This is a genomic window from Brevibacillus sp. SKDU10, from assembly GCF_001645205.1.
Lineage (GTDB): Bacteria > Bacillota > Bacilli > Brevibacillales > Brevibacillaceae > Brevibacillus_B > Brevibacillus_B halotolerans.
The window spans coordinates 1-45,898 of record NZ_LSSO01000148.1 but is presented as its reverse complement, the minus strand read 5'-3'; the positions used below and the strand labels follow the sequence as shown (position 1 = coordinate 45,898).

The window sequence follows — 45,898 nt, the reverse complement described above, 5'->3', positions numbered from 1 at the left end:
CAACGGGAGCAACGGGAGCCACAGGAGATACCGGAGCAACCGGAGCAACTGGAGCAACTGGAGCAACCGGGGCGACCGGAGCAACAGGCCCAACAGGCCCAACAGGTCCAACAGGTCCAACTGGAGCCCTTGCTACCAATACCTTTGCGTTTGCAGCCAATTTAAGTGGTACGATTATCCCTGTATTGCTGGGTGGTACACTTGTTCCATTCCCTGACGCTCAGGATATCGGACCAGGAATTACGGTCAATGCAACTAGTGATACCTTTACTGTAGCAGCCGCTGGTAACTATTTCATTTCTTACACTATTAACCTTACTGCGTCACTTCTTGTAAGCTCGCGTATCTTAGTAAATGGAGTACCGGTAGCGGGTAGTGTTGTTTCACCATTAATTGGTTTAACCTCATTCGAAGCACAGGTAATTGTTCCTGTACCAGCTGGAGGAACCATTCAGGTACAACTATTTGGTGTAGCAGCGATAGCCACTTTAGCCGCCACTTTACCAACAAGTATCACGATTATTCGTTTAAGCTAAATCAGGATCAATATGTTAAAAAAGCTGCTCTTCTGAAATAGGAGAGCAGCTTTTTCTTTAGAAATACCTTAATGTGAATAATACTTAATGAACAGTTACGAATTTCCTATAAATTTTATATTGCCATTTTGCCCAAAATTAGGAAATAATAAGTATATGCCACATACCATATACCTCTTTTGTTTTTACTCCTATTATCTTACTGCCAACAGCTTCTCAACGTGTAAAGCCAACCAAGAAAGAGTATTCACATAACAATACTTTTATGAAATAGATATCTTCCCTAATTTTTAAAGAAGCCGTTAAATGTTTATAAATAAACTAATTGTTACTTTTATCATGTCATTTTTATTATAATTTATCTATACCTATCTTTATAAATAAATATATAATTATTTACACATATAATTGTATGGAAGTGTTGAATATCCTGAATAATTATAATATAGTGCCAATTATAATGAGTAGATATATAAGTATTGAAGAGGTGTCTTTGCTTGATTTTGCTACGTATTACATAAGGAATGGAAACTATTGAAAAGAGGTGACAGGCTATGTTTCAATTAGAAACAAACAGAATGATCTTGCGAAAAATGAAGTTGTCAGATGTGGAAAAATTAAGCAGGATATTTACTGACCCTATCGCTATGCAGTTCTATCCATCTACGAAAAATGAAGAAGAGACGGTTGCATGGATCAAGTGGAATCAGGGGAATTATGAAAAATACGGAATAGGATTTTGGATTGCTGAGAATAAACAGGATGGGGAATTTATAGGGCAATGCGGCTTGGTACCTCAAGAAATTAATCTTCAACAAGAAATTGAAATTGGTTATTTGATTGTCCGTAAATATTGGGGACAAGGATTAGCTACAGAATGTGCAATTGCTTGTAAAGAATATGGTTTCCATAAGCTTGGCCATGACCGTTTGATTTCACTTATTGATAAAAGGAACGTAGCATCCAGACGTGTTGCGGAGAATGTCGGTATGACATGGAAAAAAGAAATTAGTAAATGGAATAAAACGATACAATTATACAGCATAACCAAATAACAGATATGCCCACAAGGAGGAAATCATTGTTAGCATCAATTCTCTTATTTATCACAGCCGGTCTGGCTGAGATTGGCGGCGGCTATCTGGTTTGGCTATGGTTACGAGAGGCAAAACCAGCCTGGTACGGTCTTGTAGGGAGCATCATTCTTATCGCTTATGGGATTATTCCAACTTTGCAGAGATTTCCTACATTTGGACGAGTATATGCAGCTTATGGCGGAGTATTTATTATCCTAGCGATTATGTGGGGATGGCTGGTAGATAAAAAGACCCCAGATATATATGACTGGCTAGGAGCAGCGATTTGTATAGCTGGTGTGGGTGTTATTTTGTGGGTGCCTAGACCATAGGGGCATGGTTTCTATCTTAATGTAAAGATAGGGACCATGCCTATTTATGTGGCATTTTCAAAAAAAATATGGTAAAGTTTAAATCCTACTTTACATATAGGAATTAATGTATTATAACTTGAATATGCTTTAGTTACCTTCATGAGAATTTATCAGAAAGAACGGAGGGAATCCATTGTCAACAGTTTGGATTTTACTTAATATTGCTATCATGTTACTCATTATTTTTGGACTATATACCATGCAAAAGAAACATATTTCCTTTTCGAAGCGAGTGTTTACCGCACTGGCTGTTGGGATTGTCTTCGGAATTGGCTTACAGCTGATCTTTGGGGCAAAAACAGACATTGTAAAGGATTCGATAGAATGGTTTAACATTGTAGGTAAAGGCTACATTAAGCTTTTACAGATGATTGTAATGCCACTGGTATTTATATCTATTTTAGCTGCTTTTACAAAGGTTAAGCTAACGAATAATATCGGAAAAATTAGTTCCTTAATTATTGGTATCCTAATTGCAACCACAGCGGTCTCTGCCGCTATTGGGATTGGAACAACACTCGCCTTTCAGTTAGAAGCTGTGCAAATTCAACAAGGCGACCAGGAAACAAATCGAGCTGCTCAACTAGAAAAGACGTTTGGCCAAATTCAGGATTTATCTCTTCCTCAGAAAATCGTGGAATTATTACCGGCCAACCCGTTTCTTGATCTAACAGGTCAACGTTCTACCTCTACGATTGCTGTTGTTATTTTTGCTGCCTTGCTTGGCATTGCGTTCTTAGGTGTAAAGGGGAAACAATCGGAACACGCTGCATTCTTTGCCAAAATTGTAGATACATTTTATACGATAATTATGCGGGTAGTGAGCATTATTTTACGCTTAACTCCTTATGGGGTACTAGCTCTCATGACTAAAGTAACGGCTACTAGCGATTACTTAGCGATTCTTAAATTAGGAAAGTTTGTGCTTGCTTCCTATGTTGCGATTCTCATTATGTTTGTTATTCATCTGATTTTACTTGCTGTTACTGGACTTAACCCTATTACTTATTTGAAAAAGACGTTTTCTGTTTTAACTTTTGCATTCACTTCACGTTCAAGTGCAGGAGCATTGCCTTTAAACGTAGAAACGCAGCGTGATAAATTGGGAGTACCGGAAGGCATAGCTAACTTTGCTGGATCTTTTGGTTTATCCATTGGTCAAAATGGTTGCGCAGGTATTTATCCAGCCATGTTAGCTGTGATGATTGCCCCTACAATTGGGATTGATCCATTGACGCCTTCTTTCATCGTATCTCTTATTGCTGTCGTTGCGATTAGTTCCTTTGGAGTTGCAGGCGTAGGTGGTGGAGCCACTTTTGCTGCTCTTCTGGTCCTCTCTACAATGAACATGCCAATTGCATTAGCTGGTTTGTTAATTTCTGTAGAGCCATTAATTGATATGGGACGTACAGCTCTAAACGTGAGCGGCAGTATGGTAGCCGGTGTGATCACTAGCCGTGTAACGAAAGAGTTAGACACCAATATTTACAATGATCAAACCCAAAAACATGTAGAAGCGTAAGAGCATCGGATTGTTTTTTACAGCCTTTTCGCTTTGTTTCTTTTTCAAGTGTCGTCTCGAGACAATTCCTTTGTCTGGGGCGGCACTTTTTTTGTAAGGTTGACAAGCCAGTAACATCTCACTATAATTCTGAACAATAAGTATTGGAATGTTATGAAAAAATATGCATGAAGCCGTGAAGAGGAAGAGTAAAAGAAAGCTCTGGTGTCAGAGAGCCGTCTCAATGTGCTGCGAAGATGGTCGCTATCTTTCCTTGAAAATCACCTCGGAGCTTTGTTGTGGAACAGATCAGTGCAGAGCAGAAGCAGGGGAGAGTCAGAGCTTACAGGAAACTTTCAATCTCTGTGATCATTAGTACATGACAACGAATTGTCCACGTTATCGGACTGAGTCTATTTGAACCTTTTGTAACGTATGTGGTATATGGATCGCTTTACATGCGAGTCATGAATGAAGGTGAATTAGACTTGTCGAGTCCGTTTTTGTGAAGAAACGGAGAATGCTCAGTGGTATCGCGACTCTCGCCTAAGCAATGGAAGTAAATTTCTTTCATGCTGGGCGAGTTTTTTTGTTATCGAAAAAAATAGAGAGGCGGAGAAACTGATGAATGTAACAACCAGCAAACTAACCATAGAAGATATTCTGGTGGCGAGTCATCTATTGCGAGAAGTTATTGTCAAAACACCGCTACAGTACAATGCCGTTTTGTCAGATAAATACCAATGCAATGTATTCTTAAAGCGGGAGGATTTACAGGTTGTTCGCTCATTTAAGCTGCGCGGTGCCTATTATCTCATGCGTACATTATCGGACGAGCAAATGAAACGCGGTGTCGTTTGTGCTTCCGCAGGTAATCATGCACAAGGGGTTGCATATTCCTGTAAAGCTTTAGGAGCTCGCGGTACGATTTTTATGCCCAGCACAACACCTCGTCAAAAGGTGTCTCAGGTGAAGTTATTCGGCGGTGATCAAGTTGAGATTGTATTAGTGGGCGACACCTTTGATGATTCTTTTTCTGAGGCGATCAAATATGGTAAGGAACATGACATGACGTTCATTCATCCATTTGATCATGAAAAAATTATTGCGGGTCAAGGCACGGTAGGCATGGAAATCCTAAATGATATGACAGAAGCGTTGGATTACCTGTTTGTAGGTATCGGAGGAGGAGGTCTGGCGGCAGGTGTTGGAACTTGTGTCAAGGGGATTAGCCCTCTAACAGATGTTATTGGAGTAGAGCCCCAAGGAGCGGCTTCTATGAAGCAGTCCTTTAGAGAAAATCAAGTGATCGCTTTGCAAGAGATTGATACATTTGTGGATGGGGCCGCGGTTAAGCAGGTAGGGCAGCTCTCATACGAGCTATGTAAAGAGGTGCTTGACGACATTGTCACGGTACCAGAGGGAAAGGTATGCAGTACAATTCTTGATTTATATAATCAAAATGCAATTGTAGCTGAGCCTGCCGGGGCACTTACCATTGCGGCATTGGATGAGTACAAGCGTAAAATTAAAGGGAAAAATGTGGTCTGTATCGTTAGTGGAGGAAATAACGATATTGATCGCATGCAAGATATTAAGGAACGGTCTTTAATCTATGAGGGACTCAAGCATTATTTCATCATTAACTTTCCTCAGCGTGCGGGGGCCTTGCGGGAGTTTCTTGATGAAGTGCTAGGGCCTACAGATGATATTACTAGATTCGAATATACCAAGAAAAATAATAAGGATAACGGACCTGCATTAGTGGGCATTGAATTAAAGCAAAAGGATGATTATGAGGCATTAATGGAACGAATGAAACAAAAGAACTTCCCTTTCATGGAAATCAATCATAATCCTACTTTGTTTAACCTGCTCATTTAGTAGAAATGGGCTCAGAATTTTCTTATTAGAAAGAAAAATAGGCCCCCGATATAACATCAGAGGGCCGCTTCTATTAGGGAGCTAGATGATATGGTACGTTTTATTATCCTCTGGAGATCCATTACTCATAGGCTTTCTTTTAATCCGCAGGAAGTAATAGAGTAAACAGAAAAGAGCGAACGCTCCACCGCAATATAAGGCAATCCGCTGATCTTTATCAAAGGCTAGGCTGATAAGTACAACTAGGTTGAGTGTCAAACTAATTAAGGGCAGGATTGGATAAAACGGAGTCCGGAATTTGAGATCGTGTAGCTTCCCGCCATTTTTTAGATAATGCTTACGGAATGCTAATTGAGAGGCAGAAATTGAAATCCAGCCTACCTGTGCTCCTAATCCTGCAAGGGAGATCAACCAGAGATATACGGTATTTTCAGCATACACGCTGGAAAGCAAGGATAGCAGGGAAATGGAAAATGTGAGTAATAGGGCGTTCATGGGGACGCCTTTTTTGTTTACTTTGCCGAGTGCTGGACTGGCCATTTCTGTTTTAGATAAAGACCACAGCATTCGAGTGGCCGCATATAAACCGGAATTAGCTACAGATAGTAATGCTGTTAGGATAACAAAATTCATAATATCGGCGGCATACGGAATACCAATTTTGTCGAACACCATGACGAATGGACTTTCAATCACTCCTGCTTGTTGATGGGGAATCAGGCCGGCTAAAATCGTGATTGCCAGCACAAAAAAGATAAGTGTTCGCCAGACGGTAGCCCGAATTGATTTTGGAATGTTTTGCTCTGGATTGTCACTTTCACCAGCAGCAATGCCAATGAGCTCGGTTCCCTGAAAGGAAAAATTGACCGTTATCATCGTAAGCAACAGACCAGTAATTCCATTAGGTAGCCAGGAGGTTTCGGCAAAATTGCTTAGCATGGGAGCTGCTTCGCCACTGCGGAAGGGAATGATACCAAACATTGCACCACCGCCGAGCACGATAAAGGCTAAAATAGCCGCTACCTTGAAACTGGAGAACCAGAATTCAGTCTCACCAAAAGCTTTAGCTGACAGGGCATTGAGTAAAAAGAGGATTATGCCAAAAATAGCGCACCACATCCAGACGGGTGAATCTGGAAACCAACGTTGCATGAGTAGACCAGAAGATAAAAGCTCCAGAGCTACTGTTACAGCCCAGCCCAACCAGTATAGCCATCCAATGGTAAAACCCATTGCTGGACTAATAAATTTAGTTGTATACGTCTGGAACGAGCCAGATACAGGCATAGCAACCGATAATTCACCGAGGCAGAGCATGGTGAGATACATGATAAACCCACCTACAAGGTAGGAAATGATGGCTCCGATCGGACCTGCTTGGCTAATGGTATAGCCGGAGCCTAGAAAGAGTCCTGTGCCAATAATTCCGCCGAGTGAGATCATAAATAAGTGTCTACTTTTCAGCGTGCGTTGCAATTCATGAGAGGAACGGTGTGTGGACATGTCCTTCTCTCCTTTCTATGATCTCACAGTGAGATGTATGCGTTTACAGAGAAAACATTATGCAACATTCGTACCAGTTTCAATTTTCTGAATTATAAAGATAAATAAAAGGGGGTGCAAAAAAAATTGTCGGTTTTTGTGTGAAAAACTTTGCTGCCAATTTTTTTTGCATGTTGATACTTATTGATTTTCTTGTTGTAAACGGCGTAAGCGATATTGCAAACTTTGTCGACTCATCCCTATATGTTCTGCGGTATGGGATATATTTCCTGCAAACTGATCTAATTTTTTTTGAAGATAGATCGCTTCGAAGGATTGTAGCACTTCTTTTAGTGATAAAGAATCCTGCTGTAAGAGGTGTAGGGTATCTTTAATATAAGATTCGTGCAAAATTGGTTGAGTATTGGCAGTTCCTGTCGAATAGGCTCTAATAGACGGAATAGATGACAAAGGAGCTTCTTTATGATCTATACCCTTTTTTTCCTGACCCTCGAAGGCTGGCGAAGAAGGAAATGATGCTGATCCAGGTAGTTTACGCCGAATATGGTGGAGAGGTAGATGGTCAAGTGCAATGCTGGTTTCATCGGTTAGCATTAAATTCATCGCACCTTCAATGAAGTGTTCTAACTCACGAACATTTCCAGGCCAATCATAATCTCCAAAAAAACGCTGTACGTCTTCGGTTATACCTACTACATCCATTTGAAACAGGCGGTTATATTTTTCGATGAAATGAGTAACTAAAGGAGGAATATCCTCCCGACGTTCACGCAGCGGCGGAATGAGCAGGGTGACCACACCTAGACGATAATATAAATCCTTCCGCAATTTGTTTGCTGAGATTGCTTCGATTGGGTCCTCATTAATGGCGGCGATAATGCGTACGTTAATGGTACGATCCTTGGTATCACCGATGCGTCGGATGGTTTTCTCCTGCAGGGCGCGCAACAATTTGGCTTGAAGGGATAGGTTAAGCGAATTTAGTTCATCTAAAAACAGGGTTCCACCTTCTGCTTGCTCAAATAAACCAGGTCTTTCTATGGCTCCTGTAAAGGCACCCTTTGTTGTACCGAATAATAGTCCCTCGATTAAGCTGTCAGGAAGAGCTGCACAATTTTGCGAAATAAAAGGGGACTTGGCTCGCATGCTTGCATTATGAATGCTTTGCACAAACAGCTCTTTGCCAGTTCCAGTTTCTCCGACAATCAGAACAGAGGAGGAGGTGCGTGCTACTCGATTTGCATGTTCAATCATTTCACGAATGGCAGGACTATTTCCAATAATGCTGGCAAAGGTATAACGAGTGTTACCCATCTCTTTTTTTACGAAATAATTTTCACGTATCATCCGCTCCATTTTGGTTACATCATTAGCGATTTCCACTGCTCCAATATTTTTTCCATGTTGCTGCAAGGGGAGAGTGTTGCTAATGGTAGTAATCTCTTGTCCCTTTCCGTTTAAATAGGTTTGTCTGATCTGGCGCAGGCTCTCTCCCTTATGTAGAGCTTGAAGCAAGGTGCTTTCCTGACCAGGGGAAAATTGAAAAACGTCTAGCAGCTTCTTGCCAAGAACATCCTCTTTTTGCATGCCTTCTAGTTCTGCCATTTTACGATTATATAAAATAGAGGTGCCATCCGCGTCGATCACGTGCACACCTTCATTCATTTCGTCCAAAATATGAGCAACCATTGCAAGAAAGGTTGTTCCGTCCATCAACCGAGAAGTGGACATAGCAGCTCACCTCAATTCGTCATTTTATCAATTTGGTGTAGTCATTCTAACATAGATAGAGGGAGGTGCAAAATATTTTTGCTAGTGAAGGCCTCTTGCTATTGTTTGTGCAAACTTTTTTTGCGTAGTAAGCTCATTTCGTGCCATAAAAGCTTAATTTTTTACAATTTTTTGCTGGCATAGAAAATGCATAAAACTATAAGCAGACAGATATAGGGAGGGTTATTTATGACAACGACAAAACAAATTATTGATCAGACAGAACGGTTCGGAGCACATAATTATCATCCATTGCCGATTGTTATTTCCAAAGCAGAGGGCGTCTGGGTAGAAGACCCTGAAGGCACTCGCTATTTAGATATGTTAAGTGCGTATTCTGCCTTGAATCAAGGACATCGCCACCCAAAAATCATTCAAGCGCTGAAGGATCAAGCGGATAGAGTAACCTTAACCTCGCGAGCCTTTTACAACGATCAGCTTGGTCATTTTTATGAAAAAGTTGCTACCTTGACAGGCAAAGATATGGTAATACCAATGAACTCGGGAGCAGAAGCGGTAGAAACAGCAGTTAAAGCAGTACGTCGTTGGGCGTATGATAGTAAAAAAGTACCGGCTAATCAAGCGGAAATTATTGTGTGTGAAGGGAACTTCCATGGACGAACAGTTACCATCACTTCCTTTTCTTCCGCAGATGAATATAAACGCGGCTTTGGACCATTCACCCCTGGATTCAAGGTTATTCCGTACGGTGACAGCAAGGCATTAGCAGAAGCGATTACTCCTAATACGGCCGCTTTTTTAGTAGAGCCGATTCAAGGAGAAGCTGGGATTGTTATCCCAGAGGAGGGCTTTTTACGTGAAGCGCGCCGTCTCTGTGACGAGCATAATGTTTTGCTGCTAGCAGATGAAATCCAAACTGGCTTTGGACGTACAGGAAAAATGTTTGCCACAGATTGGGAAGGTATAAAAGCAGATATGTACATTATGGGTAAAGCGTTAGGCGGTGGAGTTTTCCCAATCTCTGCTGTAGCCGCTGACAGCGAGGTACTAGGCGTATTCGAACCAGGCTCCCACGGGTCTACCTTTGGTGGAAATCCACTAGGCTGTGCAGTAGCAGTGGCCGCGTTGGAAGTGTTGGAAGAAGAAGGATTAGTGGAACGCTCCCTAGAGCTTGGCGCTTATTTTATGGAAAAAATGAAAGAGATCAAGAACCCGCATATGAAAGAGATTCGCGGTAAAGGGTTGTTTATCGGATTAGAGCTGGATACAGCAGCACGTCCGTATTGTGAAAGCTTAAAAGCATTAGGCTTGCTGTGCAAGGAAACGCATGATACGACGATTCGTTTTGCACCGCCGCTGGTTATCACGAAAGAAGAGCTGGATTGGGCGATTGAACGAATTAAGCAAGTATTGGCGTAAAGCGAAAGAAGAGCTAGTTACTCATAAGGAAAAGAGCCAGAATGTCTGGCTCTTTCTATTTTTTCTAACCTATTGCTGCTTTTTATCCGTGAGATTTACTTCCCAATCGACATTTCTATATTCCTTTTTAGCAAAGTGATATTTGATAGTCAGCTCTTTTGGCATGGTAGTTAGCTCGTGAATAGTTAACGTGTTATCAGAAGATTGATAGATACGATAGGATTTACCGGTTTCATCGATTGCTCTCCACATCGATGTATTCACAACGTTCTTGCCTAAAACACTTTCAATTTCAAGATCTACCCTTTCATTTTCCGTATCTACTTTTACTTTTTTAAAGGTGTATACACTACCGTCACTTCCTGTAGCAGTAACAGGCTTTTGAGCTAATGTTGCTGGTGAAAACTTTGTTTGAAAACTAGCTGGTTCACTTCGATAGATCGCTTTTAGTTTAAAGGTCGTAGGCTCCAGGCTTTGTGGGGTAAAGGTATCCCAGACTGTATATGATCCATCTGGATTGCTTGTTCCGGAGAAGCCATTGGGAATCACGTTTTTATTATTACTAGCTTTACTGTCATCCTGTGCTGCTAGGATATTTCCCTTCTCATCTAATAATTCATAAGCGATATCGATCTGACGCATTTCTAAAGAGGCAAATTCTAGCTTCTCTTCTACTTCTTCTTTTCCTTTAGCACTCGAATTTTCATTTACTCCAATCTGATCAATCATTTTCTTTATGTTTTGCTTTTCTTTATCTGTCCATTCCTTTCGGAGGGTGAGGAGCGTTGCACTCGGTGCTATATCTAGCTTTTGTAGATCTATGGTAACACCTTGCGCAGATGTATATTGTTTATTCGGAAGCAAGGTTTTTGTCACCTGTTTTGCCTTCTTCATATCAATTGGAATACGTAGTTTCCATTCGCCTTTTATGTCCTTGATTTTTGTGAAAGTAATATCCATAAACATTTCGTCTGGCAATGGATTCTTATCCGTAAACAGATTGGCAATCTCATGTTTTACGATGAGAAGGTCACCTAATGGACCGGTAATTCCACCAGATTTGCTAAACGGCTTTCCTTGGCCATCTGTTAGCTGGGCATCCATTTCAGCTTTTGTAATTTCTTCGACAGGTATTTTTTTGCCCTCTTTATCGATAGCGTCCAATAGAACAGCGACCCGTAATGTATCTGCCATTAATTCTTTAGCTTCTATTGTAATCCCTTGCTGGGTCACTTTTGTAGTTAGCTTTTGTACGTATCCTTGTGTGGCGGCATTTTTTAGTCCTATGTCAGCTTTTTTATTATCTGAAAATAAACTATGCACATAATCGGCAAAGGTAGGGGATACAAAGGTACCTAAAGAAACAGCTAAAGTAAGTCCGGCAACAGCAAGTGTAGCTTTTTTCACGATATTCCAGCTCCTTTTTTTCCAATTAATAGGTGGTTTCAATGGTATAATGTGCTCCATTCGTCTTTCTACATCTTGGGTAAATGTTTCGGAGAGAGGTGGAATGTCCATATCCATCAGGGCTTCCTCCCAATTCTCCCATGTGACAAGATCGTTAGGATGTCCGTTATCAGCATCAATATCAACATCAACATCAACGTCTTGGCTTTCAAGATGCCCTTCTGCTTCTTCTTTCTCTAAAAGGCGCCGACATTGCGAACAAGTCGCTACATGCAATTCATAGCGTTCGCTCTCTTCAGGAGAGAGTAGATCTTTCATGTAGGCTTGGTACAGTCTCAATTTCACACAAGTCATAGAATCCACCTCCTTCAACAGAGGCTAATAAGCTCTCACGCAATTTTTTATGTGCTCGATGTAGGCGCATTTGTACAGTGGTCACAGGAATTTCTAGAATATCCCTGATCTCCTTGTAGCTGAAATGCTCGTGATGACGAAGCATGAGAACCGTTCGGTATGACTCATCCAGTGCTAATAAGTGAGATTGTAATATTTGATTTCGTTCTTTCTCCAACAGAATGTATTCTGGTGTTTGGTTGTCGACCAAGGTGGTTTCATTTTGATTTTTCCTTGGAGATTTCTTTCGTTTACGGAGCTCATCTATACAATGATTGGCTGCTATCCGGTACAGCCAGGATGAGAAGGAGTGCTTCGGTTTATATTGGTGAATATGACAATATGCCTTAAGAAAAACATCTTGAGCCATGTCTTGTGCGTCTTGTTGCTGGCCTATCATCGGTATAGGTAAGCGTAGATTTTACCTTTATACTTGTCGACAATGCGTGTATAGGCTTCTTTATGTCCGCGTTGCACAAGAACAACCAACTCTTGGTCGTCCTGCATTGGTGTAAGTCCTCCTATTCAAAAAGGGAGCTGCGCAGCTTTTTTTCCTTTTTGTACTTTCACAATGATGTGGGTTAGCTAACGATATCTAAGGGTGTTTTTATTTAAATCATAAGCTATAACGTAGGAGAGGGATTTTCTTTCACACTTTTTGAAAAAATTTTTAAAAGGGTTGTTGTATGCTATCATAGCGTTGAGACTTTTGTGAGCGGAGGGATAGATATGACGTTACATAAGACAGATGGAGCAACATTGGCAAACGGAGTAGTAAAGCCGTGGCTAGGGCTTGGAGTCTATAAGGCAGAAGACGGCGCTGAAGTGGAGAAAGCCATTCATATGGCGCTGGAGGCTGGCTATCGCAGCATCGATACAGCGGCAATTTATGAAAATGAAGCAGGAGTCGGCAAAGCGATCCGAGATAGTAAAATTCCACGTGACGAGATTTTTGTCACGACAAAGGTGTGGAACACGGAGCAAGGCTATGAGTCAACCTTACAAGCCTTTGATGCTAGTCTTCAAAAATTAGGCTTGGATTATATTGATTTATATTTGGTGCACTGGCCGGTTCCTGGTAAATATAAAGAGACGTGGAGAGCGTTGGAGACTCTTTATAAAAAAGGGCTTGTCCGTTCGATTGGTGTAAGTAATTTTCATATTCATCATTTGGAAGATTTGTTGTCAGTATGTGAAGTGAAACCGATGCTGAACCAGATAGAGATGCATCCATATTTAATACAGAAGGAATTGCGTCAGTACTGCGAGCAGAACGGAATTTATGTAGAGGCTTGGCGTCCTCTGATGCGAGGCAATCTGGAGGTTCCTCTGCTGCAAGAAATGGCAGAGCGCTATCAGAAAACTCCTGCTCAAATCGTGTTACGCTGGGATTTACAGCATAATGTCCTGGTTATACCTAAATCTGTGAAAAAAGAACGGATTATTGAGAATGCGGGTCTATTTGATTTTGAGCTTACGGATGCAGACATGGCGCTGTTAGACGGATTGAATCGAGATCAACGTTTCGGCCCCGATCCCGATCACTTTGATTATGAATAGATAAAAAAAGAAAAAACATTTCACGTGTCCATGAATTAGGAACGTGGAATGTTTTTTGTTTACAGTGTCAGTTGATCAAAACTATAGCTGTGAACGAACTGGGCAGGAAGAATTTTTATGTCATAGACTTCTGTGAATGGCAGCTCGATCTCATCGACCTGGATTAAAGATTTTTTATCAATTACCTTAATGCTGGCGTTCTTTTCCGTGGTCAAATTACGTGGCTGACTGACCCCCAGCAGAATGTAATCATCTGTAAAACAGAGCCCGCGTGGATATCCGGGATGACTTAATGAATGAATCTGATCATCTTCTTGTATTAAAAGACGTTGTAGCCCTGAATCGCATACATAACGACGATTCCCTTCTGCTTTTGGAGTATGGGGATGAGTCAGTTCCAACCAGAGCTTTTCCTTAGTTTCCACATCCATGACAAAGCCATTGTAAAGAGGATCTTTATAATAATCTCCGTGTTTTACTCCCTCACAAAAGGCAGTTACCACCAAGCGGCCATTCCAGAAATCAATACAATTTACATGCCAAGAATCTCCTTCACCAGGAAATGACCATCGTTGCATAACTTCCCCAGTATCTGTACAAAGCGAAACAACTTCATTTGTGCCAGTAGAAACAGCATATAACACATCATCCTGTACCAGCAGGTCATGGATATCAGCCAGATCATGATTCATCAACTTTTTTTGAGTACCATCAGGGTGATAGAACATGAGTAAAGCTAAATCAGCAAGGTGAAAAGAACGTATGACAGATGAGTTGTGTATGGCAAGTCCCGTTGATGAGAAGTTATCAAATACGTGCATTACTCTGTTTTCATAACAAGCCAAACCACCACCGTTAGGGGCGCTTATTAAAAGGGCTTCAGATAAAGATAACATGTCAAATCCCCCTTTTCTAAACCGGAATTTTGCCTGTATTGGACTGCCAGCTATCTTGTTCATTTCCCTTACTACTATATTCAAATATAAAGCGACCGACACACTATTGGGACAGAAGCAAGAAGCCCGTCAAACCGAGCGGAGTATGCCTAACAATCGTACAAGCAACTGTGCATAATGTAATAAAAAAGAGGGAGGGAGTGAGGAAATGAGTAACCAACCGACTGATCATACGCAACAGATTGTGTGGCAAACCTCAACAGTAACACAACAGGAACGCTTTGGACTAAACGGCCATAAAAGCTGTGTGTTATGGCTAACTGGATTATCCGGATCAGGGAAGTCAACGATTGCATTTGCTGTTGAGCGGGCGCTGTTGGCTCAAAAAATTCGCTCCTATGTGCTGGATGGCGATAATATCCGGCATGGTTTGAATAAAAATTTGGGATTTAGCAAAGAAGACCGACAAGAAAATATTCGCAGGGTAGCAGAGGTAGCCAAGCTGTTTGTGGATGCGGGGCTTATTACTATCGTTTCGTTTATTTCCCCCTATGAAGAAGACCGGCAAATGGCTCGAATGCTGTTTGCTGATCAGGTTTTTTATGAAATCTATATGAAGTGTCCGTTAGAGGTCTGTGAACAAAGAGATCCGAAGGGCTTGTACAAAAAAGCAAGGACTGGAGAAATAAGCCAGTTTACAGGAATTAGTGCGCCTTATGAGCCGCCGGTTAACCCTGATTTCATTTTAGAAACCGCCCATTGTTCAATTGAAGAAGCTGTAGAAGCTATTCTTGTATTGGTTAATAAACAAGGGAAAATATAAACAGTTTATGGCCTTAATAATATGCAAAACCATGGTGAACAGAAATAAAGGATTGTGTGAAAGAAACTAGATTTGGCTGAATCCAAGAGAAAGAGACCAATAAGAAGGCTTGTATGGGTCATAGATGGAATATAACAAGTCTTTCGGATTAGACAAGGTAGGAATGGTGTTCCTACCTTGTTTTATTTTTATTACTGATAGGGTTTAGCTTGTACCTGTGAGGATGTCAAGAGTATATAAATGGTCGTATTTTATAGCTAGCAGGATTTTCTGAGTAAAAATTTGTAATTTGTAAAACAACCTTATGCTTTCTATCAAAACAGCGTATAATGGAGAAGTCTGTTTACCGCAACCAGACAACCAGAAGAATTCCATGCCTTGGTGCATGGGAGAGGTTCGCGAACTCCCTCTATAAAAAACTACCTGGGGACAAGTTTCATATGAAAGTTCAAGAACGCTCTTTCTTCGTAGACCCTTGAAGACACGATTCTTCAAGAACACGAAAGGGATGAAGCGAGATGAAAAAAGACAAAGCGGTGGTTGTATTTAGTGGTGGCCAAGATAGCACAACGTGTTTGTTTTGGGCATTAAAACAGTTTGGTGAGGTGGAAGTAGTCACTTTTGATTACGGCCAGCGTCACAAGCAAGAAATTGAATGTGCGCAGCGAATTGCCAAGGAACAAGGTGTAGGGCAGACGATTATGGATATGAGTCTGTTAAACCAATTGGCTCCTAATGCGTTGACACGCGATGATGTAGCGATTGAACAGGTAGAAGGTGAAATCCCCAATACATTTGTGGATGGACGCAATCTGCTCTTTTTGTCGTTTGCAGCGGTCTACGCTAAGCAAATTGGTGCTCGGCATATCATTACTGGTGTTTGCGAAACCGATTTTAGCGGTTATCCAGATTGTCGGGATTCCTTTATCAAATCACTCAATGTCACTTTGCAGTTAGCGATGGATTATCCATTTGTGATCCATACACCGCTTATGTGGCTAAACAAAGCGCAGACGTGGAAGCTATCCGATGAACTGGGTGCGTTTGAGTATATCCGTGAAAAAACCTTGACCTGCTACAACGGAGTGATTGGCGATGGATGTGGGGAATGCCCTGCTTGCCAGTTGCGTGCCGCGGGCCTGGAAGCATACGAAGAGGAGCGTGCGAACAATGGGAAACTTCTATGATTTTCGCATTGTCGAACGCTTGCAGCGATATGAACAGGATATCCAGAAGAACGAGTTGCGTTATCATCAAAAGCGAGTGCTGGTAAGTAAAGAATTCACTTTTGATGCCGCTCATCATCTGCATGCTTACGAAGGGAAATGTAAGAATTTACATGGACACACCTATAAGGTTGTGTTTGGCATTAGTGGTTGTCCCAATGAAATTGGGATTACCGTAGACTTCGGAGACATTAAAACGATCTGGAAGGAACAGATCGAGGTTTATTTAGATCATCGTTATTTAAATGAAACGTTACCGCCAATGAATACAACAGCAGAAAATATGGTAGCGTGGATTTTCGAAAAAATGGAAGAGTCGCTTACCAATAGCTCTATTTATCAGGAACAGGGTGTACGTGTGGAATTTGTACGGCTATTCGAGACACCAACTAGCTACGCCGAAATGCGCCGGGAGTGGATGTATCATGAGTAGCATTCCTGTGCTGGAAATTTTTGGCCCGACAATCCAAGGAGAAGGAATGGTTATTGGGCAAAAAACCATGTTTGTACGTACGGCTGGCTGCGATTATCGGTGCAGTTGGTGTGATTCTGCCTTTACATGGGATGGCTCGGCTAAAGAGCAAATCAGCATGCTGACAGCAGAAGAAATTTGGAATCAGCTACAGAAGCTTGGCAAAGACTGCTTCTCGCATGTCACGATCTCAGGGGGCAATCCGCTATTGCTGGCCCCGCTTGGAGAACTAGTCCAGTTGCTGCATTCCCACAACATTCGCATTGGTGTGGAAACCCAGGGGAGCAGATGGCAGGAATGGTTAGCTGAAGTGGATGATATCACCTTATCTCCGAAACCACCTAGCTCCGGGATGACGACAAATATAGACCGACTGGATGAAATCGTTGCCAAGCTTACTGACAACCCTCTTCAATCAACTGATCAACAGGTTAGCATGAAGGTAGTTGTATTTAACGACGAGGATTTCCAGTATGCAAAAGAATTACATCAGCGTTATCCGCAGGTGCCGTTTTATTTGCAAGTAGGGAATCCTGAATTAGCTGATATTGAAGGTGAACGAGAAGGCTTGCGTGATCATTTACTACAATCATTGGAATGGTTAGTGGACAAGGTAGCCATGACCAAAGAGTTTAACAATGCCAAAGTTCTGCCCCAGCTACACACCCTGCTGTGGGGCAATAAACGAGGCGTGTAAGATCGTCCGCCGAAATGTGCCTTGCAGATGTGAGAAAAAGAGCTAAAGGAGTTTCATAAAGATGACCCATAATAATCAATCTACCAACCCGCAATTAAAAGATTTAACGCTGCTTGGCAATCAACAGACAGCGTATTATTATGAATATAATCCAAATGTTTTAGAAGCATTTGATAATAAGCACCCATATCGCGATTATTGGGTAAAATTTAATTGCCCCGAATTTACCAGCCTCTGTCCAATGACAGGTCAGCCAGATTTTGCAACCATTTATATTAGTTATATACCTGATAAGAAAATGGTTGAAAGCAAATCCTTAAAACTGTATCTATTTAGTTTCCGCAATCATGGTGATTTCCATGAGGATTGCATGAATATTATTATGAACGATTTAATTAAACTAATGGACCCAAAATATATTGAGGTATGGGGGAAATTCACTCCACGCGGAGGTATTTCGATTGATCCATATTGCAATTATGGGAAGCCAGGCACTAAATTTGAAGAGATGGCGGAGCATCGCATGATGAATCATGACATGCATCCGGAGAAAGTGGATAATCGATAGAATGAACATTGTATAGCAAAAGAGGCGGTCTTCATCCCGATTTTGATCGGAGATGGGCCGCCTCTTTTAACAATTCACTATCCTAGGGTAGTCTGCTCTCTCTCTAGCTTTCTACGATACACTATTCTTGAGATTCCAATGCTTAATTCGTATAACCCAATCAGCGGTACAATGACCAATATGTCCGATATGATGTCTGGTGGAGTTACCGAGATAGAAATGATGGATAGTAGAAAATAAGCGGGCTTGCGTAATTTTGCTAACCGATGCGGATTCACAATGCCCAAATGACTGAAAAATAAAACCACCAGTGGAAGCTCGAATAATACCGAGAAGGGTAGGCAAAAAGCGAGCATAAAGCTGAAATAGTCGCTAGCCGTAATGAAGAGCTGAAAGTTATTGTTGGACAATCCTAGCACGAATTGATACACCATCGGGAACAAAATAAAATAGGCAAACATTGCCCCGCTGATAAACAACAGAAACAGAGCGGGAATATACATCAATGTTACCTGACGTTCTCTAGTGGTTAAAGCTGGAGAAACAAAGCCCCATATCTGAAAAGCTGCAATCGGAATCGTAATCGCGACTGCGGCCCATGCAGATAGCCTCATATAAATGGTTAGTACATCGGTAGGGCCTAAGATGGTCAGCTTTTCTCCAGAACGATTCGTGAGGAATTGATAAATAAAATCTACATACAAAAAACAGACAACAAAGCTGATCAAAAATGTGGCAATGACAATAATAATCCGTTTTCGCATATCACTTAGATGGTCGAAGATATGACTTGGAGTGTTGGAAGGGTCCAATGAAATTCTACCTCTTTCAACTAGATTCGAACAAACCAATTAGGAAACCTCTTTTTTAGCTGGCTCCATAGCTTTTGTTGCTTCTGTCGTTTTCGCTGGTTCTAAGGACTGAACCGGTTCCTCGTCCTTGGTTAAATCCTTGGCTGCTGTTTTAAATTCACTTAGGGTACGTCCAAAGGCACGACCAATCTCAGGCAGCTTGCTAGGGCCAAAGATAACCAATGCAATAATTAAAATCAGGATAAGACCTGGAATCCCAATAGATGATAGCATGTGGATTTATCTCCCTTCCTTAAATATAGAGTGTCTATCTACCTTCAAAAAGGCAGGTGTAGTGGCTAAAATCCATTAATAGCAATTACCCCTGGCAAGGCGAGAGAGGATGCTCCGCGAGGCCAGTGACTGGTTGGCTTATCGTAAGACTCTAAATTTTCGCCAGGATGCTGAACGGATAAAAATAAAGTTTTTTCATCGGGTGTAAACCAAGGTCCTGTCATCTCCGCACCAACTGGGGCTGAAGCAAACTGACTAGCTACGCCTTTATGCTCACCAGAAGTAGGAATAAAATAGACTCCATTATTTCCAAAGGAACGGTAGATTCCCGTATTCATAGAACCAGAGGAGATGTCAGTCACGACCCACAGATTGCCTGCACTATCAAAGGCCAGATTATCTGGAGCCGCAAAGCCGCTTTGCGGACCACCTGTCGCAAAGATTTCAAAATCAAACTCTACGCCAGCGTGATCGTTATTCTTTTCAAACAGCCGCATGATATGACCATAAAAGTTACTATGATTTTTATTGTTAGTTAGGGAAATAAAGATAGAACCATCAATCGGATGAACCTCCACATCCTCGGGACGGTCCATTGGTGTCCCACCGGCTACTTTTGCAGCGATGCGACAGTTAATCAACACATCTGCTTGGGAAGTAAATTGCGGTTTGTTTTCTTTGTCCACAGCTTTTTGCAAGGCTTCTGTCTTGTGGTAATCGAGAGCTATCCATTTCCCCTTTGCGAAATTGGCCACATACAGCGTGCCTTCCTCTAGCAGCTTGCTGTTGGCTTTACCTTTAGCCTTATCGTACTTATTTTTAGATACATATTTATACACGTACTGATCAGTAGCGTCATCGCCCATGTATACCACTAATTGACCGCCAGGAGCTAGTGTCATAGCGGTATTTTCGTGCGAAAAGCGTCCAAGTGCCGTATGCTTTTTAGGAGTAGAGCTTGGATCGAATGGGTCCACCTCCACTACCCAGCCATAGTGTCGCTCATCAGCAAGCTTGCAGTCAATGACCACATCCTGATAATTCTCTTCACAGGACAAAATAGAATTCCACAGGGTGACACCGCCAGAGCAGTTGGCAAATGTACCGACTACTTCTTTCGCCAGGCTAGCGGCAGGGCCTGTCATGAGGTGTTTGGTTAATCCGCTAACACGGCGACCATATTTGGAGTCAGGAACCAATGTCCACTTACCTTGCTCCTTTTTAATTTCAATGACAGACCCACCTAATGCGTACAGGTATTTACTGATTTGTTCTTGCGTACGTTTATTATTTTTGGGATCAGCGTTCAGGTTATCATAGCCATTTACATAGTATTCTAGCTCGCCGCAATATTCATGATTCGTCCAGAGTAAACCATGATCGGATTTTCCGTTCATTGGCAAAAAACAGTTGAAATCAGCATTAAAACCAAAAGTATCGCCGGAAGCGTTAATTTTATCACCATAAAGGGCAATGACATTGTAAGAGAAGCCTTGGGGAAGAATGACGTCATCCTTTGTACTTGGTTTAATCGGGGTGAATTTCGGATGAAAGGCTTTAGGAGGAGATTGGAGGCCAAATAGATGATCTGCTGTTTTCCCAGAAATGGACTCTCCTTTGGCAAGAGCCGGAATTCCCGTAGCCAATGAAGCGAGAGCAGCAGTGCCGGTTCCAAGAAATGTTAAAAACTGACGACGGTTTACTTCCATTGGTTGAATCGCTCCTTTTCCTTGTTAAAAGCTCGTTTTCGCTTTTCATTGTAAAGAGCTTGTCAGGAGATGAGGTTAAGCTGGGATGAAGATTCTATGAAAGAGAAATGAGTTTTTTTACAAAAGGAATTATAGTGGTAGGAAGAGAGGAAAAGGCTGAGCTTATTAATGGACGGGATTTAAGCAAAGATTAAATCGGTTAGATAACGAGAATTATTAAAAAGGTATAGGCAGTGTAAAGAGTTATGATAGAAGCTTTTAAAAAAATTAACCTTCAATTTCTGAGCTTGAATATTCCTTTTCTAAAAGATACAGCTATGTTGGAAAATGTTGCTATTCTACCCAAATTTAGAGGGGAGGGAGTCATTCGTCAGCTCATTATTCATATGCGAAAGGAACTAGTAGAACGTGGAATACAAAGCTTATTTGTTTTCCCATCACAGAACAGGTGGCACGTGTATACGAGCGCTGTGGGTTTAAAACCCTTGGTACGAAAGTAAAAAGCGGGCATGCCTTTCGAGGAGGGAAAAGCATTGCCGAGGTATGCGGAGAAGGATGATGAACGAGCGCTGAGTAAGATTGTGTCGTTTTGGGCATACTAAAAGTAACAGTTTTTGAAAGAGTCTGAATTTCTTGTGATAACATTCACAGATGCGAGGATTCATGCTAAAGTAGATTACTAGAGATTGTGATGAAATCGGTCTATGCTGATTTTCTCATTAATCGAGAGAGACAACGAAAGACAAACAACAAGATAGGATAAAGGTGATCATATGGCAATCGTACTATCCGTAAACTGTGGTAGCTCCTCTTTGAAATACCAATTGTTTGACATGCCTTCTGAGCGTGTATTGGCAAAAGGTCTAATGGAGCGTATTGGCATGGAGGATTCCATGTCTTCATTCCAAGTAGGCGATGGAGAGAAGCTAAAAGAAACGCTTGATCTGAAAGACCATGAAGTAGCTGTAAAAAAACTAATTGCTTTGTTAACTGATCCAGAAAAAGGCGCTATTAAAGATATTACAGAATTGGATGGCATTGGTCATCGTGTAGTTCACGGCGGCGAGACTTTTAAAGATTCTGTATTGGTAACAGATGAAGTAATTAAAAAACTAGAAGAGCTTTCTGAGCTAGCTCCTCTACACAACCCAGCAAACATCATGGGAATTACTGCATTCCAAAAGATTCTGCCGAACGTTCCTGCGGTTGCAGTTTTTGATACAGCATTCCACCAAACTATGCCTGCTAAATCTTACTTGTACAGTATCCCAACTGAGTACTATGAAAAGTACGGTATCCGTAAATACGGTTTCCACGGTACTTCTCACAAGTATGTGATGCAGCGTGCTGCTGAATTGTTGGATCGTCCAGTAGAAAAACTACGTTTGATTAGCTGCCATTTGGGTAACGGTGCTTCCTTGGCTGCTATCTACCGTGGTAAATCCATTGATACATCCATGGGCTTTACACCACTTGCTGGTTTGCCAATGGGTACGCGCTCTGGAGATATCGACGTAGCATTGCTTCCTTATCTACAACAAAAAACAGGACTTTCTGTTGACCAATTAGTAGATGTCCTAAATAAAAAGTCTGGTCTTCTAGCTGTTTCTGGATTGTCTAGCGATCTTCGCGATATCGAGTCTGCAGCAGAGAACAATGACGAGCGTGCCGAGCTGTCTCTACAAATCTTTGTAGAAAAAATCCGTAACTACATCGGTTCTTATGCTATGCAAATGAACGGTGTAGATGCAATCATTTTCACAGCCGGTATTGGTGAAAACAGTGATATCATCCGTGGCCGCGTATTGGATAAATTAGAGTGGATGGGTGTATACTTCGACCGTTCTAAAAATAACGTACGCGGTAAAGAAACTGATCTTACTTTCGATCATTCTCCAGTTAAAGCTTTCATTATCCCTACAAACGAAGAGGTAATGATTGCTCGCGACACAATGAAATTTGCTAAACTATAAGATATAAAATGAAAAAACTCTCCTAGCGCTTTGGTGAAGGCGCAGGAGAGTTTTTTTATATGATTATTCCATTATCTTTTTAAGCATGGCTTGAAAGTATCTCCTACAAGCGAATATAGGCTTCTATTTGTAAAAGTAACATAAGGAGCTTGGATCGTACAGGCAAGCATAAGAGGAACCTTCTTACAATATGATCGGAAAGTATACTTCTCTAAAATTTATTCTGTTATGTTGAGAGCATCAGGTTTACAATATAAGAAGAATAGCAATCATACTAGCAGGTATAAAGCAGGAATAGTACAAGGGGGATTTTAAGCACATGACTATGCATAAAGCTCTGACTATCGCGGGTTCAGATTCAAGCGGTGGAGCAGGAATTCAGGCAGACTTAAAAACATTTCAGGAACGCAATGTTTATGGAATGACTTCTATTACAGCATTAGTAGCTATGGATGAAAACTGGGCCCATCTCGTTTATCCGCAACCTCTTGAAGCGATTGAGGCACAATTGGAAACAACTATGCATTATGTGGGAGTAGATGCCCTGAAGACAGGGATGCTGGCAACAAAAGAAGTAATTGAGCTGGCTGCCCGCAAAATTGCTGAATATAATGTAACGAAGGTTGTTGTTGACCCGGTAATGATTTGCAAAGGGGAAGACACTGTTCTCTTAAATGAGCAAGCTATTAAAGCGATGCGAGAAGAGTTAATCCCAAGAGCAATGGTTGTAACACCTAACTTGCCCGAAGCTGCATTTCTTAGTGGTTTAAAGATTAATACGGTTGAAGATATGAAAGCGGCGGCGAAGAAAATCCATGAGATGGGAGCCAAATATGTCTTGATCAAAGGCGGCGGTCGTCTTGAGGATAGCCAAGCGGTAGATCTTTTGTTTGACGGGGAGTCATTCGAAATCTTAGAAACAGAAAAATTCGATACCACATTTACTCATGGGGCAGGCTGCACATATTCTGCTGCAATTACTGCTGAATTGGCAAAAGGAGCGGAAGTGAAGGATGCTGTTAAAACAGCGAAGGCTTTCATTACAGAAGCGATTCGCCAAGCATTCCCGTTAAACCAACATGTAGGACCAACATGCCATTCTGCTTACCGTGCTGTAGAAGGTAAATAAATCAATTCTGATAAAATAAGCTCTGTCTGAAGGAATGAGACAGGCTTATTTTTTTGCGAGTTTCCTTACTTTTCAGTAAATATTGTCCAATTTATTAAATCTTTGCAAAAGGAAGCACATTTGATATACCCCACTAGCCCTTTCGAGTCATGCTGTGTTATAGCGACATATTTATCATAATAATGGCGTGATTGGATGACTGCGCTTACCATACCCCAAAAAGGAGGGGACTTATGCGGCGACATACAGCTTTCAGGATAGGTAGTTATATTTGCTTGGTTCTGATGCTGGCCTGTTTGGTAGCTAGTGGTTTCATCATACGACCGGCGCAAGCCGAGGAGATGAAAAATGAGTTACAACAACTGATTGATCAGGCTAAGACGGATACGATACTCAAAGTGCCAGCAGGAGAATACAGTGGTCCTATCCTGATCACTAAGCCGATTCATGTAGAGGCAGAGGGTACCGTAACTGTACGTAGCCAAGGGGATGCTCCTGTAGTCACTTTGAAAAGTAACCAAGCAAGTCTTCGTGGTCTTACTTTATTAGATGAACGTCAAGGTGCAGAGACTGCTACGTTAGTAGTGGAAGGCAGCCGAAATGTAGTAAAAGAGCTCACGATTGAAACAAAGGGAACAGGTCTTCAGCTACGCAACGGTGAGCATAACCAGATCATTGGCAACAAAATCAAAGGATTGTTGGCAGGAAAAGCTATTCCTACTGGTTTAAATGAAACACGTAGTCCAGGAAAAAAGGGAAATGGAATTGACTTGAAAGAGGCCAACAACAATACCATTATCGGGAATTTGGTTGAAAATATGTTTGACGGTATCTATGTAGAGACCAGTCACAACAACCGTGTGGAGAAAAACATGGTTTACGATTCCCGTTATGGCTATCATCTCATGTTTAGTAATGATGTTACCTTAAGACACAATCAGGGCGATCGGAATGTAACTGGCGGTATGGTCATGGGCTCGGACAATGCAATCGTTACAGATAACCGATTCACCAAGCAAAATGAGAGCGTTAACTCCCAAGGCATCCTGCTGTTTGATGTGCAAAAGGCAAGAGTGGAACGTAATTACGTGGAAGGAAACCGCGTGGGGCTTTATGTAGAAGCGGCAGAAAAGAATGAAATTTCCTATAATCAAATATTGCAAAATTACATCGGTTTGCAATTGAAAGAATCGAAAGACAATTTATTTACAGGCAATCATTTTATTGGAAACGTAACTCAGGCAGAGGCTCAAGGCAGTACAGATAACCTTTTGCAGATGAATTATTGGGACAGTGCTCAAAGCGTAGATTTGCAAGGGGATGGTAAGAGCGATTTGTCCTACCGTATTAATCCATTTTTCTTTGCTTTAACAGATCAGGTAGAGGCATTCCAGATTTTCTTTCAATCACCGGGACTATTATTTTTAGAGAGCATGTTTGATGATCATTCTGGCGCATTTCTGCATGATCCACAGCCTTTGATGGCGCCAATCGAGCAACAAAACCAAGCACCTGCAACTCATTCGCCGATGATCCTTGTGATTAGTGCGATTATGTTTTTCGGAAGCATTTATTTTATCTATTTAATGGGGGTTCGTACAAAATGAAAAAAACACATATGATTTGGGCAAGCATTGCATTGGTTTCAGCTTTAATGACAGGCTGTGGAGGACAGTCAGCACAGCCGGTGGCGATTAATGAAAGCGTTGATAAATGCGATATCTGCAACATGCAAATCGCTGATGATCATAATGCAACTGAAATCATTTTAAAAGATGGAAAAGCGCTTAAATTTGATGATATCGGCGATCTGTTTGCTTGGATTAAAAAGAATGGAACTGAAAAAATTGACGTGAAATTCGTGCGTGATTACCACACGAAAGAGTGGATGAATCTAAACGATGCTACTTTTGCTTACGATAAAGAATTTAAAACACCAATGGCTTACGGAGTGTACTCTTTTAAAGATAAGCAATCTGCGGAAGCGTTCGTAAAAGAACAAGGTAAAGGCAAAATCCTGACAGCGGAGCAGCTTAACAGCCATAATTGGGAAATGAATATGGATCAAATGGAGCATCACGGTGATAGGAAGCATCATGGTGATATGGAGCATAAAGAGGGAGACAAGGCTGGCGAACATTCACAGCAGCATGATGCAAGCAAAGCAGGCGATCATTCAACACAACAGCATGATGCAGGTAAAGCTGAGGGGCATTCAACACAACAGCATGATGCAGGTAAAGCTGAGGGGCATTCAACACAACAGCACGATGCAGGTAAAAGCGCAGGCGAACACAATGGTTCTGCTCCATCCGCTGAAACACCGGCTAGTGGAGCTGGGCACTAGGACGTTTTGTTAAAGCACACTTGCCCGAGGGACTACAGATAGAGGAAGTGTTGATATGCAAGCTATCCATATCGCCAAGCGGGAAATACAGATTGGATTTCGCAATCCGTGGGCCTATTCATTCTTAGCCCTCTTCTCGCTATTTAGCCTAGCTTTGTTGTTGATTCAAGCCCAAGCCTACATGGAGGGGTATACCCATACGACAGGAGCTATGCTTAATTTAATCTTATATTTATTACCACTGATGACGTTGTTGCTTGGTTCCTTTTCTATTACTTCGGAAAAGGAGGAAGGAAGCTGGCAGTTACTTTCTACGTATCCGCTCTCTACATCCGCGTTTCTTGGTGGGAAATATCTGGGGCTAGCTGCTGTTTTAATTGCGATTATCAGTTTTGGATATGGCCTATCTGGATTGGTAGGAGCTTTGTTTGGCAAAGGCTTTACGCTTTCGCTGTTACTGTTTTTCTTCCTTTTTTCTATCTTATTAATCTTGCTGTTTTTAGGGATTGCCGTATGGATCGGAACCTTCTGTCAGAATCGTTGGCAGGCTTTAACGGTTGGTGTTAGCATTTGGTTCTTGTTTATTTTAGCTTGGCCTACCCTATTGATCTCCGTTCTGGGCTGGTTGCCTTATCAAGCAATTAAGCCTGCGGTGCAAATTTTAACCATATTGAATCCAGCCGAATTAGTTCGTATTTTTATGGTCATGAAAATGGGGGGCGGCTCTATTTTTGGTCCAGAGTACTACCAATGGGTAGACTGGTTAAAGACCAGTATGGGTACGACTTTGTTCGCTGTTTTTTGCTTGCTTTGGGTGGTATTGATGATGGCTGGCTCTATCTTGGCCTGGGAAAGAAGGCGATACCGTGGGTAGCAGATCTGAAGCAGTAAATAAAGTGCTAGATACGCATGATGTAAAATCTAGTGCATCGAAAAAGGAACGTTTGCTTATGAAGGGTGTGAGTAAACGGATCAAACAGCAAACATTAGTTGAACCATTTGAGCTTTCGATGGATGCTGGTGAGATCGTGGCATTATGTGGCGGTAATGGAGCAGGGAAGAGTACTATTTTACGTATGATCGTAGGCATTACACAGCCGTCTGAAGGTAACATTACTGTAAATGGCATGAGCTGGAAGGAAAATCGTACTGAGTATTCTAACCAGATCGGCTATATGCCCGATCAGTTCAACTTCGGTAATGGACTGACAGCTCGGGAGACTTTACAATTTTATGCTTCCTTACGTAAAATTAAGGTGACAAGAACCGAAGAAGTGCTCGAATTAGTCGGCCTTACGGATGTACAAGACAAACGTGTCAGCACGTTCTCAAAAGGAATGCAGCAGCGCTTGTTATTTGCACAGGCTATATTGGCAAAGCCAGCCTTGGTGGTCCTAGACGAGCCTACCAACGGACTTGATCCTTACTGGATGGAAGAGTTTGTCCAGTTAGTTCAACAAATTAAGCGGGAAGGAAGTAGTGTTATTTTTTCTACGCATCAGCTTAATATTGCGGAACTGGCGTGTGATCGAGCTATCTTTTTACAAAAAGGACGCATTATACAGCAAGGAAGTGTAGAGCACTTTCAACAAAAATACGGAACTCTCGGTTTACAAGGAGCGTTCGCAGAAATCTTTCCATTTGGACAACGTGCGGGGCAGGAGATAAAGCTAAGCTAGTCACACTTTGCCAGCGAAGGAGTACTGAAGGGATGAAAGGATTGAAAGTGATGGGAAATCCCCAAAACAGGAAAGGAAGCCTGCTTTCCCTCTTCATTCTCATCCTATGCGTATTAGCGCTAGTTGGGTGTCAACCAAGAGGGCCTAAGCCAGAGATAACAGCAGAATTTAGCAGTGAACCAGCACCTCCTAAGGTAGGAGAGCAAACGATTTTAACTGCCAAATTGGGCGGGCTGGAGAATTATGATGAGGTGTATGTCGATATTGAATTAAAATTGGAGGGGCAACGTACACGTGAGCTAGTGAAAGCTAAGCAGGGAGAGAAGGCGGTATATGCGGCCAAGCAAAAGTTCTCTAAACCTGGCACGTACGATGTTACTGTCCATGTTTATACACCCCAACTGCACGAAACAGTCATGAAGAAAATTACAGTGGAATAAGACTGACAGTGTTGGAAGGAAATCAAGAATAGAGATAAAGGGAGAAGGGAAGGCGATGGTAGCCCTCCCTTTTTTAATGCTGAAAGATTACAGGATTACAACTAATATGTTTTAACAGTTGGGGCCTGATACGTTTCAAACTGATCCAGTAAAGCCTTCGCATCTGAATCCACGATGCTCATGGAGCGATATTTTGCCTGTAAGAACTGCTCTGTTACCATGTGGTCAAATAGAGCGAGTAGCGGATCATAGTAGTGATTAATATTGAGAAGACCCAGAGGCTTTTGATGGATTCCAATTTGGGCCCAAGTAAATATCTCGAAAAATTCCTCTAACGTCCCAGGACCCCCAGGTAACGCAATAAATCCATCTGCTAGTTCTGCCATTTTAGCTTTTCTCTCATGCATGGAATCCACAATGAAAAGCTTTGTTACATGCTGATGAGAGATTTCCCGATCTATGAGCAACTGGGGCATGACGCCGATTACCTCGCCGCCCTCCTCTAACACTGTGTCAGCGACTGTGCCCATAATTCCAACGCTTGCCCCACCGTAAACCAATGTAATGCCTCGTTTAGCCAATTCTTTACCTAATTGGACAGCCCCTTCCCGATAAGCCGATGATGCTCCATTACTTGAACCACAGAAAACAGCTAGACGTTTCAATGCAAGTACCTCCATTCAGTTCGTACCAATTGTATAGGGTTGTATTGTCATGTAACATTATATAGAATTTTTAGATAAACGTAAGCAATAGTTTGAGTAAGGAGGCTGCTGCTAGATTGAACATCGTAGAATTTCAAAAATGGGTCAAGGATTATTATGAACAAAGAGGATGGTCGGAGTTAGATATTTTTATTCGCATCGGTTTTCTTGCAGAAGAAATGGGCGAGGTAGCAAGGGCGATCAGAGCTCTGGAAATTGGTAGAGATCGGCCGGATGAAAAGATAGGAACCATGATAGAAAAAAAACAAGAATTAACAGAAGAACTCGGGGATGTGCTTGGGAACCTCGTCGTCATTGCGAACAAGTATGATATTGCCCTTGAAGAGATTTTTCAATCTCATCGTGAGAAATTGCAAAAACGTTATGCACAGCATGAGAAATCCTAAGCTTATTTTCCTCTACATATTTGAGGCTTGCTAGCTCCTATGAGCTGGTTAAGCCTATTTTTTTAATCCGCCCTCATGCTATCTTATCCTACCTTTTATCTTTTATCTAAAAAGATACCTCTGTTGTTAAGAAAGTAAAATCTGCTGCATGTAGTGATTTATTTCACATTAAATCTAATAGATGTCTACTATAATACAACTAGATTGATAATGATTATCGTTTCGGATTGAAATACAGCTCTATAGGAACACAGCTTTAAGGACGAGGTGATAGGTAATGGTGCTAGCAGATGTCAAAGCGGGGATTTCCGCCAGAATCGTAGATATTACTCAAGTGAGCACTCTAGTGAGGCGGCGCTTAGTCGATTTGGACATTATGGAAGGAACAGTTGTCCGCATAAAAAAAATACTGCCATTTGGCGGTCCATATACATTGGAAGCAGGAGGTCAAATTATCGGGATTAGACGAAATGAAGCCAAACAGATAAAGGTCGTGTGTGAATGATTACGATTGCTCTTGCAGGTAACCCAAATACGGGGAAGACCACATTATTCAACATCCTGACCGGCTCATATGAATACGTAGGAAACTGGCCCGGTGTAACTGTTGAGAAAAAGATAGGCTTGCTCCGTAACAAACAAGGTCGGCTGATTGATTTACCAGGAATCTATTCATTGAATCCTCTGTCCAAGGACGAGGGTGTGGCCACTCAATATTTAGTAGATCACCATCCGGACGTGCTGTTAAATATTGTAGATGCCTCGCAATTAGAACGGAATCTGTATTTAACCGTACAGCTATTGGAATACGGAGCGCCAATGGTAATTGGACTAAATATGACAGATGTTGCAAAAGCTAGAGGCTTTGCCATTGATGAGACAAAGCTAGCTGAGAAGCTCCAATGCTCTGTTTTGCCGATTGTTGCCCGTACAGGGGCTGGATGCCAGCAGCTAGCTGATAGCTTTAGTCAAGTAGTACAAAAGCCAAATCGTCCGTTCCATGTAAATTATGGAGAAGTACTTGAGGAAACAATCACTACGCTTGTGGAATTATTGCCGGCAAACTTGGAACAGCTACCTCCGAAGCGTTGGTTAGCTCTGCAATTTTTAGAAGGCAACCAATTAGTGTATGACTTGTTGGAGAAATATGTATCAAGAGCCCGATTAGAAGAGATCTACAAGCAAGCAGAAGCGAACATCAAAAAAATGGAGAGTTTCCAAAATTGTACACTCCAGCAATATATACGCAAAGTGCGCAGTACCCTTATTCATGACATGATCTCTAGTTGCAGGGAGCAGGTTAGACAGGTTGAGAAAACCTGGACGGATCGCATTGACTCCTTTTTAACACATAAATTTTTAGGCTTGCCTATCTTTTTATTGTTTATGTATCTCACCTTTAAATTAACATTTGAATGGATTGGGGCGCCGATATCTGATGCCTTCGATGATTTCCTGGGTGGGCCATTTACGGATTGGATGCGAGCTACCTTGGAGGGAGTCGGAGTTTCTGAATTCTTGCAAGCGGCTCTACTAGATGGTGTTGTTGCCGGAGTCGGAGGCGTGCTTGTTTTTATTCCGCAGATTTTTGTATTATTTTTCCTTATCTCACTTATCGAAGACTCTGGCTATATGGCACGGGTTGCCATGGTCATGGATAAAATTATGGAGATGATTGGGTTAAACGGAAAAGCTTTTATTCCCATGATCATCGGTTTTGGCTGTAATGTACCGGGAGTCATGGCGGCACGTTCAATTGAACAGCCCAAGGAACGACTTTTAACCATTTTGTTAACACCTCTTATGTCGTGTTCGGCTCGCTTGCCGATCTATAGCTTATTTGTAGGAACGTTCTTTGCAGCTAATCAAGCCATTATTGTCTTGTCTATCTATGTATTAGGTATTGTTTTATCGCTCTTATTAGCAAAATTATTTTCTTCTACTGTATTAAAGCAGGAAGGCTCTATGTTTATTATTGAGCTGCCTCCTTATCGGATACCACAAGGACGTACCTTATTTCGTAGCACGTGGGAAAAAGGAAAGGGATTCATTCGAAAAGCGGGAACCTTCATTTTTGGAGGTTCGATTGCCATTTGGTTCTTGAGCTATGCTGGTCCAGCAGGGCTTGATGTAGAGCTTAACGATAGCTTCCTTGCGATGATTGGCGGGGGATTGGCGCCGCTGCTGATACCGCTTGGCTTTGGAACGTGGCAAGCGGGGGCTGCCCTTATTACAGGCTTCTTAGCAAAAGAAGTAGTAGTGTCTACGATGAATATTATTTATGCAGCACCAGATGATCATACACTACAGGCTGTCATTCAGACACATTACTCCTCTTTAAGCGCTTATAGCTTTATGGTCTTTGTTCTCTTGTATGTTCCATGCTTGGCAACAGTAGCTGTAATTAAAAAGGAAACAGGTTCTACTAGATGGACATGGTTCTCTGTGCTTTATGGACTTGGTATTGCCTATGTAGTATCGTTCATTGTCTATCAGGTAGGGACATTGCTAGGATTTTAGATAATGAAAGAAGCCACAGAAGGGATGGACAGTGATGCTTAACATGATACTCAATATTGTTATTGGAACGTTCATTTTTGGTTATGCAGCGTGGACCTTGTGGCGATATGTTCAGAAGAGTAAAAAGGGGAAATGTGCTGGATGCAGCCAGGAGAAAAAATGCTCATCAGCGTGCTGTGTGCCTGATTCAACCCAACAGAAGCATATTCCAAGATAAGCTCATAAAAAATTTGATGATTTGATAGAAAAAAGCTGGAAGCTCATGAAAAGGAGCCCAGCTTTTTGTTGTTTTTATTATTCTACTTCTCAGAAAAATATTTCACTAGTTACTATATTTTGCCGATATTTGTAAAGAGGATACAAAAAAGGGGGGGAAAGGGCGTTGGTTCAAGTACATATGGATCTTAGTTTAGAGGGAAGAGTGCTGGCGGAGGATATCTATAACGCATATGGTGTGCTTCTTTTATCAAAAGGCACCGTATTAACCTCCAAAGAAATCGCTAAATTAAAAGGAAATGGCTTTCAGGCGGTTAACGTAAAAGAGATCCCTCATAATCAAGAGGATGATCGTTACCTACGTAAGCAATTTCAGCAGATTTCGGCTAATAAGCACTTGGTTGAAACCTATATGAATGCCACGCAAACCTTAAAGAGCTTATATACCTCTGTTACACACCAGTACATGCCGCCCATCCATGAATTTGAACAACTATATGAAACATTACGTGATCAAGTGATAAGCCAAAGGGATTTGTTTCGCTCATTGTATCTACTAGAAGGGTCAGAAAATTACACGTATCGACATTCTATTAATGTTGGCATTTTATCGGCTATCATTGCTAATCTGGTCGGCATGCCCCAAGATGAAGTAGAGATGATGGGGGTTGCTGGTTTATTACATGATATTGGTAAAATGCTGGTTCCTTCAGAAATCGTAATGAAGCCAGATCGGCTGACGGAGGACGAATTTGAAATCATGAAGCTTCACACGGTGTACGGGCATGATTTGTTCCAGAAATCCGGGGAATTTCCTGAAGTTTTTGCTCAAATTGCTCTGTTGCACCATGAAAGAATGGATGGCAGTGGATATCCTGAGCAACGTATAGGCGATGAAATCCCCTTATCCTGTCAGATCGTAGCCATTGCTGATATGTTTGACGCAATTTGCTCTGATCGAATTTATAAAGAACGTACATCACCGTTTGAAGCAACCCAATTACTATGGAACGATGCATGCACAGGAAAATTAAATCCCCAAATTGTCTCTACCTTTATGCAGTCGATCATCTCGATGTATATCGGAAGTCGTGCCCTGCTTAGTAATGGTGACGAGGTAGAAATTGTCCTCATAAATGCAGACGAGCCCATGCGACCACTAGTGCGAAAAGGAACAGAATATTTCGATTTGAGAAACAAGCGAGATCTACATTTACAAAAAATGATTTTGTAAGTGGGAATCTTCCATCATCGAAAAATCCTAAACCGAACGAAGACCCGTCTGCTTTTTCAGGAGTCGGGTTTTTTGCTGGAGGTAACAGTGGCTGATCCAGCATTCATCCAGCATTATTTACAATAAAAAGAGCGCAATAAGTGTGATATCCAGCGTGCAGACGAATCGAGAAAGCTTGTCGTGCCGCGTAGACCCTTCTCAATACGCTAGCCCAAAATAATAGCAATATGACGATTGCTTTCATATATTTTACCAAGGGAAACACTGTTGTCGTTACCTAAAAAAACTGGTTTATTCCAAAAAGGAGTGTTCTCAATGTTAGAGGAGCGTTATGAAAGATTTGCCATTATTGTTTTAATGATCGTTTGCTGCTTTGTTGGACTGTAACTAGCAAAAAACGGCTGAATGATGATGTCAAAATCAGTCGTTTGTTACTAGTTTTTGATTAGATTTTTCAGCAAAATAATACGTTTTACCCAAGTTTTACATCAATCGACTTATTTTTTCATACTAGATGAAACTATTTGTTAAAAAGAGAGTCTCATTTATATAGAAGTTTATTTATATATTTCGCAATTATTTCGTAGGAAGGAATTTATAAATTATGCGCAAAGGTATACTTTTTCTCACGTGTCTGATTATGCTGATGTTCGTCTCAGATCGAAATTCCTATGCGAATCCACCGAGTATCAGGCTAGGTGATGATGTCCTAATCACGAAATATCATCATCTTATTGATGGGAAAAGGATTGGGTTGGTTACCAACCAAACAGGAATGAATAGTCAGGGACAAAGCATCATAGATGTTCTGGCCAAATATCATAATGCCACCTTAGCGGCTCTATATGGTCCAGAGCATGGAATTGACGGGCAGGCTCGGGCTGGTGCCTATGTGGAATCTTATATACATAAAGATTGGAATATTGCCGTCTACAGTTTATATGGTAAAACTAGAAAACCAACCGCCAATATGCTAAAAAATGTTGATGTTTTGGTATTTGATTTGCAAGACATCGGAGCGAGAAGCTACACGTATATATCCACTTTACATGATGTGATGGAAGCGGCTCGTGAACATAAAAAGCCGCTAATCGTTCTGGATCGTCCTAATCCGTTAGGTGGAAAAATTGTGGATGGTCCAGTCCTAACGCCTCCTTATCTAAGTTTTGTTGGTGTGGACGAGCTACCATTGGCACATGGAATGACGATAGGGGAGCTAGCACAGTTTTTTAATAGAAAAATTGGTGTTCATCTTACCATTATCCCCATGGATTACTATGCAAGAGGGATGATTTTTCAGGATACAGGTCTTACATGGGTGAAAAGCTCTCCGCAGGTTCCTAACCTAGCTTCTGTCTTTGGTTATCTAGCAACAGGGCTTGGAGAGGGAATCGGCTTACAGCATAGTGATAACTTTAAATGGGTAGGCGCAGAGGGGATCCAAGCTAACCAGCTAGCTAAGATGTTAAATGATGCAGATTTGCCGGGGGTTGTGTTTGTTCCTGAGACGAAAGGGTTTGCTGGTGGTGTTCGTTTGCAAATTATCGATTACCATGCTTTTAATCCGGTACGCACAGGGATGTATGTCTTGGCATACTCGAACCAACTAACCCCATCTGTTATGAAAAATCAAGATAAACGGTTCAATTCAGATCAATTTGACAAAATAATGGGAAGCAGTGAACTTCGAAAAGCTTTAGCGCGTAAGGCATCTCCAGAAGAACTCGAAGCATTGTATGCCCCAATGGTTAATTCCTTTAAAATGGAACGCTTGCCTTATTTAATTTACGAGGATATTGGCAAGGAGTATATGGGAGCAATTGTGGATTCAGGCAAAAAGGCAACAGTGGAACCAAAACCGGATACAACGAGTCCAGAACCAACACCAGAACCAAAGCCAAAACCAGAGTCAAAACCAGAACCGAGCACAACGAAACCGGTGACAAAGCCAACCCCAAAACCTGATGTAACGACACCAGTACCAGGTACAGAAACAAAACCAAATCCAACAACATCAGGACAAAAACCGGACACGACAACAACGAAACCGGTATCCTCTCAAAAGGTAGCACATCTTACCTTTGATGATGGACCATCTAATGTTACGGTCCAAATTCTGGATGTTTTGAAGCAACACAATATTAAGGCAACATTCTTTGTTTTAGGGCGCAATGTTAAAGGGAATGAAGCGATTTTGCGCAGAATGCTAGCAGAAGGACATACGATTGGTAACCATACGCATTCCCATGATTACAATAAAATTTATAAAAATCCGCAAGCATTCTTTACTGATCTAAAACAATCCGAAGCAGAAATCCAAAAAATCACAGGTGAAAAACCAAGCATGATTCGTTTCCCTGGCGGCAGTAATAATGGTGTTAGTAAGAAAGCGCAAGATACCACAATCTATGGAGCCAACAAATGGGTCATGAATGATATTGTGAAAGAAGCGAAAAATCAAGGATATACCTACTTTGATTGGAATGTTAGCTCCGGTGATGCTAGATCGAATAGCTATACCCCTCAAGAAGTCATCAGAAATGTGAAGAATGGCAGTGCAAACAAACATGAGGTGGTTATCCTTATGCATGATACCAAGGCAAAAGAAAGCACATTGAAAGCTTTGCCACAGGTCATTGCAGATTTGAAGAAGCAAGGATTTACATTCGAAGCTCTACAACCAACAAGTAAGACCGTTCAATTTTTAAAATAAACCATCCGAAAAAACCCTAGGATTGATGTGGTGGAAACATCCCTAGGGTTTTTCTATCTTTAAAAAGGAAAAAAACGGCTGAAACGTGAACATGAATTTATTTTATAACGGAAAAATGTGGTTATCTAACAAGTTATACTCATACTTGCCGGCTTGTTTACCGAAATAAGAAATAGGGATATTATTTTCGGGGAATAGGGAGTGTCTTGATGGATAAGTCTTCTGTAATAGGAATTATTCTTGGGTTTGTGGCTGTCTTTGTTGGGATGGTCTTAAAGGGAGCCAGTATTAGTTCTCTAGTTAACCCTGCTGCTTTTCTAATCATTATTGCTGGAACGGTTGCTACTATTTTTGTAGGCTTCCCTATGGTAGAAGTAAAAAGGATTCCCAAAATCATGAAAGTCCTTTTTACCAATCAACAGGAGCCTGATAAGCGTGAACTGATAAGCCAATTCATGACGTGGGCAGGTATTGCCAGACGTGAAGGGTTGCTAGCTTTGGAAAATACAGCTGATGAGATTCAGGACCCGTTTTTACGCAATGGCATGAAGATGATTATTGATGGTGGAGAGCCTGAATTTGTTCGCGATGTACTTGATGAAGAAATCAGTGCTATGGAAGAGCGTCATCATAGCGGTGCGCTTATCTTTACCCAAGCAGGTACATATGCTCCAACGCTAGGGGTTCTAGGGGCGGTTATTGGTTTGATCGCGGCTTTGGGGAATCTTGCTGACGTAGAGGCATTAGGACACTCTATCGCGGCTGCCTTCGTAGCAACCTTGCTAGGTATTTTCACAGGTTACGTTATATGGCATCCCTTTGCTAACAAATTAAAACGTAAATCACAACGAGAAGTTGAAGTAAAACGTATTATGATTGAAGGATTACTATCCATTCAGGCGGGGGTTTCTCCGACTGCTATCGAGCAAAAACTACTGGTTTACATCCCGGTTGTTGAACGCCAAGCAGTGAAAGAGGGATCTAGCGAGGAGGGAGTCGGCGTTAATGGCTAAACGCAAAAAGAAGCATGAAGAGCATATTGATGAGACATGGCTCATTCCTTATTCGGATTTGCTAACCTTGCTATTAGCCCTCTTTATCGTATTGTTTGCGGCTAGTTCCGTAGATGCTAAGAAGTTTAGCCAATTAGCTGCATCGTTTAATGTAGCTCTGAATGGTGGAGTCAGTGTACTAGATTTTCCTTCACCGGTTGAGCCAATCAACTCAGAAGAGCAATCCCTTATGAAGCCTGGGGGAAATGAGCAGATTGTAGACAAGACCAAGTATGAACAACAAATGAAATATCTGCAGGAAACAGAGAAGCTTGACCAACTAAAAAAACAGTTGGATAGTTATTTGAAAGAGAATAATCTAACAGGCAAATTGCACACGAAGGTCACCGATGAAGGATTGCTAATTACAATTATGGACAACGCCCTTTTTGCATCAGGCAGTGCAAAGGTGAAACCGGAAGCAAGGAATTTGGCGTTCGAGATTTCTAAGCTGCTGGAACCAGATGGAAGACGAGTAACAGTGTCTGGTCACACGGATAATGTACCAATCAGAAACAGTCGATTCGAATCTAACTGGCATCTCAGTTCTGCGCGTGCTATGAATTTTATGACCATCCTATTGGAAAACAAAAAGCTAGATCCAAGTAAGTTTAGCGCACGTGCATTTGGTGAATTCCAGCCAGTAGCTTCCAATAAGACGAATGACGGTCGCGCAACGAACCGTCGTGTAGAAGTGGCGATTCTGCGTAATTTTGAAAAAAACAGTCAAATAACAAAATAAGCTCATATCGGAATGAAATATGAGTTTGTTAAAAAAAGGCCGTTTTATGACGGCCTTTTTTGTTTGATCATGTGATGCAAAGCTAGGTGGGTAAAAAAACTTGTATCCCTAAACCTTTTTGAATAACCTTTTATGGAATTTTATGAATACGGATAGCAATCTTCTGCTATTCTATAAAACATGAAGAGTTTATCATTCAATGATGTAGTGAATATGGTTCCACTGATAGGGGAGGCGTTATGAACAGTATTTGGTGGTTGCTACTCATTTTATTCATAATTGGCATGATTTATCATCTCTGTCAGATACGCCATGATAAGAAGAGTACATTTGCAAAAGAAGCCCTGTTTCTATTCTACTTAATAAGCTCGTTGCAGCTATTGATCTCTCTTCTATTTGCTGCACTGCACTAGCTAGAGAGCCCGGAGTAAATGAGATAGGCAGAGGCCAGCCAGATAAGAATAGCTGCCAGTTTATTAATAACAAGCATGATTCGACCCGTGTTATCTACTTTGCCTAGCATTCTACCTGCCCACGCTAGAGATAAGAACCACATCCACGAAATAAGTATACATGCCACCGTAAAGGCCACTTTCTCATGACCAGTATAGGCTGTTGAACTGGTTCCAATTACACCAATCGTATCCATAATGGCATGCGGATTTAAAAGTGAGACAGATGCTGCGAACATGACCTGCTTTCGCCACGTAAAAGAAGCATGGATAGTCACGTTCGCCGCGTTGGTCGTTGATCTCCAAGTCATATACCCCAAGTATAGCAAGAAGCAAGCTCCCACTACTACTAAAGCCGTTTTTAACCATACAATTTTCCACAATAGCATTGATACTCCCAAAACTGCGAGTAAGGTCAGAATCGTATCGCAAATACTAGCTGTAATAATCGAAGGTAGGGCTCGGGTAAACTTCTTATGGGCGGCTCCTTGATTAAAAATAAAGATGTTTTGTACGCCTAACGGTAAGATTAGTCCAAATGCTAGCACCATGCCATGTAACCAAGCGAGTACCGTAATGATCACCTCTTTTTCTTTATTTGTATCTTACCTGGAGGAATTTCTACTGTCTGCATCCAATTGGTTGGTTAATCACCCAACCAAGTTTAGATATCTACTTGAACGCAGGGAGGAAGCATGTGAAGAAAAAAAGGAAACCAAGTATGTTAATAGGCTTGGGAGAATGGAGGCCGAAACGGGATGACCCGATCCCTCTTTATCGCCAAATTGCGTCGTATATACGTGAAAAAATTAGTGCTGGTGAATGGCCAGTGGGTTATAAAATTCCGCCGGAGCGTACGCTAGCTCTTACCTTTAAAGTGAATCGCAGTACAGTGGTTGCAGCGGTTCAGGAATTGACTGCGGAGGGCTTAATTCAGGGGAAAAGTGGAAGCGGCACGATAGTCGTGCAACAGCCAGATCCATTTACTACCCTTCACTGGCCTAGCTATGTGAATGCTGGCATGTTTCATCCTAACCTTCCTACCATTCAAGAGATTAATCGGCTAGAATTCGTACCGAACATGATACGCTTAGGAACGGGAGAGCCATCTAGCGATCTATATCCTCATGCCAACATGAAACAGGTGCTAGCTCAGGTGGCCGAAAAAATCCCTTCCCTTGGCTATGAAGAACCCAAAGGGCTGTACGAGCTCCGCAGGGAGGTCAGCAGGCATTTAGAAAAAAAGGGTATAAATGTATCACCCTCATGTATTTTGATCGTCTCAGGGGCTTTACAGGGGCTACAATTAATTTCTTTAGGCTTGATGAACCCTGGAGCAACCATGTTGATGGAAAAGCCCTCATATTTATATTCATTAAATCTACTACCATCTACGGGTATCCGAATGAAAGGGATTGAACTGGATGCACAAGGAATATTCCAGCCGGCTCTACTAGCAGGTATCCAGCAGCAGACGGCACAGATGCTGTATACGATTCCTACTTTTCAAAATCCAACTGGTAAGGTATTAAGTGAGAGTGGCAGAGAGAAGTTGCTCAAGCTGTGCCAAAAAGAGCGCATCGCTTTAATAGAAGACGATGTGTATTCGGATTTGTGGTTGGATGAAGAGCCGCCTTTGCCGATTAAAGCGCTAGACCAAAAAGGGACCGTACTGTATTTAGGCAGTATGTCTAAAACGATCAGCCCCGGTTTGCGCATCGGATGGCTGGTGGCACCAGAAACAGTGATAGACCGTTTGGCTGACTTAAAGATGCAGACGGATTATGGAGCCAGCTCCCTCTCACAATGGACTGTGTATGAGTGGCTGGCAAGCGGATTGTATGAGCAGCATTTACTTTTTGTGAGAGAGCAGCTTCGAGCTAGAAGAGATTTTATGCTAGCTTTACTCGAACGATATTTTAACGATCTAGCTACCTGGTCTATTCCAGCAGGGGGGTTTTATATCTGGCTTCGCTTTTTACATGAGAAGATATCCATGCGCTCCTTGTTTAAAAGAGCCCAGCAGCAATCCATCCTATTAAACCCAGGTAATCTATATGATCCTCTGGATGATACCCATTTACGGCTCTCTTACTCGTATGCTAGCTATGAACAATTGGAATTCGGGATGAAGCAGTTGGCTCAAATCGTCAGGAACTTGGTGGAATGCCCACGAGGATGTTGCGACAATTACAAAAAACAGCTATAGTGATTACTGATACACTGGGCTTTCGTCTGTAGAAAGGAACATGTAGAATGTCAAATGATCTACGCATCTGTGATGAGTGCAAAGGATACAACGCCGAAGAATTCGCGGAACGGTTAAAAGAGATGGTTCCGGATGCGAAGGTAGAAATCGGCTGTCAAAATATGTGCGGTCATTGCTTAAAGCGAGCTTTTATTTATGCAAATGGACGTTGGTTTATTGGGAATAATGAAGAAGAACTAGTAAAAAAAATGCAACCGCACATTAAAAGGAAACAATAGACCGATTGCTGTTCTCGGTCATTCTCCAAACAAAAAGACAAAATCTCTGCTTACAAGCAAGCGGTGATTTTGTCTTTTTTTCTACAAGCTATGCTGTTTTCATTATCTGTCTCAATTCTAATAACATTTGATCAGAATAGAAGTAAAAAGCGGCTAACAGTCCGGCTAGCACTAGATAAGCAAGTAACACCTTCCAACGAGTAGCAGCGCTTGCTTCATAGTAACCAGTATGGCGTTCCAGTTCTTTATTCATGTCAGCTAGCTTTAATTCCGTACTGGAAATGGTGTGTTGTAAAATTCCCTGCTCAGCTTGGGACGTATCCTGCTCTGTTTTGGGAATGTGATCCTCAGCATGTGGAGTGTATTCAGAAACGGCCTGAGCCTCTGTAGCTGATGCAGTAGTATCGGAATATTGATTCCACGCATTCCGATATTGCTCTTGCTCGTGAGCGACCAATAACTCCCAGCGCTTCATGATAAACTGGCGATCAAGCTGGAGCTTCTTGTAAGCCAATTTTTTCTCTTCCTGAAACAAAGGAAAAGTAAAGGGCTTTTTTGGCTGAGCTTGTTGCGCTTGCAGGTATAAACGTTGTAGATCATATCTTTCCTGCGATGTAGGAGGCTCAACGATCCAACGCGAAAGTTCCTGATGAAGCTGCTCCCATTTATCACGTTCATATTGAAGCTGTTTATGTCTGTAATCGCTGGTAAGATGCGACCACCATGAAAACATACCAAAGATGAAAATCAGCACGATCATAGGACTTGGTGAAAAGAAGATAAAAGCTCCTAAAATAAGTAAACCTAAAAACCAAATATTAGGGGACAAAACTCCTACGATACGGCCTCCATCAAGTGGAGAAACCGGAAGTAAATTAAATAGGTTAAGAATCGCTCCCAAATGAATGACTAATGCCCAGAATGGGTCTTCTGTATAGATATATAGTGGGATGGCGGGCAAAAACGAGAGTAATCCGGCGAGTGGCCCCCCATAGGCTAGAAAAGCTTCTGTTTTCGCATCGCGCGGCATTTCTTTTAAATTAATGAAGGCTCCAACAAAAGGAATAAACATGGGTAAGCCCGTATTAATCCCTTTGATCCGCGCGGCAATTACGTGTCCTAATTCATGAATAAAAATCAAGTAGATAAGGGCGACTGCAAATTTCCATCCAAATGCAAGAGCATAAAAATAAAGAGCAAATCCCATGCTGATAATGGTTCCTGTAAATTTAAATCCTTTCAAAAAGAGAAAAATAAATTTAAACTTTGTCAGTAAAAACAGCCCAATCGCTACTAAAATCGAGCGGTTTGCATTTTTGGATTTGGCGGACATGATTTGAATTCCTCCTGAAAATACGTGGTTTCTTTACTAATACGATTCAACATACAGAATGGTTTCCTAAGGCTGCAAACCCGGATTCGTAAACATAAAGCCGTATTCTCCTAACTGCTCATCGTATGATAAGGTACCTCCATCAAAATACCAAAAATCACTGGGGCGAATCACGAAGCGCAGACCCGCTACTTCATAGAGGGCATCATCGGATTGAAGCTGATCCTTTTCTACAGCATAAAACAACCCCCCAGTACCTGGTCCAGAGGTTCTAACATACAGACGAATGGTTTCACCAGGGATAAACCCAGCATATTTCTGATATGCCTTTGAAAATTCAGGCGTTATTGTTAATTGAAGTTTCATTGAGATCGTTTCCTTTCTGTCATTCCAGTTGCTTTTGTTATTGTAGCATAAAAAACCAGCACCTTTCCCTGTTAGGAGTAGATGCTGGCTTTTATCTAATCGGTGTGATAGCTTACGTCTTTATCCAAATGGGTAAACATGTCCTTTTTCTTCCGAAGCTGTTGTTTTTCCAGTAGCTCACGGTTTTCACGGGTATTCCAGCCAATGTCATTGGTGGGATGTACCCATTCTGGACCTGCCATGATAGCAGGGTCCACATCGCGAGACCAATTGTTTATCGGAGAATCGGCGGAATTATAGGCGCTATCCCCAATCGTAATCCCGTATTGGTTAACAAAGGGAGCCTGCATGCTAATGTGTGCCTGCTTAAAGTCAGGCGCATTGATTTGATGCGGCAGTGTTTGATCAACAGCAAGTGGATTCCTATCTCCTGGAGGCTTGCTTTTCATAAAAAACCTCCTTTATGACAACGTATTGTGCATTGCAACTCAGGATTAGCGGTTTTCTTTCATCCGTTCTTGGGGCTCAGCATTAATTGAACCATCAGAGCGCACAGCCTCGGATCGTGATTTTGGACCTTGTGTATCTGCGGTTTTTCCAAAGTCCTTTGATTTGTTTCGCACCATGTGAATCCCTCCAATGATTTTCTCGCTTGTAGTATGACCTAAAGTGGTACAATAAATGAGAGATAAAGTTGGAAAGGTTGGTAGTCACTATGGCAAAAAAACGTGGGAATCGCACACAAAATCAAACGAAACCAGCACAGGATGCTTTGGCTTCGGATAAATCAGGAAATAGCTTAAAGGATTTGCTAGGCGAAAATGCTTTAAGTAAGTTAAAGCAAATGGAAAAAGAATTGAAGGAAGGAAAAGAAAAGCAGGCACGCGCAGAAGCGGAACAACGCCGCAAAGAATTAGAGGAACGAGAGAAAAATAAAAGCTTCGGTGAGCTTTTAGCGGATTACGAAAAAAAAGGAGGCAGTAAGTACTCTTGAAACCAGAAGACCGACGACCAGACACCTCTAAAAATGGGATGATGAAAAAAAATATCCTAAAGGTGCGGGAAGAATCGATACGTGAACGAGGACGCTCTATAGTAGATAGACTAAATGCTCGAAAAATGCGGGCAGAAGATAATCATAAATAGCATTTGTTTTAATAAAGAAAAAAGGCCCGCAAATTCAGTGGGCCTTTTCATTTTTCATTTATATTCGCATTAGCCAAAAATAATATGGCTTGGTTTTTGTGGTGGTGCTTCTTGTGTCGTCTCTGGAAGTACGTTTGGATAGAATTTTTTCATGGCTTCATTTCCAGATGCCGGGGCTACTTCTTGTGTTGGCAACATAGCTGGAAAGAACTTTTGAATAGTATTTGCTGCTGGCTGATCGGCTTGAGGTGCTACAGGTAACATAGCAGGGAAAAACTTGCTGAAGCTTGAATCCGTTACGTTGCTTTGTTGTTGAGCAGTCGGCAGAATTGCTGGAAAATACTTTTCGATCGATTTGTCCACTACAGGATCAGCTACGGTCTGAGCTGTGTTAGCAGGTAGTTTGAACAAATAATTTGCTTCTGCAGCAAATGCAGAGCTTACCATCAGTAATGATCCTACGGCAGCTACTCCTAGAGTCAACATAGCTTTTTTCATGGTAGTCCCTCTTTTCATGTCTCTCTTTTTGGTTTGACTGGTCAGTATAAATATCTATACATTTTTCATTTTAGTTAATTTATCCAATTTGTAAAGGGGTTTTATAAAAATTAAAATAATCTGTCAATTTATATAAAAAAACAGGCTGAAACCTGAAGGGATCCAGCCTGTTAAGTAGTTTATTTCGTACTTTCTCTTCCGATTATTCGTAACGCAATGCTTCAATTGGATCAAGCTTGGCTGCTTTGTTTGCCGGATAGATTCCAAAGAAGATCCCGATTGCACTAGAGAAGCCAAATGCGATCAGTATACTTTCCCAGGATGTAACAGGAGGCATGCCTGCAAATGAGATAATAATCGAAGCAAGCCCAAGACCAAGAGCGACTCCTACACCGCCACCAATTAAGCAGACAATAATCGATTCGATCAAAAATTGAGTCAAGATATCCCGTTTTTTGGCACCTAGCGCTTTTCGAATCCCGATTTCGCGTGTGCGCTCCGTTACGGAGACAAGCATGATGTTCATTACTCCGATACCGCCCACTAAAAGAGAAATTCCGGCGATAACCGAGAAAACCATCGTAAGCATGTCAAGCATCTTCGTGATCTCTTTTAGATCATCGGCGCTGTTTTTTACCATGTAATGATCTTTGTGCTTATGTACACGATTTAGATATTGCTTGGTAAAGTCCATCCCAGCTTGAATCGTAGCATTTGATTTGGCTTGAATATGGAACATGTTTACCGTTGCTTTTTCATTATGGTTAAGATAGGTTCGTGCCGGCATGTACACCAGATCCTGCATGCCGCCGCCCATAAAGCCCTGCATATCATTTTTTAGAACCCCAATGACCACAAAGGAGGCATCTGACATGTAAATCCGATTTCCTACGGCATTTCCCTGAGGAAACAATTTATCTGCTAAGCCCTTGTCTAATACCACAACATCTCGCTGTTCTTTATCGTCATCTCTGGTGTAGAAACGACCCTTCTCCATCTTATAGCTCGAATTTACCTCTAAAAAGTTACCCGTTGTCCCATATATTTGAGCACTGATATCCTTTTTCTTATCCTTGATGGTTCCGCCACCGTAGATTTGAGCCATAACATTTTTAATGTAAGGATTAATTCTTTCCAGAGTAACAGCATCATCGATGGTCAAATCATCATCCTTGACAGCTTCTTCGGTCTCCCAGCTTACCATCGCGGTAAACTTAGCATCAGTTACATTGCCAAACTGACTTGTCATCATGGATTTTCCGCCCTTACCCATTGTCATAATGGCAATGACGGAAGCGATGCCGATAATAATTCCTAGCATGGTTAAAATGGAACGCAGTTTATTGGACCAAATACCGTCTATAGCAATGCGAAAGCTTTCGATGAGGTTCATGTAGCGAACACCTCGTTTTCATCTGCGACAGCAAAGAGTCGTTCTTTTACTTTTTCATCCTTAATAATGACACCATCTTTAAAGACAACAATACGTTCTGCGTGCTGGGCGGTATCCAATTCATGCGTAACAAGAATAATGGTAACTCCCTGTGCGTGCAATTCTTGGAAAATGGCCATAACCTCTGTGGTAGAGCGGCTATCTAGG

At 41.7% G+C, this 45,898-nt stretch carries 49 protein-coding genes and 1 pseudogene; 33 read left to right on the top strand and 17 right to left on the bottom strand.

The window, feature by feature from the left end:
• From AYJ08_RS23960 to ilvA, 5 genes are all read left to right on the top strand, one after another.
• Positions 1 to 536: BclA C-terminal domain-containing protein (locus AYJ08_RS23960; protein ID WP_483295066.1), on the top strand; the 536-nt coding region annotated here is incomplete at its 5' end.
• A 554-nt stretch (positions 537 to 1,090) separates the two neighbouring features.
• Entirely contained in the window at positions 1,091 to 1,591 is a 501-nt protein-coding gene (locus AYJ08_RS10915; RefSeq protein ID WP_064017742.1) for a GNAT family N-acetyltransferase, read from the top strand.
• Between the two features lie 26 nt (positions 1,592 to 1,617).
• Positions 1,618 to 1,944 (top strand): YnfA family protein, encoded by a 327-nt coding sequence (locus AYJ08_RS10910; protein ID WP_064017741.1) that lies wholly within the window; start codon positions 1,618 to 1,620, stop codon positions 1,942 to 1,944.
• A gap of 175 nt (positions 1,945 to 2,119) precedes the next feature.
• Positions 2,120 to 3,508: an L-cystine transporter gene (locus tag AYJ08_RS10905; protein ID WP_064017740.1), complete on the top strand. Its 1,389-nt coding sequence runs from the start codon at positions 2,120 to 2,122 to the stop codon at positions 3,506 to 3,508.
• A gap of 603 nt (positions 3,509 to 4,111) precedes the next feature.
• Positions 4,112 to 5,371, top strand: a complete 1,260-nt coding sequence (gene ilvA, locus AYJ08_RS10900; protein WP_064017739.1) for a threonine ammonia-lyase IlvA — start codon at positions 4,112 to 4,114, stop codon at positions 5,369 to 5,371.
• Between the two features lie 81 nt (positions 5,372 to 5,452).
• Here ilvA and AYJ08_RS10895 read toward each other — a convergent pair whose 3' ends face one another.
• On the bottom strand, positions 5,453 to 6,874 hold the full coding sequence (locus AYJ08_RS10895; RefSeq protein WP_064017738.1) for an amino acid permease: 1,422 nt from the start codon (positions 6,872 to 6,874) through the stop codon (positions 5,453 to 5,455).
• A 180-nt stretch (positions 6,875 to 7,054) separates the two neighbouring features.
• Positions 7,055 to 8,605, bottom strand: a complete 1,551-nt coding sequence (locus tag AYJ08_RS10890; RefSeq protein WP_064017737.1) for a sigma-54 interaction domain-containing protein — start codon at positions 8,603 to 8,605, stop codon at positions 7,055 to 7,057.
• A 228-nt stretch (positions 8,606 to 8,833) separates the two neighbouring features.
• Here AYJ08_RS10890 and AYJ08_RS10885 point away from each other — a divergent pair, with 228 nt between their 5' ends.
• Positions 8,834 to 10,024: an ornithine--oxo-acid transaminase gene (locus AYJ08_RS10885; protein ID WP_064017736.1), complete on the top strand. Its 1,191-nt coding sequence runs from the start codon at positions 8,834 to 8,836 to the stop codon at positions 10,022 to 10,024.
• Between the two features lie 69 nt (positions 10,025 to 10,093).
• On the opposite strand, the gene AYJ08_RS10880 is transcribed toward AYJ08_RS10885, so the two are convergent.
• Together AYJ08_RS10880 and AYJ08_RS10875 are read right to left on the bottom strand one after the other, a co-directional pair.
• Positions 10,094 to 11,785: a DUF4179 domain-containing protein gene (locus tag AYJ08_RS10880; RefSeq protein ID WP_064017735.1), complete on the bottom strand. Its 1,692-nt coding sequence runs from the start codon at positions 11,783 to 11,785 to the stop codon at positions 10,094 to 10,096.
• The gene (locus AYJ08_RS10875) at positions 11,727 to 12,194 is read right to left on the bottom strand and encodes an RNA polymerase sigma factor (protein ID WP_231929084.1); all 468 of its coding nucleotides are present in this window, start codon (positions 12,192 to 12,194) and stop codon (positions 11,727 to 11,729) included. Before AYJ08_RS10875 ends, AYJ08_RS10880 begins: the two co-directional genes overlap by 59 nt.
• 359 nt (positions 12,195 to 12,553) lie before the next feature.
• Here AYJ08_RS10875 and AYJ08_RS10870 point away from each other — a divergent pair, with 359 nt between their 5' ends.
• Positions 12,554 to 13,384, top strand: coding sequence for an aldo/keto reductase (locus AYJ08_RS10870; RefSeq protein ID WP_064017734.1), 831 nt, complete (start codon positions 12,554 to 12,556; stop codon positions 13,382 to 13,384).
• A 59-nt stretch (positions 13,385 to 13,443) separates the two neighbouring features.
• Here the strand turns inward: AYJ08_RS10870 and AYJ08_RS10865 are convergent, their stop codons facing one another.
• A complete protein-coding gene (locus AYJ08_RS10865) occupies positions 13,444 to 14,280 on the bottom strand; it encodes a DUF4915 domain-containing protein (protein WP_064017733.1) in 837 nt (278 codons plus the stop codon).
• Between the two features lie 208 nt (positions 14,281 to 14,488).
• On the opposite strand from AYJ08_RS10865, the gene cysC reads away from it, so the two are divergent.
• The 5 genes from cysC (at position 14,489) to queF (ending at position 18,066) form a co-directional block, all read left to right on the top strand.
• Complete coding sequence (gene cysC, locus AYJ08_RS10860) at positions 14,489 to 15,103, top strand: adenylyl-sulfate kinase (RefSeq protein WP_064017732.1); 615 nt, start codon at positions 14,489 to 14,491, stop codon at positions 15,101 to 15,103.
• A 518-nt stretch (positions 15,104 to 15,621) separates the two neighbouring features.
• Complete coding sequence (gene queC, locus AYJ08_RS10855; RefSeq protein WP_003335536.1) at positions 15,622 to 16,290, top strand: 7-cyano-7-deazaguanine synthase QueC; 669 nt, start codon at positions 15,622 to 15,624, stop codon at positions 16,288 to 16,290.
• On the top strand, positions 16,274 to 16,762 hold the full coding sequence (gene queD / locus AYJ08_RS10850) for a 6-carboxytetrahydropterin synthase QueD (RefSeq protein ID WP_064017731.1): 489 nt from the start codon (positions 16,274 to 16,276) through the stop codon (positions 16,760 to 16,762). Before queC ends, queD begins: the two co-directional genes overlap by 17 nt.
• A complete protein-coding gene (queE, locus tag AYJ08_RS10845) occupies positions 16,755 to 17,498 on the top strand; it encodes a 7-carboxy-7-deazaguanine synthase QueE (protein WP_064017730.1) in 744 nt (247 codons plus the stop codon). The genes queD and queE overlap by 8 nt, the downstream gene beginning before the upstream one ends.
• A gap of 61 nt (positions 17,499 to 17,559) precedes the next feature.
• Entirely contained in the window at positions 17,560 to 18,066 is a 507-nt protein-coding gene (gene queF / locus AYJ08_RS10840; protein ID WP_064017729.1) for a preQ(1) synthase, read from the top strand.
• Positions 18,067 to 18,143: 77 nt separating this feature from the next.
• Here queF and tatC read toward each other — a convergent pair whose 3' ends face one another.
• From tatC to AYJ08_RS10825, 3 genes are all read right to left on the bottom strand, one after another.
• Positions 18,144 to 18,878, bottom strand: coding sequence for a twin-arginine translocase subunit TatC (gene tatC, locus AYJ08_RS10835; RefSeq protein WP_082890926.1), 735 nt, complete (start codon positions 18,876 to 18,878; stop codon positions 18,144 to 18,146).
• A gap of 39 nt (positions 18,879 to 18,917) precedes the next feature.
• Positions 18,918 to 19,151 carry a twin-arginine translocase TatA/TatE family subunit gene (tatA, locus tag AYJ08_RS10830; protein ID WP_064017728.1) on the bottom strand — a complete coding sequence of 78 codons (234 nt, stop codon included), beginning with the start codon at positions 19,149 to 19,151 and terminating at the stop codon, positions 18,918 to 18,920.
• Between the two features lie 65 nt (positions 19,152 to 19,216).
• A complete protein-coding gene (locus AYJ08_RS10825; protein WP_064017727.1) occupies positions 19,217 to 20,860 on the bottom strand; it encodes a PhoX family protein in 1,644 nt (547 codons plus the stop codon).
• Positions 20,861 to 21,105: 245 nt separating this feature from the next.
• Here AYJ08_RS10825 and AYJ08_RS24905 point away from each other — a divergent pair, with 245 nt between their 5' ends.
• The 8 genes from AYJ08_RS24905 (at position 21,106) to AYJ08_RS10785 (ending at position 28,428) form a co-directional block, all read left to right on the top strand.
• On the top strand, positions 21,106 to 21,360 hold the full coding sequence (locus AYJ08_RS24905; RefSeq protein WP_064017726.1) for a GNAT family N-acetyltransferase: 255 nt from the start codon (positions 21,106 to 21,108) through the stop codon (positions 21,358 to 21,360).
• A gap of 273 nt (positions 21,361 to 21,633) precedes the next feature.
• Positions 21,634 to 22,833 (top strand): acetate kinase, encoded by a 1,200-nt coding sequence (locus AYJ08_RS10815; protein WP_064017725.1) that lies wholly within the window; start codon positions 21,634 to 21,636, stop codon positions 22,831 to 22,833.
• Between the two features lie 319 nt (positions 22,834 to 23,152).
• Positions 23,153 to 23,962: a pyridoxine/pyridoxal/pyridoxamine kinase gene (gene pdxK, locus AYJ08_RS10810; RefSeq protein ID WP_064017724.1), complete on the top strand. Its 810-nt coding sequence runs from the start codon at positions 23,153 to 23,155 to the stop codon at positions 23,960 to 23,962.
• A 233-nt stretch (positions 23,963 to 24,195) separates the two neighbouring features.
• A complete protein-coding gene (locus AYJ08_RS10805) occupies positions 24,196 to 25,569 on the top strand; it encodes a right-handed parallel beta-helix repeat-containing protein (RefSeq protein ID WP_064017723.1) in 1,374 nt (457 codons plus the stop codon).
• Positions 25,566 to 26,309: a nitrous oxide reductase accessory protein NosL gene (locus AYJ08_RS10800; protein WP_064017722.1), complete on the top strand. Its 744-nt coding sequence runs from the start codon at positions 25,566 to 25,568 to the stop codon at positions 26,307 to 26,309. The genes AYJ08_RS10805 and AYJ08_RS10800 overlap by 4 nt, the downstream gene beginning before the upstream one ends.
• A 55-nt stretch (positions 26,310 to 26,364) precedes the next feature.
• Positions 26,365 to 27,183, top strand: a complete 819-nt coding sequence (locus tag AYJ08_RS10795; RefSeq protein ID WP_064017721.1) for an ABC transporter permease — start codon at positions 26,365 to 26,367, stop codon at positions 27,181 to 27,183.
• Positions 27,176 to 27,988, top strand: a complete 813-nt coding sequence (locus AYJ08_RS10790) for an ABC transporter ATP-binding protein (RefSeq protein ID WP_197490626.1) — start codon at positions 27,176 to 27,178, stop codon at positions 27,986 to 27,988. The genes AYJ08_RS10795 and AYJ08_RS10790 overlap by 8 nt, the downstream gene beginning before the upstream one ends.
• Positions 27,989 to 28,020: 32 nt before the next feature.
• Complete coding sequence (locus AYJ08_RS10785) at positions 28,021 to 28,428, top strand: FixH family protein (protein ID WP_231929083.1); 408 nt, start codon at positions 28,021 to 28,023, stop codon at positions 28,426 to 28,428.
• Between the two features lie 101 nt (positions 28,429 to 28,529).
• On the opposite strand, the gene AYJ08_RS10780 is transcribed toward AYJ08_RS10785, so the two are convergent.
• Positions 28,530 to 29,093 (bottom strand): LOG family protein, encoded by a 564-nt coding sequence (locus AYJ08_RS10780; protein WP_064017720.1) that lies wholly within the window; start codon positions 29,091 to 29,093, stop codon positions 28,530 to 28,532.
• A gap of 116 nt (positions 29,094 to 29,209) precedes the next feature.
• Here AYJ08_RS10780 and AYJ08_RS10775 point away from each other — a divergent pair, with 116 nt between their 5' ends.
• From AYJ08_RS10775 to AYJ08_RS23520, 9 genes are all read left to right on the top strand, one after another.
• Positions 29,210 to 29,539 (top strand): MazG nucleotide pyrophosphohydrolase domain-containing protein, encoded by a 330-nt coding sequence (locus tag AYJ08_RS10775; protein WP_064017719.1) that lies wholly within the window; start codon positions 29,210 to 29,212, stop codon positions 29,537 to 29,539.
• 277 nt (positions 29,540 to 29,816) lie between these two features.
• Positions 29,817 to 30,044 carry a FeoA family protein gene (locus tag AYJ08_RS10770; RefSeq protein WP_064017718.1) on the top strand — a complete coding sequence of 76 codons (228 nt, stop codon included), beginning with the start codon at positions 29,817 to 29,819 and terminating at the stop codon, positions 30,042 to 30,044.
• Positions 30,041 to 32,059, top strand: a complete 2,019-nt coding sequence (gene feoB, locus AYJ08_RS10765) for a ferrous iron transport protein B (protein WP_064017717.1) — start codon at positions 30,041 to 30,043, stop codon at positions 32,057 to 32,059. The genes AYJ08_RS10770 and feoB overlap by 4 nt, the downstream gene beginning before the upstream one ends.
• 43 nt (positions 32,060 to 32,102) lie before the next feature.
• Positions 32,103 to 32,276 (top strand): FeoB-associated Cys-rich membrane protein, encoded by a 174-nt coding sequence (locus tag AYJ08_RS22965; RefSeq protein WP_081873153.1) that lies wholly within the window; start codon positions 32,103 to 32,105, stop codon positions 32,274 to 32,276.
• A 165-nt stretch (positions 32,277 to 32,441) separates the two neighbouring features.
• On the top strand, positions 32,442 to 33,509 hold the full coding sequence (locus AYJ08_RS10760; protein WP_082890924.1) for an HD-GYP domain-containing protein: 1,068 nt from the start codon (positions 32,442 to 32,444) through the stop codon (positions 33,507 to 33,509).
• Positions 33,510 to 34,113: 604 nt separating this feature from the next.
• Complete coding sequence (locus AYJ08_RS10755; protein ID WP_064017716.1) at positions 34,114 to 36,222, top strand: exo-beta-N-acetylmuramidase NamZ domain-containing protein; 2,109 nt, start codon at positions 34,114 to 34,116, stop codon at positions 36,220 to 36,222.
• 209 nt (positions 36,223 to 36,431) lie between these two features.
• Positions 36,432 to 37,235, top strand: coding sequence for a flagellar motor stator protein MotA (gene motA / locus AYJ08_RS10750; RefSeq protein WP_031411928.1), 804 nt, complete (start codon positions 36,432 to 36,434; stop codon positions 37,233 to 37,235).
• A complete protein-coding gene (gene motB, locus AYJ08_RS10745; protein WP_031411927.1) occupies positions 37,228 to 38,016 on the top strand; it encodes a flagellar motor protein MotB in 789 nt (262 codons plus the stop codon). The genes motA and motB overlap by 8 nt, the downstream gene beginning before the upstream one ends.
• A gap of 239 nt (positions 38,017 to 38,255) precedes the next feature.
• Positions 38,256 to 38,429 (top strand): hypothetical protein, encoded by a 174-nt coding sequence (locus tag AYJ08_RS23520; RefSeq protein WP_157452849.1) that lies wholly within the window; start codon positions 38,256 to 38,258, stop codon positions 38,427 to 38,429.
• Here the strand turns inward: AYJ08_RS23520 and AYJ08_RS10740 are convergent.
• Complete coding sequence (locus AYJ08_RS10740) at positions 38,426 to 39,019, bottom strand: LysE/ArgO family amino acid transporter (protein WP_064017715.1); 594 nt, start codon at positions 39,017 to 39,019, stop codon at positions 38,426 to 38,428. The genes AYJ08_RS23520 and AYJ08_RS10740 overlap by 4 nt on opposite strands.
• Positions 39,020 to 39,165: 146 nt before the next feature.
• Between AYJ08_RS10740 and AYJ08_RS10735 the strand changes: the two genes are divergently transcribed.
• Both AYJ08_RS10735 and AYJ08_RS10730 read left to right on the top strand, forming a co-directional pair.
• Positions 39,166 to 40,677: an aminotransferase-like domain-containing protein gene (locus AYJ08_RS10735; RefSeq protein ID WP_197490625.1), complete on the top strand. Its 1,512-nt coding sequence runs from the start codon at positions 39,166 to 39,168 to the stop codon at positions 40,675 to 40,677.
• A 47-nt stretch (positions 40,678 to 40,724) separates the two neighbouring features.
• The gene (locus AYJ08_RS10730; RefSeq protein ID WP_003344989.1) at positions 40,725 to 40,955 is read left to right on the top strand and encodes a DUF1450 domain-containing protein; all 231 of its coding nucleotides are present in this window, start codon (positions 40,725 to 40,727) and stop codon (positions 40,953 to 40,955) included.
• An 88-nt stretch (positions 40,956 to 41,043) separates the two neighbouring features.
• Here the strand turns inward: AYJ08_RS10730 and AYJ08_RS10725 are convergent, their stop codons facing one another.
• From AYJ08_RS10725 to sspK, 4 genes are all read right to left on the bottom strand, one after another.
• On the bottom strand, positions 41,044 to 42,288 hold the full coding sequence (locus AYJ08_RS10725; protein ID WP_064017714.1) for a site-2 protease family protein: 1,245 nt from the start codon (positions 42,286 to 42,288) through the stop codon (positions 41,044 to 41,046).
• A gap of 66 nt (positions 42,289 to 42,354) precedes the next feature.
• Complete coding sequence (locus tag AYJ08_RS10720; protein WP_003335504.1) at positions 42,355 to 42,654, bottom strand: iron-sulfur cluster biosynthesis family protein; 300 nt, start codon at positions 42,652 to 42,654, stop codon at positions 42,355 to 42,357.
• 95 nt (positions 42,655 to 42,749) lie between these two features.
• Positions 42,750 to 43,103, bottom strand: coding sequence for a DUF3905 domain-containing protein (locus tag AYJ08_RS10715; protein ID WP_064017713.1), 354 nt, complete (start codon positions 43,101 to 43,103; stop codon positions 42,750 to 42,752).
• Between the two features lie 45 nt (positions 43,104 to 43,148).
• Complete coding sequence (sspK, locus tag AYJ08_RS10710; protein WP_064017712.1) at positions 43,149 to 43,280, bottom strand: small acid-soluble spore protein K; 132 nt, start codon at positions 43,278 to 43,280, stop codon at positions 43,149 to 43,151.
• 89 nt (positions 43,281 to 43,369) lie between these two features.
• Here sspK and AYJ08_RS10705 point away from each other — a divergent pair, with 89 nt between their 5' ends.
• Both AYJ08_RS10705 and AYJ08_RS23515 read left to right on the top strand, forming a co-directional pair.
• Entirely contained in the window at positions 43,370 to 43,648 is a 279-nt protein-coding gene (locus tag AYJ08_RS10705) for a DUF3886 domain-containing protein (RefSeq protein WP_064017711.1), read from the top strand.
• Positions 43,645 to 43,800 carry a hypothetical protein gene (locus AYJ08_RS23515; protein WP_156037929.1) on the top strand — a complete coding sequence of 52 codons (156 nt, stop codon included), beginning with the start codon at positions 43,645 to 43,647 and terminating at the stop codon, positions 43,798 to 43,800. The genes AYJ08_RS10705 and AYJ08_RS23515 overlap by 4 nt, the downstream gene beginning before the upstream one ends.
• Positions 43,801 to 43,869: 69 nt before the next feature.
• Here the strand turns inward: AYJ08_RS23515 and AYJ08_RS10700 are convergent, their stop codons facing one another.
• The 3 genes and pseudogenes from AYJ08_RS10700 to AYJ08_RS10690 form a co-directional block, all read right to left on the bottom strand.
• Positions 43,870 to 44,298 carry a hypothetical protein gene (locus AYJ08_RS10700; protein ID WP_064017710.1) on the bottom strand — a complete coding sequence of 143 codons (429 nt, stop codon included), beginning with the start codon at positions 44,296 to 44,298 and terminating at the stop codon, positions 43,870 to 43,872.
• Between the two features lie 202 nt (positions 44,299 to 44,500).
• Positions 44,501 to 45,691, bottom strand: a complete 1,191-nt coding sequence (locus AYJ08_RS10695) for an ABC transporter permease (RefSeq protein ID WP_064017709.1) — start codon at positions 45,689 to 45,691, stop codon at positions 44,501 to 44,503.
• A pseudogene (locus tag AYJ08_RS10690) lies at positions 45,688 to 45,898 on the bottom strand (ABC transporter ATP-binding protein); the annotation flags it as partial. The pseudogene AYJ08_RS10690 and the gene AYJ08_RS10695, both read right to left, overlap by 4 nt.

Excerpts from the sequence above, each read along its gene's own strand:
- AYJ08_RS10915 (WP_064017742.1), top strand. The coding sequence starts at position 1,091 with ATGTTTCAATTAGAAACAAACAGAATGATCTTGCGAAAAATGAAGTTG.
- ilvA (WP_064017739.1), top strand. The coding sequence starts at position 4,112 with ATGAATGTAACAACCAGCAAACTAACCATAGAAGATATTCTGGTGGCG.
- AYJ08_RS10895 (WP_064017738.1), bottom strand. The coding sequence starts at position 6,874 with ATGTCCACACACCGTTCCTCTCATGAATTGCAACGCACGCTGAAAAGT.
- AYJ08_RS10890 (WP_064017737.1), bottom strand. The coding sequence starts at position 8,605 with ATGTCCACTTCTCGGTTGATGGACGGAACAACCTTTCTTGCAATGGTT.
- AYJ08_RS10885 (WP_064017736.1), top strand. The coding sequence starts at position 8,834 with ATGACAACGACAAAACAAATTATTGATCAGACAGAACGGTTCGGAGCA.
- AYJ08_RS10880 (WP_064017735.1), bottom strand. The coding sequence starts at position 11,785 with ATGACTTGTGTGAAATTGAGACTGTACCAAGCCTACATGAAAGATCTA.
- AYJ08_RS10875 (WP_231929084.1), bottom strand. The coding sequence starts at position 12,194 with ATGGCTCAAGATGTTTTTCTTAAGGCATATTGTCATATTCACCAATAT.
- AYJ08_RS10870 (WP_064017734.1), top strand. The coding sequence starts at position 12,554 with ATGACGTTACATAAGACAGATGGAGCAACATTGGCAAACGGAGTAGTA.
- AYJ08_RS10865 (WP_064017733.1), bottom strand. The coding sequence starts at position 14,280 with ATGTTATCTTTATCTGAAGCCCTTTTAATAAGCGCCCCTAACGGTGGT.
- cysC (WP_064017732.1), top strand. The coding sequence starts at position 14,489 with ATGAGTAACCAACCGACTGATCATACGCAACAGATTGTGTGGCAAACC.
- queC (WP_003335536.1), top strand. The coding sequence starts at position 15,622 with ATGAAAAAAGACAAAGCGGTGGTTGTATTTAGTGGTGGCCAAGATAGC.
- queD (WP_064017731.1), top strand. The coding sequence starts at position 16,274 with ATGGGAAACTTCTATGATTTTCGCATTGTCGAACGCTTGCAGCGATAT.
- queE (WP_064017730.1), top strand. The coding sequence starts at position 16,755 with ATGAGTAGCATTCCTGTGCTGGAAATTTTTGGCCCGACAATCCAAGGA.
- queF (WP_064017729.1), top strand. The coding sequence starts at position 17,560 with ATGACCCATAATAATCAATCTACCAACCCGCAATTAAAAGATTTAACG.
- tatA (WP_064017728.1), bottom strand. The coding sequence starts at position 19,151 with ATGCTATCATCTATTGGGATTCCAGGTCTTATCCTGATTTTAATTATT.
- AYJ08_RS10825 (WP_064017727.1), bottom strand. The coding sequence starts at position 20,860 with ATGGAAGTAAACCGTCGTCAGTTTTTAACATTTCTTGGAACCGGCACT.
- AYJ08_RS24905 (WP_064017726.1), top strand. The coding sequence starts at position 21,106 with ATGATAGAAGCTTTTAAAAAAATTAACCTTCAATTTCTGAGCTTGAAT.
- AYJ08_RS10815 (WP_064017725.1), top strand. The coding sequence starts at position 21,634 with ATGGCAATCGTACTATCCGTAAACTGTGGTAGCTCCTCTTTGAAATAC.
- pdxK (WP_064017724.1), top strand. The coding sequence starts at position 23,153 with ATGACTATGCATAAAGCTCTGACTATCGCGGGTTCAGATTCAAGCGGT.
- AYJ08_RS10805 (WP_064017723.1), top strand. The coding sequence starts at position 24,196 with ATGCGGCGACATACAGCTTTCAGGATAGGTAGTTATATTTGCTTGGTT.
- AYJ08_RS10800 (WP_064017722.1), top strand. The coding sequence starts at position 25,566 with ATGAAAAAAACACATATGATTTGGGCAAGCATTGCATTGGTTTCAGCT.
- AYJ08_RS10795 (WP_064017721.1), top strand. The coding sequence starts at position 26,365 with ATGCAAGCTATCCATATCGCCAAGCGGGAAATACAGATTGGATTTCGC.
- AYJ08_RS10785 (WP_231929083.1), top strand. The coding sequence starts at position 28,021 with ATGAAAGGATTGAAAGTGATGGGAAATCCCCAAAACAGGAAAGGAAGC.
- AYJ08_RS10770 (WP_064017718.1), top strand. The coding sequence starts at position 29,817 with ATGGTGCTAGCAGATGTCAAAGCGGGGATTTCCGCCAGAATCGTAGAT.
- feoB (WP_064017717.1), top strand. The coding sequence starts at position 30,041 with ATGATTACGATTGCTCTTGCAGGTAACCCAAATACGGGGAAGACCACA.
- AYJ08_RS22965 (WP_081873153.1), top strand. The coding sequence starts at position 32,103 with ATGATACTCAATATTGTTATTGGAACGTTCATTTTTGGTTATGCAGCG.
- AYJ08_RS10755 (WP_064017716.1), top strand. The coding sequence starts at position 34,114 with ATGCGCAAAGGTATACTTTTTCTCACGTGTCTGATTATGCTGATGTTC.
- motA (WP_031411928.1), top strand. The coding sequence starts at position 36,432 with ATGGATAAGTCTTCTGTAATAGGAATTATTCTTGGGTTTGTGGCTGTC.
- motB (WP_031411927.1), top strand. The coding sequence starts at position 37,228 with ATGGCTAAACGCAAAAAGAAGCATGAAGAGCATATTGATGAGACATGG.
- AYJ08_RS23520 (WP_157452849.1), top strand. The coding sequence starts at position 38,256 with ATGAACAGTATTTGGTGGTTGCTACTCATTTTATTCATAATTGGCATG.
- AYJ08_RS10740 (WP_064017715.1), bottom strand. The coding sequence starts at position 39,019 with ATGGTGCTAGCATTTGGACTAATCTTACCGTTAGGCGTACAAAACATC.
- AYJ08_RS10730 (WP_003344989.1), top strand. The coding sequence starts at position 40,725 with ATGTCAAATGATCTACGCATCTGTGATGAGTGCAAAGGATACAACGCC.
- AYJ08_RS10725 (WP_064017714.1), bottom strand. The coding sequence starts at position 42,288 with ATGTCCGCCAAATCCAAAAATGCAAACCGCTCGATTTTAGTAGCGATT.
- AYJ08_RS10720 (WP_003335504.1), bottom strand. The coding sequence starts at position 42,654 with ATGAAACTTCAATTAACAATAACGCCTGAATTTTCAAAGGCATATCAG.
- AYJ08_RS10715 (WP_064017713.1), bottom strand. The coding sequence starts at position 43,103 with ATGAAAAGCAAGCCTCCAGGAGATAGGAATCCACTTGCTGTTGATCAA.
- sspK (WP_064017712.1), bottom strand. The coding sequence starts at position 43,280 with ATGGTGCGAAACAAATCAAAGGACTTTGGAAAAACCGCAGATACACAA.
- AYJ08_RS10705 (WP_064017711.1), top strand. The coding sequence starts at position 43,370 with ATGGCAAAAAAACGTGGGAATCGCACACAAAATCAAACGAAACCAGCA.
- AYJ08_RS10700 (WP_064017710.1), bottom strand. The coding sequence starts at position 44,298 with ATGAAAAAAGCTATGTTGACTCTAGGAGTAGCTGCCGTAGGATCATTA.
- AYJ08_RS10695 (WP_064017709.1), bottom strand. The coding sequence starts at position 45,691 with ATGAACCTCATCGAAAGCTTTCGCATTGCTATAGACGGTATTTGGTCC.